Below are 56144 nucleotides of genomic sequence, written 5' to 3' on the forward strand. Positions count from 1 at the left end.
GTACGCCGAGGGCTACCCGGGGCAGCGCTACTACGGCGGGTGCGCGCACGTGGACCGGGCCGAGGCACTGGCCGTGGAGCGGGCGACGGACCTGTTCGCCGCCGAGCACGTCAACGTGCAACCGCACTCCGGGGCGTGCGCCAACCTGGCCGCCTACGCGGCGCTGGCCGAGCCCGGCGATGTGGTGCTGGCGATGGGCCTGCCGCACGGCGGGCACCTCACCCACGGCAGCCGGGCGAACTTCTCCGGCAAGTGGTTCCACCCGATCGCCTACCGCCTCGACCCGGAGACCGAGCAGATCGACTACGACGAGGTACGTGACCTCGCTCTGGCTCACCGTCCGAAACTGATCATCTGCGGCGCGACCTCGTACCCTCGGCTGATCGACTTCGCGCGGTTCCGGGAGATCGCCGACGAGGTGGGCGCGTACCTGATGGTCGACGCGGCGCACTTCATCGGCCTGGTGGCGGGCCGGGCGGTGCCCTCGCCGGTTCCGCACGCCGACGTGATCACCGGCACCACCCACAAGGCGCTGCGCGGCCCCCGCGGCGGCATGATCATCTGCCGGTCCGATCTGGCCCGGCGGATCGACAAGGCGGTCTTCCCGTTCGCCCAGGGCGGGCCGATGATGCACGCCATCGCGGCGAAGGCGGTCGCCTTCCGCGAGGCCGGCACACCGGCCTTCCGCGGCTACGCCAACCAGGCGGTGCGCAACGCGCGGGCGCTCACCGCCGGCCTGACGGCCGAGGGACTGCGGCCGGTCACCGGCGGCACCGACAACCATCTCGCGGTGCTCGACCTGCGCGAGGTGGGCGTGACCGGACGGGAGGCCGAGGCGCGTTGCGCGAAGGCGGGCATCGCCCTCAACAAGAACCCGGTGCCGTACGACCCGGAGCGTCCCGCGGTGGCATCAGGCGTCCGGGTCGGCACGCCCAGCGTCACGTCGCAGGGGATGCGTGAGGGTGAGATGCGCCGGATCGCCGGGCTGATCGGCCGGGTGGTGCGGGACGGGGCGGACACCACGGCGGGGGAGGCGGTGATCCGCGAGGCGGCCGCCGAGGTGGCCGAGATCGTGGGTGGCTTCCCGCCCTATCCGCTCGGCACGGAATTGCCCGCCGATTCCGCGCTCGCGCACTGAAACGGACGCAGGTTGATTCCCGGGTGGATTTCCGGGAACAACGCCTTAACGAGCCTTAACCGGCGGTGGATTGATTCGCGGGGTGATCCGGGCGCGGTGATAGCGTGGCGCGCTGCGGAACGTCTCTAGTGGGGGTTGTGGTGGGTCAGGTGCCGACCGAGGAGCGTCCGGCTCCACCAGCGAATCCGGCCTGGCGGATCGAGCATTTGCCGCTGCTCTCCGCGGTCTCGATGGCGCTGCTGCTCTGTGCCGGATCGGTGGGATTCGTCACCAGTGGGCGCGATGCGGCTCTGGGCGCGGCGGCCGGCGTGCTGATCGTGACCGTCAGTTTCACGATGTCCACCCTGGTCATCGCCTGGGCGGACACGGTTCGGCCGGCTTTGCTGATGCCCCTCGGAATGCTCACCTATGTGGTGAAATATTCCTTGTTGGGAGTCATCCTGGCGATCGGTGTCGGCATCAAATGGCCCGGGTGGGACGCCCTGGGCTGGGGCATCGTCGCCGGCGTCGTGGTGTGGACCGGCGTCCAGGCCTGGTGGGTGCACCGCCGAGTAACCCGGAAAGTGATCTAGAGCACCTCGTTCTCCCTGGTCAGCGATGTGAGAACCGGGCAAGTCGCCACTATCCGGTGACCTCTTCGCTCGTGCCGTGTTCCGATTTGGCGCGACAGGAGTACCGTGTCCAGTCAGTTGCGAGACCCCTGACGCCTGGACAACTACGGTTGTGCGGGGGGTCCCGCTTAGCTTCGTGTTTCCTGCTGATATCGTTCGGGCCGTCATGACCGGCCAGAAACCTCCCCCCGAATCTCGCGGTGACGACGGTTCAAACCCGCCTCCTGACTCAGGTGCGGGCATGACCGCACTGTCGTATCTCATCGCGGGCATTCTGTCCTGGGGTGGGATCGGCTGGCTCGTCGACCACTTCGTCGGAACCAAGGGCATCTTCGCCGGAATCGGCGCGATCCTCGGGGTCGCCGGCGGTGTGTACCTCATCGTGCGCCGTCTCGGCGCCTGACAGGAAAGGGCCAAGGTGATCAGTCAGTCGACGGTCCTCGCGGCGGCATTCCCGCCCAGCGTCGAGGACTTCTACCTGCCCAGCATCCTGCCGTGGAACCAGCATGAGAGCTATTGGTTCACCAAGATCACGGTGCTGGTCTGGGTGGCGGTCGCGGCGATCATCATCTTCTTCCTGACGTCGTACCGGAAGCCGCAGCTGGTGCCGACGAAGAAGCAGTGGCTCGCCGAGAGCATCTACGGCTTCGTGCGGAACAACGTCGCGGTCGACATGATCGGCCCGCAGGGTGTGCGCTTCGCGCCGTACCTGACCACGCTGTTCATGTTCATCCTGGTCAACAACTTCTTCGGCATCCTGCCGCTGGTGCAGATCTCGCCGATGTCGCACATCGCGTTCCCCGCGGTGCTCGCGGTGATCAGCTACGTGATGTTCATCTGGGTCGGCGTCAAGAAGCACGGCCTGGCGTATTTCGTGCACGCGGTGAAGCCGAACGCGCCGGTCGGCATCCTGCCGCTGCTGATCCCGATCGAGATCTTCTCCAACTTCCTGGTCCGGCCGTTCTCGCTGGCGGTTCGTCTCTTCGCCAACATGTTCGCGGGCCACATGCTGCTGCTGGTGTTCACGCTCGGCGGCTTCGCGATGATCAACGCGAACGTCTTCCTGGCGCCGGTCTCCGTGCTGTCGTGGGTGCTGACCATCGCGATCACCTTCCTCGAGTTCATGGTGATCTGCCTCCAGGCCTACGTCTTCACGGTTCTGACCGCGAGCTACGTCCAGGGTTCGCTCGCCGACGAGCACTGAGCAGTACCCCGATCTCCGCTTAACACCCGTTGTCGTCCCGCGTGATCGTCACGCGAGATACCAGGAGGAATTAGCAATGGCTCTTATCGCCGCCGTTGAGGGCAGCACCGCCGCCATCGGTTACGGTCTCGCTGCCATCGGCCCCGGCATCGGTGTCGGTCTGGTCTTCTCGGCCTACATCCAGGCCACCGCCCGCCAGCCGGAGTCGTCCCGCCTGACCCTGCCGTTCGTCTGGATCGGCTTCGCCGTCATCGAGGCGCTCGCGCTTCTCGGCATCGCGTTCGGCTTCATCTGGGCCGGAAACGTCTGATCGTCGACCTCGACTAGGAGGTTCCCATGATCGATCTTTACCTGGCCGCGGCCACGGAAGAAGCCAAGCACAACCCGATCGTTCCCATCTGGGAAGAGATCGTGGTCGGCTCGGTCGCCTTCGGCGTGCTCTGCTTCGTGCTGATCAAGTTCGTCTTCCCGCAGATGGAGAAGACGTTCCAGGCACGGGTGGACGCCATCGAGGGCGGCATCAAGCGCGCCGAGACCGCCCAGGCCGAGGCGAACCAGCTGCTCGAGCAGTACAAGGCGCAGCTCGCCGAAGCCCGGACCGAAGCCGCTCGCATCCGCGACGAGGCCCGGGCCGACGCCGAGGGCATCCGTCAGGACGTGCTGGCGAAGGCTCGCGAGGAGTCGGACCGCATCATCGCGGCCGGCAACGAGCAGCTGTCCGCCCAGCGTGAGGCCATCGTCCGGGAGCTCCGGTCCGAGGTCGGCACGCTCGCGGTCGACCTGGCCAGCAAGATCGTCGGCGAGGCCCTCGCTGACGAGGCCCGCACCCGTGGCACCGTCGAGCGGTTCATCGCCGACCTCGACACGGCGGGACAGCGCTGATGACGTCCCCGAGCGTAAGCCGCGAGGCCTACGGCGAGGCGTCGGACCGGCTGGTCGCCGAGACCGCGTCGATCACGGCTCCGCAGCTGGTGACGGTCGCCGACGAGATCCTGTCGGTGGCCGGCCTGCTGCGGTCCGACCTGCGCCTGCGCCGGGCGTTGACCGACCCGTCCCGGCCCGGTTCCGACCGTGCCGGGCTGATCGAGTCGCTGCTGACCGGCAAGGTCTCCAAGGCCACCGTCGACACGGTGGCCACGCTGGTGGCCGGCCGGTTCGCACGTCCCGGCCAGCTGCTGGACGCGACCGAGCACCTGGGTGTCGACGCGCTTCTCGCTTCGGCGGAACGTGACGGCAAACTCGCCGACGTCGAGGACGAGCTGTTCCGGTTCGGCCAGATCGTCGCCGGCGACACCGCCCTGACCAGCGCCCTCAGCGACGCGAACGCTCCCCTCGGGGGCCGGGTTAAGCTGGTGGAGGACTTGCTCAAGGGCAAGGCCCACGTCGTCACGGTCCGGCTCGTCGAGGTGGCGCTGACCGGCTTCGGTGGCCGTGGCTTCGAGGCCTCGCTCACCCGGCTGGTCGAGGCGACCGCCGCCAAGCGTGACCGCGAGGTGGCGTATGTGACGGTCGCCAAGCCGCTCACCGACGCCGAGGAGCAGGCCCTGGCCGCGAAGCTGACCGGGGTGTACGGCCGTGACGTGTCACTGAAGGTGGACGTCGTGCCCGGTGTTCTCGGTGGTGTCAGCGTCCGGGTCGGTTCCGACCTTTACGACGGCACGGTCCTGCGCAAGCTGAACGCAGCCAAGCAGGCGTTCGCCAAATAGCTTTTTCCCCTCGATTCCCATCGAGAAGCCCCCTCGGCGGCGGTGACGTCCCGAGCTAGACAGAGAAGGCAGAGGATGGCCGAGCTGACCATCTCCTCGGACGAGATCCGGGGGGCGCTAGAGCGCTACGTCTCGTCCGCCACGACCGACCTCACCCGTGAAGAGGTGGGCGTCGTCTCCGACGCAGGCGACGGCATCGCGCACGTCGAGGGCCTGCCCTCGGTGATGGCGAACGAGCTGCTCGAGTTCGCCGACGGCACCCTGGGCGTCGCGTCGAACCTCGACGTCCGTGAGATCGGCGCCGTGATCCTGGGCGACTACGCGAACATCGAGGAGGGCCAGCCGGTCAAGCGCACCGGCCGCGTCCTCTCGGTCCCGGTTGGCGACGCCTTCCTGGGCCGCGTGGTCGACGCGCTGGGCAAGCCGATCGACGGTCTCGGCGAGATCCCGAACGAAGGCTTCCGTGAGCTGGAGCTGCAGGCGCCGAACGTGATGGCCCGGCAGCCGGTGAAGCAGCCGCTGCAGACCGGCATCAAGGCGATCGACGCCATGACGCCGATCGGCCGTGGCCAGCGCCAGCTGATCATCGGCGACCGCAAGACCGGTAAGACCACGGTCGCGATCGACACGATCATCAACCAGAAGGCGAACTGGGACTCCGGCGACCCGGAGAAGCAGGTCCGCTGCATCTACGTGGCGATCGGCCAGAAGGCCTCCACCGTCGCCAGCATCCGGGGCACCCTGGAGGCGCAGGGCGCGCTGCAGTACACGACCATCGTGTCGGCGCCGGCCTCCGACCCGGCCGGCTTCAAGTACATCGCCCCGTACACCGGCTCGTCCATCGGACAGCACTGGATGTACAACGGCAAGCACGTTCTGATCGTCTTCGACGACCTGACCAAGCAGGCCGAGGCGTACCGCGCCGTGTCGCTGCTGCTGCGCCGCCCGCCGGGCCGTGAGGCGTACCCGGGCGACGTCTTCTACCTGCACTCCCGCCTGCTGGAGCGTTGCGCCAAGCTCTCCAACGAGCTGGGTGGCGGCTCGATGACCGGTCTGCCGATCATCGAGACCAAGGCCAACGACATCTCGGCCTTCATCCCGACCAACGTGATCTCGATCACCGACGGTCAGATCTTCCTCGAGACGGACCTGTTCGCCTCGGGTGTGCGCCCCGCCATCAACGTCGGCACCTCGGTGTCCCGCGTGGGTGGTTCGGCGCAGGTCAAGGCGATGCGTACGGTCTCCGGCCGCCTCCGCCTCGACCTGGCCCAGTTCCGTGAGCTGGAGGCCTTCTCGGCCTTCGCCTCCGACCTGGACCGCGCGTCGCGTGCCCAGCTCGAGAAGGGCGTCCGCCTGGTCGAGCTGCTCAAGCAGCCGCAGTACTCCCCGTACTCGACTGTCGACCAGGTCATCGTGATCTGGGCCGGCACCACGGGTCAGCTCGACGACATCGCCGTCAGCGACGTGCGCCGTTTCGAGCAGGAGTTCCTGCAGTGGTTCAAGCAGCACAACAGCGACACGTACACCGCGATCGAGTCGACGAACCTGCTGAGCGACGACAACATCGAGAGCCTGAAGTCGGGCGTCGTCGAGTTCAAGAAGTCGTTCCAGGGCGGTAACTAGGCATGGCCGCCGGTCAGGTATCGGCGCTGCGGCGGCGCATCCGCACCGTCAAGTCGACCAAGAAGATCACCAAGGCGCAGGAACTGGTCGCCACCAGCCGGATCGCGAAGGCCCAGGAACGGGTCAACGCCTCCCGGCCGTACTCGCTGGCGATCACCAAGGTGCTCGGCGCCCTCGCGTCGAACGCCTCGGTCGACAACCCGCTGCTGACCGCGCGTGAGCGCGTTCAGCGGGCGGGGGTCCTACTGATCACCAGTGACCGTGGCCTGGCCGGCGCCTACAACGCCAACGCCATCCGTACCGCCGAGCAGCTGATCGCTCAGCTGAAGTCGGAGGGCAAGGAGGTGGCGCTGTACATCGTGGGCCGCAAGGGCTTCGGGTACTACACGTTCCGTAACCGGCCGGTGGCCGCGAGCTGGACCGGTTTCTCCGAGCGTCCCACGTTCGCCGACGCCAAGCGCATCGGTGACGGGCTGATCGAGGGCTTCCAGGCGGGTTCGGCGACTGAGGGGACCTTCGGGCCCGAGGGCATCGCGGGTGTGGACGAGCTCCACATCGTGAGCACCGAGTTCAAGTCCCTGATGACGCAGAGCGCCAACGCGAAGCCGCTCGCCCCGGTTCAGGTCGAGGAGCAGGTGGAGAAGTCCTCCGAGCTCAAGGCGGCGTACGAGTTCGAGCCGGACGCCGACGAGTTGCTCGACGCCCTGCTGCCGAAGTACCTCAACACGCGGATCTACGCGGCGTTGCTGGACTCGGCGGCGAGTGAGTCGGCCTCGCGCCGGCGGGCGATGAAGAGCGCGTCGGACAACGCCGACGACCTTCTCAAGCGGTACACGCGCGAGATGAACTCCGCGCGGCAGGCTGCGATCACCCAGGAAATCAGTGAGATCGTCGGCGGCGCCAACGCGCTGGCCGAGGCGGGAAGTGATGTGTGATGACTGCTGTAGCTGAGCCCACCAAGGCGGAGACCGCTGTCGGCCGCGTCGTCCGGGTCATCGGCCCGGTCGTCGACGTCGAGTTTCCCCGTGACGCCATGCCCGCGATCTTCAACGCGCTGAAGGTCGACGTCACCCTCTCCGAGGGCACCAAGACGCTGACCATGGAGGTCGCCCAGCACCTGGGCGGCAACCTGCTCCGCGCCATCTCGATGCAGCCGACCGACGGCCTGATCCGTGGCGCCGGCGTCACCGACACCGGCGCGCCGATCTCGGTGCCGGTCGGTGACGTGACCAAGGGCCACGTGTTCAACGCCCTCGGCGAGGTGCTCAACGTCGACCCGTCGACGCTGGACATCCAGGAGCGCTGGGCCATCCACCGCAAGCCCCCGGCGTTCGCGGACCTCGAGCCGAAGACCGAGATGCTGGAGACCGGCATCAAGGTGCTCGACCTGCTCGCGCCGTACGTGCGTGGTGGCAAGATCGGCCTGTTCGGTGGCGCGGGCGTGGGCAAGACCGTGCTCATCCAGGAGATGATCATCCGGGTCGCCCGTAACTTCGGTGGCACCTCGGTGTTCGCCGGCGTCGGCGAGCGCACCCGTGAGGGCAACGACCTCATCCTGGAAATGGACGAGGGTGGCGTTCTGGACAAGACCGCCCTGGTCTTCGGCCAGATGGACGAGCCGCCGGGCACCCGTCTCCGGGTCGCTCTGACCGCTCTGACCATGGCGGAGTACTTCCGGGACGTCCAGAACCAGGAGGTGCTGCTCTTCATCGACAACATCTTCCGGTTCACCCAGGCCGGTTCCGAGGTGTCCACCCTGCTCGGCCGTATGCCGTCCGCCGTGGGTTACCAGCCCACGCTGGCCGACGAGATGGGTGAGCTCCAGGAGCGCATCACCTCGGTCCGGGGCAAGGCGATCACCTCGCTCCAGGCGATCTACGTGCCCGCCGACGACTACACCGACCCGGCGCCGGCCACCACGTTCGCCCACCTGGACGCGACCACCAACCTCGAGCGGTCGATCTCCGACAAGGGCATCTACCCGGCCGTGGACCCGCTGGCCTCCAGCTCGCGGATCCTCGCGCCCGAGTTCGTCGGCGCCGAGCACTACACGGTGGCCCGTGAGGTCCAGCGGATCCTGCAGAAGTACAAGGACCTGCAGGACATCATCGCCATCCTCGGTATGGACGAGCTCTCCGAAGAGGACAAGGTCACGGTGCAGCGGGCCCGCCGCATCGAGCGGTTCCTGTCGCAGAACACCTACGCGGCGGAGCAGTTCACCGGCGTTCCCGGCTCGACGGTCCCGCTGAAGGAGACCATCGAGGCGTTCAAGAAGATCGCCGAGGGTGAGTACGACAACTACCCGGAGCAGGCCTTCTTCATGTGCGGTGGCCTCGAGGACCTCGAGAAGAACGCGCACGAGCTGATGAAGGGCTGACGATCCGTCAGTTCCGCAGGGAGCCGCGCCGGTGAATACCGGCGCGGCTTTCGCGTTCCCAGGTGCCCCTTCCACAGCATTCGCCCAGGTCAACGTGGGTATGCTTGCTCGGTGCCACAGCCGAGGAAACGCCGCCGTGCGCCCATGTGGGCGCGGCTCTGTGCCGCCTTCGGGTGCGTGCTCATGGTCAGCAGCGGCGGTGTCCTCGTCACCGGGCAGGCCCTCATCGCGCGGTACACGGGTGCGGTCGACGCCGCCGGCAGCCTGATCGGCGACCCGGCGTCCGGCGCGGCCCGCGCCGACGCCGACATCGAGGGCCCGCTCAACATCCTGCTCGCCGGGATCGACCCGCGCGACGACTCGCAGGCCCCGCGTTCCGACTCGATCATCGTGGCGCACGTGCCGGCTTCCATGGACCAGGTCTACCTGTTCTCCATCCCGCGCGACCTCTATGTGCAGATTCCAGCGTTCGCCAAGACCGGCTTCGCCGGCACGACCGCGAAGATCAATTCCGCGATGTCGTACGGGAGTGACGTCGGCAACGGCACGCACGACGTCAAGCAGGGTTTCCAGCTGCTCGCCCAGACGGTCAGCGCCTTCACCGGGATCCGCGCGTTCGACGCCGGGGCGATCATCAACTTCGGCGGGTTCAAGAAGATCGTCGAGGCGATGGGCGGCGTCACCATGACGATCGACCAGAACGTGCGGTCCGAGCACCTCCAGCCGGACGGCAAGCCCCGCCCGAAAAGCGCCGCCTGCGCCAACGGCGGGTGCGACCATCCGTACATCGGGCCGCAGAAGGTCTACAAGAAGGGCACCTACCACCTCCAGGCGTGGGAGGCGCTCGACTACGTGCGCCAGCGGTACGGGCTGCCCGACGGCGACTACGACAGGCAGCGGCACCAGCAGCAGTTCATCAAGGCGATGGCCGAGCAGGCGATGAGCCGGGACGTGGTGACCGATCCCACCAAGCTCCTCGCCGTCCTCGACGCGGCGGGCGACTCGCTGACCTTCGACGGCGGCGGCAGCAGCGTCATCGACTGGGGGCTCGCGCTCAAGGACATCAACACCAGCGACATGACGCTGATCAAGCTGCCCGGCGGTGGGCTGTTCCAGAACGGGACGTACCTCGGGGAGCAACTGGAGCCCTCGACCGCCCAGTTCTTCCAGGCCGTCGCCGAGGACCGGATCGGGGCTTTCCTGCTCGACAATCCGACCTACGCAGCTCAGGACGGCTGAGGCGGTACCCCGTACCACGTCGGCGTTCGCCGCCGATTAGACTTCACCCGTTCGGTTCGTAGCATCTGAAGGATTCCCGGCGCCTGAGGGATTCGTAGCACCTGAGGGGAACAGCGTGGCCAACCAGCTGCACGTCGAGGTCGTCGCCGTCGAGGAGAAGGTCTGGGTCGGAGAGGCCGAGATGCTCGTCGCGCGCACCACCGAGGGTGAGATCGGTGTGCTCCCGGGCCACGCGCCGCTGCTCGGTCTGCTGAAGGAGCCGTCCCAGGTGCGGGTCAAACTCGCCGGGGGCGACCAGCTGACCTACGACGTCGCCGGTGGTTTCCTCTCGATCGACGCCAACGGCGTGACAGTCCTCGCCGAGAGCGCGACGCCCGCCTCGCCCGAGTCCCGCTGACACCGGCGATGCGGATTCTGGAAGTCGCCGGAATCTGCGTCGTCGCGCTGCTCGCATTCTTCTTTGCGATCTTCTTCCGCCGCCGGTTGCTCATGACCGGCGGCGGAACCATTCGCCTCCAGGTGCACATCAACACGATCGTGCCCGGCCGTGGCTGGTCACCCGGCCTCGGCCAGTTCGTCGGCGACGAGCTCCGCTTCCATCGCATGTTCAGCCTGGCGATCCGGCCCAAGCGGGTCCTCGACCGGCGGACCCTCACGGTCGAGGAGCGGCGTCTGCCGGCCGGCCCGGAGCGTCTCACCATGCCGGGCCACTGGGTCGTCCTCCGCTGCCGCACCGCCGACGCGGTGATCGAGATCGCGATGGCCGACACCACGGTGACCGGCTTCCTCTCCTGGCTCGAGGCGGGCCCGCCCCGCGACCCGGGAAGCCTCCGCGGCCGCCCGGTCTTCGGCCCCCGCCCCATCGAGGGCTGACCACCCCTCTCCGCCCTCCCGCGATCTTGTCGATTTCCGGCACGCCTGTTCCGCCCTCGAGTTTTGCCATTTTGCGCAGCGGCATCGCCGGTCGGGGTCGACGCTGAAGTGAATCTTGCATTCGTCCTGTCCAGCGCCATCCTCAGCGACCTTCGCAAGATCATCGTGAGGTCTTGTGACCTTGGTTGGCCGTTCCGGAGCCGCTGCCGGGAGCGGGCCGCCGAGGGCGGGTCCGCCAGTCGCGGCGATGGTCAGCGCACACGTTTCCCTGGGCGCAGCGGTGGTCAGCGCACACGTTCGCCGATCGTGTGCGCCTGCTTCGCTCCGACGGGGACGGGCGCACACGTTGTGCCGTCCGTGTGCGCCTGTCCTCGTTGCGGCGAGGGTGAAGTCGTACGTTGCCGCATTGTGTGCGCTGGTCGTCGCACGCCGGAGAACACTCCGGGCCGAGCGCCGGCGACCGCGGCTGGCGGAAGGTTCGGCGACCGGGGCTGGCCGAGCGCCGGCGACCGTGGCTGGCGGAAGGTCTGCGACCGGGGGCTTGGTGAACCCAGGAGCGCGGTAACGCGACGACCGGAAGCATCAACGAACAGCCCCTTTGAAGCGGAGGACAAGGTTCGTCGATGCTCCTTCCCGCGTCCATCCCGACGGGCACCCGGTGCGCTGTCGCCGTGGGCGGCGGCGTCCACAAGGCCGGCGCGACCGCGCAAACGATCCCCAAATGGCGAAACTCGAGTTCCGCCGAACCTCACAAGTCTTCCGGGCGCTTCGCGCCTGCCCGGGGTGGGGGAAAACGGCTGTGGACAGGTGTCATCGCGCTCTTACGCCCCCGCGAGATCGGGCGAGCCTCGCGTCATGGCCACAGTCACCTGCAGCTTCGCACGGGTCGGGCTTTGTTTTCTATCCAGATCGAAGTGTGCGGGCGCCGCGGGTTGTGGATTGGCTGTCGATTCCGGTCGGCCGGTTTCGTAACGTCGGCGTATGCGGATCAGAATCGTGGACGCCTTCACTGACCGGCCGTTCGCCGGGAATCCCGCCGGCGTGGTGGTCCTCGACGGTGAGGCGTTTCCCGCCGGCGAGTGGATGCAGCGGGTCGCGGCCGAGGTCAACCACGCCGAGACGGCGTTCGTGCGACGGTTGCCGGACGGGTCGGAGACCGATTGGGCGCTGCGCTGGTTCACCCCGGCCGTCGAAGTGGCGCTCTGCGGGCACGCCACCCTCGCCACCACACACGTGCTGCACCGGGCCGGGCTGATCGGTGACCGGGCCACCTACGGCACGCTCAGTGGCGTCCTCACCGCCTCCGTCGCCGAGGGCGGGCTGATCACACTCGACTTCCCGACCGCCCCGCTCAGCCCGATCGACGCCGACCCGGAACTCGTGGCCGCCCTCGGCGTGGACTTCCGGACCGTTCTGCACACCGGCCCCAACACCGACGATCTGCTGTTCGAGGTCGCCGGCGAGAAGACGGTCCGCGCCCTCGACCCCGATCTGCGGACGGTCGCCAGGCTGACCCGGCGTGGGGTCATCGTCACGGCCGCCGCCGACGACCCGGGATCGGGCTACGACTTCGTCTCCCGCTTCTTCGCCCCGGCCGTGGGTGTCGACGAGGACCCGGTCACCGGAAGCGCCCACACGGCCCTCACGCCGTTCTGGGCGCGCAAGCTGAACCGCACCGACCTCACCGGGTACCAGGCGTCCCCACGCGGCGGCCTGGTCCGCGTGAGCCTGCACGGCGACCGAACCCACCTGAGCGGCCATGCGGTGACCACCATCGACGGCGACCTCCTCCCCTGAGGCTGTCACCGCTGACCCTGGTGGTTGATCAAGGCCGGTGCAAGATCGGCGCGGAGACGCGTCCTCGTGCGAGATCGGCCCGGCGACGCGTCCTCGTAGAGGACCGGCCCGGGGCGCGGTGGCCACCGGATCAGCCCGGCGGTCGCGCTGGAGGCCGGGACCGGCCGCCCGCGTCGCGGGGGAGCCACGGGAGGTGTGGCTTGCGGGTGGGGGCGGCCGACGGCGTACCGAATAGGGCTTGGAAGTAAGGAGACGGCAACCGTGCGGGATCAGGTCTCGGCGACCAGCTCGACCTCGTAGCCCCACGCGTCCGTCAGGTAGGCGGCGTAGCAGTCCGGGCCGCCGGCGTGCGGATAGCGGTCGGCGAACAGCGGTGACCAGCCGTGGGCGGCGGATTCGGCGGCCAGGCGGTCGACCGCGGCCGGTGGGCCGGCGTGGAAGGCCAGGTGGTTGAGGCCCGGGGCGAGGCGGTCGTGTGTGGTTCCGGAGAGGGCCGGGGACTGCTCCAGGACCAGGTAGAGGTCGCCGTGCTGCCAGGAGCGCCCGGCCGGCCACTCCTGGAACCCGGTCCAGCCGAGGGATTCCAGGAGCCAGCCCCACGGACGGAGGGCGCCGGCCAGATCGGGCACCCACAGTTCGATGTGGTGGATCATCGTTGGCGTTCGCCGCCGGGCACCCATTTCACGTCGCCGGACGGGTTCGCCACGCGGGACAGGATGAACAGCAGGTCGGAGAGACGGTTCAGGTATTTCAGCGGCAGCACGCTCGTCGTCGACGGCTCCAGCTCGTAGAGGGCCCAGGCGGTGCGCTCGGCGCGGCGGGCGACGGTACGGGCCACGTGCAGCAGCGCCGCGCCCGGAGTGCCGCCCGGGAGGATGAAACTGTCCAGCGGGGCGAGCCGCTCGTTGAACTCGTCGCACCAGCCCTCCAGCCTCGTCACATAGGCCTCGGTGATACGCAGCGGCGGGTACGGCGGGTCGTCGCTCAGCGGATTGCCCAGATCGGCGCCCAGGTCGAACAGGTCGTTCTGGATGGTGGCGAGCACCTGGCGGACGTCATCGGGCAGCTCACCGAGCGCGATCGCGGCGCCCAGGGCCGCGTTGCACTCGTCGGCGTCGGCGTACGCGGCGATCCGTGGTGAGGTCTTCGGCGCGAGCTCGTTGTTGACCATCCTGGTCTGCCCGCCGTCGCCGGCCCGGGTGTAAATGCGGGTGAGATGCACAGCCATGCGCCCCACCCTACGAGGCGGGAGTGGGCCGGGGACCATACGATGGCCCGCGTGGATGTGATCAGGGTGAAGGGCGGGGCACGCCTCGCCGGCGACGTCAACGTGGGCGGCGCGAAGAACTCGGCGCTCAAGCTGATGGCGGTCGCGCTGCTGGCCGAGGGGCGCAGCGTCGTGTCGAACGTGCCCCGGATCACCGACATCGCCATCATGGCCGAGGTGCTGCGGCGGCTGGGCTGCGACGTCACGCTGGACGGCACCGAGGCGGTCATCGACGTGCCCGCCGAGCCGGGCAGTGAGGCCGACTACGACCTGGTGCGGCGGCTGCGCGCGTCGATCTGCGTGCTCGGGCCGCTGCTGGCCCGCCGCGGCTACGTGCGGGTGGCGCTGCCCGGCGGCGACATGATCGGTTCCCGTGGCCTCGACATGCACGTGTCCGGCCTGGCCCGGATGGGTGCGGAGATCTCCGGCGAGCACGGGTTCGTGATCGCGTCGGCGCCCGGCGGGCTGCACGGCGCCAAGATCTGGCTGGACTTCCCGAGTGTCGGCGCCACCGAGAACATCCTGATGGCCGCGGTGCTGGCCAAGGGCGTCACGGAGATCGACAACGCGGCGCGGGAGCCGGAGATCGTCGACATCTGCGACATGCTCACCGCGATGGGCGCGAAGATCGAGGGCGCCGGTTCGTCCACGCTGATCGTCGAAGGGGTGGACGCGCTGAAACCGGTGCGCCATCAGACGATCGGTGACCGGATCGTCGGCGGCACCTGGGCGTTCGCGTCGGCGATGACCCGTGGTGACGTGACCGTGCACGGGGTGCGCCCGGAGTTCCTGGACCTCGCGCTGGACAAGCTGGTGACCGCGGGCGCGACCGTCGAGCCGGGGGACAACCGGTTCCGGGTGCGGATGGACGAGCGGCCGCGCGGTGTCGACATCGTGACGCTGCCCTACCCGGGGTTCGCGACCGACCTGCTGCCGATGGCGCTGGGCCTGGCCGCGGTGGCTGAGGGGTCGTCGCTGATCACCGAGAACATCTTCGACGGACGGTTCATGTTCGTGAACGAGATGGTGCGGCTGGGGGCGGACATCCGTACCGACGGGCACCACGCGGTCGTCAACGGGCGGGACCGGCTGTCCGGCGCGCCGGTGCGGGCCACCGACATCCGGGCCGGCGCCGGCCTGGTCATCGCCGGGCTGTGCGCGGACGGGGTGACCGAGGTGGGCGAGGTGCACCACATCGACCGCGGCTACCCGGACTTCGTCTCCGACCTGGAGAACCTCGGGGTGGAGGTCGAGCGGACGGACGTACCGGAGCCGACCTTCGACTTCTGATCAGTTCGATTTCTGATCAGAAGGACGCCACCAGCCGGCGGGCCTCCTCCACCTCTTCGGAGAAGACCAGCACACTGACCCGGCCGTCACGCCGGATCGCCGTGGTGGTTCGGATGCCCGCGTCGGACAGCAGTCGCCGGATCTCGTCGGCGACCTCGGTCTCGTCGGTGACGGCGGCGGGCCACAGGAGGCCGTAGTCGTCCGGCTCACCGAAGATCGTCAGACCGTCGGGAGCCGTCTCCGGGGTGACGGTGGGTTGCAGGCCCATGCGCCAGAACACGGCGCCGAGGAAGCCGACCAGACCGACGGCGATCAGCGGTCCGATGAGGTACCAGCCGTCGCTCGTGGCCATGGGCACAGTCTGGCACCGTGGACGCCTGTTTTCCGGTGATTCGCCCCGAACGGGAGCCGGGCTGAACCTACGTTAAGGAGCGCCGGTAAACTGACGTCCTCTCACGAAGGAGTGGATCATGGCAGGACGTCTCGCGGTCATCGGTTCCGGATTGATGGGCTCCGGCATCGCCCAGGTGTCGGCACAGGCCGGCTGGCAGGTCACCATGCGGGACGTCGACGACGCCTCGCTCGGCCGCGGCATGTCGGCGATCAGGGACTCGCTCAGCCGGTTCGCCGCCAAGGGCAAGATCGCCGAGGCTGACGTCGAGGCCACCCTCGCCCGGATCACCCCCACCACCGACCTCGACTCGGCCGCCGACGCCGACGTGGTGGTCGAGGCGATCTACGAGAAGGTGGAGGCCAAGCACGAGGTCTTCAAGGCCCTCGACAAGATCTGCAAGCCGGGCGCGGTCCTCGGCACCAACACCTCCGCCATCCCGATCACCCAGATCGCCACCGTCACCAGCCGACCGGAATCGGTCGTCGGCATCCACTTCTTCTCGCCGGTCCCGATGATGAAGCTGGTCGAGCTGGTCCGTGGCTACCAGACCTCCGACGCCACCTTGGCGGCCGCCCGCAACTACGCCGAAGAGGTCGGCAAGACGTGCGTCGAGGTCAAGCGGGACGTCGCCGGCTTCGTCTCCAACCGGCTGTTCTCGGCGATCCTCGTCGAGGCCATCCAGCTCGTCGAGTCGGGCGTCGTCTCCGCCGCCGACCTGGACACCGTCATGAAGCTCGGCTTCGGCCACGCGATGGGGCCGCTGGCCACCGTCGACCTCACCGGCCTCGACGTGATGCTCAACGCGACCAGCAACATCTACCGCGACACCGCCGACGAGAAGTTCTTCCCGCCGGAGCTCCTCCAGCGCATGGTCACCGCCGGCGACCTCGGCCGCAAGACCGGCAAGGGGTTCTACAGCTACTGATCGTTTCCGGTCTTTCCGCGACGCGGGTGTCGGGTGCCGCTTTCTGGCGCCCGCCCTCGTCGATTCATTCTCCAGCGGTACGGCCACAACTCCCACAACCACACCACCCGGCCCTCCGCCTTCGGCCGCTGCCGCAGCCGGCCCGTCACTGTGAGTGATTCGACGGCGGTGAAAGCGGGTTCCAGGGCCGGTGTCGGGCGGCGGTTTCAAGGCTGCGCCCGATTTAGCCCGATCATGTTGGTGTTTGGGTTTCGAGTGGTGTCGCGAGGTTCCCGTGTTCCCCTCGCGGGGCCTCGGGATCTTGCACGACTTCGCACCCCGCCCCCCTGCGCGGCGATCTTGCACGCTTCTCCACGCTGGCCGCAATCTTGCACGACTTCGCATCCCCGCGGCGATCTTGCACGCTTCTCCATGCTGGCCGCAATCTTGCACGATTTTTCATGTCTGGGTGTGGTTTGTCGTGCAAGATCCACTGCGCCGGGCGGACCTTGCAGCGTTCTTCTCGTCGGGGCGTGGAAAGGGCTGCAAGATCGGCGCGGGCCTGGAAAGTCGTGCAAGATCCACGGGCGGCGAGCCGTAGGCGACCGAACCGGCGGCAGTCGCTGCCACGTTCTGCGGGTGGGCGGGGGCCTTGATCAGCCGTCCGGGTCGCCGCTGCCTCAAGTGCGCCAGGACAGCGGTGAGAGCCGCCCGGGGGTTGGCGGTTCGGGGCATGCATGAGCGTGCGATGGCAGGCGACGGTGCGGGGACGCCCTGCGGTGGCCGCCGCGAGGCACGGGGGTCTGCGTGGCTCGTACCAGAAAGGCGTGCGTCGCCCGCCGGTGGGACCGGAGACGGTGCGGAACGCCTCGGCCGGGAGGCTTGCTGACCGGAAGTGGTCAGCGCGTGGTGGCGAACGACAGCGACAGCAGGGTGGCCGCGAGCATGCCGCCGAGCAGGGTCAGGCCGATGCCGCCGATCTCCATCCGGGCGCGCATCCGGCTGTGGGTGAGGTAGGCGGCCAGCGGCACGCCCGCCGACGGCGCCACCAGGAACGTCAGCCAGCCGAGCCCGCGGATGAGCGGCCCACCCCAGAGGGCGTTGTCACCGAAGGTGACGAGTCCAGCGGCTACCAGCCCGGTGGCGAAGGCGCTGAGCGCGCCGATCAACGGCAGTAACGGCAGCGCCCAGCGGGGGAGAGTGCCGCCACCGGGCGGGTGGATGGTGACGTCGATGCGGTCGGCGGCGCGGGAGAGCAGCACGCGCGGTGACTGGCGCCCGGCCGGGACGACGTCCTCGCCGGGTTCCGGGCGGCGCTGGAGGGCGACCCGGGGCATGGCTTCGACGGAGGCCGGTTCGGGTACCTCGCCGATCGCGCGGATCCGCAGTCCACGGGCGCGGCGGAGCTGGTCCCAGAGACGGGCGGCCTCCCGGTCGACGTCGAGCACCTGGGCGGCGGCGGCACCGGCCCAGCGGTCGGCGGCGAGGGCCTCACCTTCGGCGCGGGCGAGTTCGCCGGCGGCCCGGGCGGCGTTGTCCTGGTAGGCCTGTTCGGCGTCGTCGAGTTCGGCGTCGCGGCGGCGGGTGACGTCGGCGAGCGCGCTCACCATCAGCTGATAGTCACGGCCGAGCGGCTGACGATCACGTGTGGTCACTGTTCACCTCGACGTCTGCGGGACGGTGTCGGAAACCGGTTATGTGTGGTCACTGTTCACCTCGTACGGGATGATCACTTCGGGGGTGCGGTGCACGGACCGGTCGAAGAACAGGGCGCGCCGCGGCCGTGGCCGCCAGAGCGGCCCGCCCGGTTGCGGGTAGAGCGGCGCCAGGTCGGCGCCGTGCACGTCGAGGGCCACCCAGGCGCCGATCGGATCGAACCGGCCGGCCAGGTCGTCGCGGAGCCGGCTGACGGCCCGCCACCAGCCGAGCACGTGCACCCGCCGGGACGGGCCGGTGTCGAGAAGGGCCCGCAGCGCCGGGCGCCGGGCCGGCCCGGCTGCTTCGAGTCCGTAACCGATCAGATACCGCGGGACGTCGGAGGTCGGCGGGTCGAAGTGCACGTCCGAGAGGTCGTACCAGTCGGCCGCCGGGAGTTCGGCGACCAGCCGGGCCGCCGACCGTTCCGCGGCCGGGTCGAGGCAGACGATGCTGAAGTGGGCGGGCCCCTGCGCGGCGAGCGACAGGGCGGCCGCGGCCAGCACGTCGCAGGCCTCGTCGGCTCGGGTGCCGATGACCGCCAGGTTGCGTCCGGGCATCCGGCCGAGCCGGACCCGGGCGGGCCGCGCCGACACGTCGATCCGCTCACCGAGGACCGCCCCGGGTGAGGAGCCGACCGGCGCGCCGGCGACCGGCACCCGCCCGGACGGCCGGTACGCCGAGGGCAGCCGGGGCACCGCGTCCCCGTCGAAGATCCGCGGCTCCTCGCAGCCGAGCGGCCGGGACCGCCACAGCCGACGCTGGGTGGCCCGCCAGCCGAGCGGGTCACCGGCGTCCGGCAGCCGCACCACCCGGTTGGCGCCGGCCAGCCCGGATTCGGTGTTGACGACCGCGTGCCGGGCCGGGATGACCGAGGCGGCCAGGTTGTCGTCGGCGAGGATCCGGGCCGCCTTGGGCAGCGCGATCCGCAGCGTGAACGGGGCGATCAGGGTGGGCCGGCCCTGCAAGGCGCGCAGCCCGTCGGTGTCCCGGGTGGCGAGGACCAGGTGGATGCCGTGGTCGCCGCCGCGCCGGGCGAGGTCTTCGAGCAGGCCGGCCGCCTCGTCGGCGACGGTGTCCCGGCCGTCGAGCAGCACCTGGAACTCGTCCAGGAGCGCGACGACCCGGGGCCGGTCCTCCGGGTCGGCGCGCCGGGCGGACCTGGCGCGCAGTTCCTCGCCGAGATGCCTGAGCACGGCCAGGCCGAACTCCCGGTCGTTCTTGACGTTGACGCCGGCCAGCCGGACCTGCGGCAGCCAGCTGGGGTCGCGCGGGCCCGGGGCGTACCTGGCGAACGACCCGCCCTCCTTGAAGTCGAGCAGGTAGAGGGCGAGTTCGCCGGGGCCGTACCGGGTGGCCAGGGAACCCAGCCAGGTGTAGATCAGGTTGGTCTTGCCGGAGCCGGACGGGCCGCCGATCAGCACGTGCGGCAGGCCGTCGCCGAGCGGGATCGCGACGAGGGTCCCGTCGGTGCTGTCGCCGATCGGGGCGGGCAGGCCGTGCCGGGCGGACTCCTCCCAGAGCCGGGCCGGTTCCAGGTCGGCGAGCCGGGCCGGTGGCGGGCCCTGGCGCTGCCGTTCGGCGACGTCGCGGCAGAGCGCGGCGGGCGGCGGCGGGTCGAGGTGGATCTCGAGCCGGCCGAGAGACGCGCACGCCGCGACCCGGTCGTGGACCACGATCCGTTCGACCGCGGGATCGTCCGGCAGGTCCAGGCCGCGGACGATCAGGTGCACCCCACGGTCCACGCCGGTACGCGTGATCCGGTCCAGCTGCGCGCGTTGGACCCGGGTCATCTCGTCCCCGGTGGCCCGGTCCGCCAGCAGGACGACGAGCCGCCAGGCGTCGTGATCCTCGGCGTGACAGAGCTCCTCGAGCAGCGCCCCGAACCCGCCGGGCCCGACGAACCGGGGCCCGAGCTGCCCGAACGCGCCCCGGCTCTCCGGGTCGTAGACGATCAGGTCGACGTCGCCGGCCCGGGTGCTGCCGAGCGCCCGCAACAGCAGGCCGGTGATCACCTCGTCGAGGGTGGCGGCCGGCCCGCTCAGGTGCAGGTGCGCCCGGTCGAGCAGCGGGATGAGCGCGGGCAGCGCGGACGTCTCGTCGAAGGTGATGGTGCCGATTCGCAGCAGTCCGGGCGTGGTTCCCGGTTCGGGTTCGCTCGGCGCCCAGAACCGCCACGGCGCCCCGGCCGCCCCGGTGGCGCTCATCGTGGCGAGGCCGCGCAGGTGCCCGGCGAGGCGGGTGGCCTCACCGCGGTAGCGATGCTGGACCTCCTGGCGGGCGGACTCCCGGGCGGCGGCGAGCTGGTTGAGGCAGGTGGCGTACGCCTCCCGGACCAGTTGCCGCCGCTGTTGTGCCTCACCACGGGCCGACTCGGCGGCGGCGAGGACCGCACGGGCGGTGCCGCGGGCCTCGGCGAGCTCCTGCCGCACCGCGGCGACCAGCGCGTTGCGGTGGCTCATGGTCGGGGATATTAGCCCTAAATGACCTTTTATGGGGTTTAGGTGGTGCGTGTCGTGATCTCGGCAGAGGGGAGGGCGCGGTGCCGGCCCACCACATCGATCCACAGTTGCTCGGCCACCAGCATGGCCGCCTCCCGCTGCCACTGCTTCGTAACGTCCTGCGGCACGTACCGCTTGAACCAGTCGACGGCCAGCCGCGCCTCCCGGCTCACCCCGTCGGTCCGCAGCCGCCGTGAGTACGGATTCAGCCCGAGCACACAGCAGAACTGGAGCACGTTGTAGTACCGCCAGTCCTCGGTCGTCCCGAACGGCCCGGCCGGCCGCATCGACGACACGCACTCACGCAGCACCGCCCGCAGCTCCCGGGCCCGTGCCCGCGGCTGGTCCTCCTTGCCGGCCAGCCGCCGCTCCACCGCCGGAAGGTCGGTCAGCGGGCTGCGGGCCAGCCGGTTCAGGTCACCGAAGTCGTTCAGCGCCCGCCTGGTCATCCGCAGGAACTCCGGCTCGCCGATGCTGTTCAGCCGCCGCTGCTCCCGCCGCCGCAGCAGCGCGTCCGCGTTCAGGAACAGCGCCGACCGGTCGGAGCGCAGCGGCTGGTCGTCGGCGAGCGCCACCCGGTCCAGCGCCCGGCGCACCTGGGATCCCAGCCCGGCCAGCGCCGACCCGGCGGCCAGCACGGTGAACTGGAGCAGCGCCACCCCGTCCTGCTCCGGAGCCAGCCACAGCGTCACGCCCGCCGGGATGCCGGCCAGCACCAGCACCGCGATCTGGGCGACCAGCGAGCGCCGCAGGTCGGGCCGCAGCCGCTCACCCGTCTCACCGGCGTGCGCCACCGCCATCAGGTAGCCGACCACCAGCAGGTCGAGGCCGAGCGCGGCGATCGCGGCCAGTTCCCCGGACCTGGTGAACAGCAGCAGCACCAGCGACGCCGTGCCGAGCAGCGCCATCACGGTCAGCGCGAGCGGCAGCATCCGCGGCACGACCTGATCGCGCAGCCGCCACATCAGGCTCAGCGCGCCGACCATCGGGGCGACCACCACCAGCCGGCCCGCCTGCGGCAGAAAGACGATCATCAGGAGGAAGGCGGCGCCGAGCAGCAGGGCGCCCCGGTCGATCGGCCGCCGCTCGACAGGCGTCAGCGGCAGCAGCGACACCACGGCGCCCGCCCAGCACAGCGCCGGGATGCAGAGCAGCACCTCGGCGGTGGCCGAGCCGGGGGCCACGGTCCAGGCGGCGACACCCAGCGCGTACGACACCAAGGCCGTCGCCGTCCATCGCAGGGTGGCCCGGCTCGGATCACGCCCGATCAGGTAGCACGCGAGCCAGCAACTCAGGGCGAAGGCGGGTACGGCGATCGCGATCACCCCGAGAGTCAACCAAACAGGTGACGGGTCTCGACACTCCCGGCCCGCTCCCGCTTACGGCGAGCCCGCCGCCGCACCACCCAGACCGCCGCCCACACGAGCACCCCGAGACCGATCAGGACGAGCACCGGAAGCACGATGGCCAGCACGGACATCACCACACTGCCGAGATCCTCGGCGGTGCTGGCGACCGGCGCGCCGAACCCGGCGGTCGTCACGTTGACCACCGGGCGGGACGCCGCCTTCAGAATGTGGACGATCAGCGCGATCACCACGCCGGCGACGATCGGCGCCCACTGGTTCGAGGTGAAGAACGCGCCCGGATCGGTGACGGTCACCGTCTCCGAGGCCGAGCCCGCGCCGAACGCCAGGCCACCCGCGGTCGGCCGGACGAACGTCTGCACCACGTCGTTGAAGTGGTCGACCACCGGCACCTTGTCGGCCACCACCTCGATGGCGAACAGGATCGCGAGAATCGTCAGCGTCCAGCCGTTGGCCAGCCACGCCGAACCGGACGGCAGATCGATCGCCGACGTGTACCGGGCCAGCAGGCCCATGGTCAGCAGCGGGATGTAGGCATTGAGACCGGCGGAGGCGGCCAGACCGGTACCGGTCAATACTTCGAACACGATCTCAGGATCGCACCGCCGCGCACGTGCCGCCCGCGGGGCCCGCGCGGATCGTCAGGTACCGTCGTGCGGTGCGTCTGGTCATCGCGAAATGCTCCGTGGACTATGTCGGCCGTCTCTCCGCCCACCTGCCCCCGGCGGTGCGGCTGCTGATGGTCAAGGCCGACGGGTCGGTGTCGATCCACGCCGACGACCGTGCCTACAAGCCGCTCAACTGGATGAGCCCGCCCTGCAAGCTGCAGGAGGCCCCCGGGGTGTGGAAGGTGGTGAACAAGGCCGGCGAGGAGCTGCGGATCACCCTGGAGGAGGTCTTCCAGGACTACTCCTACGAGCTGGGTGTGGACCCCGGCCTCGTCAAGGACGGTGTCGAGGCGCATCTCCAGGAGTTGCTCGCCAAGCACCCGGAGACCTTCGGTGAGGGCTTCACCCTGGTCCGTCGCGAGTTCATGACCGCGATCGGCCCGGTCGACCTGCTCCTCAAGGACCCCGAGGGCAAATCGGTCGCGGTCGAGGTCAAACGCCGCGGCGAGATCGACGGCGTCGAGCAGCTCACCCGCTACCTCGAACTGATGAACCGCGATCCGCTCCTCGCCCCGGTGCAGGGCGTCTTCGCCGCGCAGGAGATCAAGCCCCAGGCCCGCGTCCTGGCCACCGACCGCGGCATCCGCTGCGTGGTCGTCGACTACGACGCCCTGCGGGGCATGAAAAAAGACGAACTAACCCTTTTCTGATCGTACGGCTACAAAAGGTACCGTCCCCTACACCGCGACGCAGGCCTGACTCACGCCCACCACCGCGCCTTTCGGGCGGAGGCGCCCAGCCCGACCTGTCTGACGTCCGGCTAGCCGGACCTCAGACAGGTAACGCAGTCCGTCACCGGGCGGCACTTCCGGCTAGCCGGACCTCAGACAGGTAATGCGTGTGCCATAACCTGTCTGACGTCCGGCCGAGCGTGCCCGGCCGGACGTCAGACAGGTTATGCAGGCCCCATAACGTGTCTGGTGTTCGGCTAGCCGAACAGGGAGGTGTCTGGTGTTCGGCTAGCCGAACAAGGGGGTGGGTGGTGGTTACCTTGCCAGGCCTACCCGGGACGGGTCGGTTGTCCAGGAGATGTAGGCGCGGATGCCCAGTGCCGCCGCGCCGGCCTGGACGGCGATCGCGGTCCACGTGGCCGGCCGGTCGCCGAGCAGGGTGATGACCGCGGGCAGCGCCAGGATCAGCAGGTCCAGCCCGGCGAACGCGTAGACGATCGGCCCGGTCGGGACCGAGCCCATCGGAGTGTCGACCGGGATCAGGTCGTTGCGGACGAACCCGGCCCGCGCCGCCCGTATCGCGACCACGCCACCGACCGGCCCGAGTGCCAGGCCCATCGCCCACCACTGGCCCGGTGGCAGCCCGCCGGCCGCCTGGAGCAGGCCCAGCGCGACGGTGGCCCAGACCGTCCCGAGGACGGCCGGCACCCACAGCCGCTGCTGGACGACCTGACGCGAGTCGAGTCCGAGCATCCGCAGCAGCACCGGGTTGCCGGCGTCGGTCTTGATCGTGGCGCTGGTCGCCTTGGCCGCGATCACCATGCCGGCCAGCAGGGCGATCACCAGCACCCAGCGTGGCACGGAGATCAGCAGCAGCGGCAGCGCGGTGGACGCGGCCGTCCACACCAGACGGGCCGGCCGGCGCCGGGCCAGCAGCAGGTCCTGGCCGGTGAGCGGCGGCAGCCGGCGGGGCAGCCGGGCCGACCGCAGCCGCCGGGTCGCCCAGTAGCGGCGTTCCAGCATCTCGGAGAGGAACGACGGCTCGATCCCGTAGACCGAGTCGGCGAGGGTTCCGGCGGTCTTCGCGGACTCCAGGATCGCGTCGTTGGGGGTGCGCGCGAGGTCGCGTACCCCCAAGAGGAACGCCAGCATGGTCGACACCGCGAGGGCGCCGGTGACGGTGACCACGACGGAGGCCGCGGCTTCTCCGCCCAGGCCGGGCGGCGTCCAGCCGGTCGCCTCGGCAACCAGGCCGGCCAGGCCGGCGGCGAGCGCGATCCGGGCGACGGTGTCGGTGATCGACGCGAGTCGCGGCCGCGATTGCGCGGCCGAGGCGAGGAGCGCGAGGAGTACGCCGAACAGCGCGCCCGTGACGATCAGGAGGGAGGATCCGGGCGCGACCGTGTTGCCGAGGACGCCGAACGCGGACGCACCGCCTGCGACGGCCGCGCCGAAGGCGGTCGCGAGCAACGATGGCGCCAGCAGTTTGGGCCGGCTGACCGGTGCGGTGAGCAGGAAGTATGCGGCCGGGCGGGTGACCGAGACCGGCCCGAGCCGGCGTAGGGCCAGGTGGATCAGGCCGGTGGCGCAGGCGGCGGTGGCGAGCGCGCCGACCCCGCTGAGGTGGGGGACGAGTGGGCTGAAGACGGCCCGCAGGGTGTCCTGGGCCATCACCGCCAGCACGGCGATCGAGAACACCACCGTGTAGATGGTGGCGAGCGCGTCCCCCCGGTCCCGATGGGAGGCCTGGGCTTTGCGGATCCAGCGGCGGACCGGCCGGAGCGCGACGACGGCGGTCACGACGGGCCGGCCGGGGAGCCGGGTCCGGTCAGCTGCTCCATCGACACCATCTCCGCGCCGGACGCCACCGCGAACTTGTCGTCGTGGCTGGCCAGCAGCAGCGAACCGCCGGTGGACAGGTATTCGGCGAGCATCCCGGCGACCATCGCCCGGCCCTCCGGGTCGAGGCGCTGTTCCGGCTCGTCCAGGATGAGCAGCGAGCTGGGCCGCAGCAGCACCAGCGCGAGGGTGAGCCGCTGTTTCTGGCCGGACGACATCGACGGCGGGATGGCGTCGGCGTGCCCGGCGAGACCGAACTTCTCCAGCGCCTCGTCGATGCCGGACTCGTCCGGGTCCTGGCCGTGCGCGCGGCACACCAGTTCGGCGTGCTCGCGGACGGTCAGGCCGGGGTACCAGGTGGGTGGCTCGACGGTGGTGGCCACGGCACGCCAGAAGTCGGGGCTGTCGCCCGGCGCCGCGCCGAACACCCGGACGGCGCCCTCGTCGGCCTGCTGGAGGCTGCTCACACAACGCAGCAGTGTGGACTTCCCGATGCCGTTCTCGCCCGTCACGCAGACGCCGGCGCCGGCCGGGACGGTCAGTCCCACATCCACCAGCACCGGCGTCGAGCCGTAACTCACGTACAGACCATTGACCTCGACCGCTGGGTGATCAACCACCCACCCAGATTAGGGCTTGCGGCCGTACAGCAGGCGCAGCGCCTTGACGATCTGCTGGACCTGGGCCGGGGTACGTTCGAACGTCATGGCCGGGAGCAGGGACGGGCCACGGCGTACGGTGATCGCCTTGGCCCGGGCGAACTCGCGCAGACCGTCCTCGCCGTGGATGCGCCCGAACCCGGATTCGCCGACCCCGCCGAACGGCAGGTTGCCCATGCCGACGAAGGTGAGCGTCCCGTTCACGGCCACCATCCCGGACCGCAGCCGGCGGGCGATGCGGATCGCGTTCTTCTTGCCGAAGACCGAGCCGCCCAGGCCGTACGGCGTGTCGTTGGCCTTCTGCACGGCCTCGTCGGCGTCGCGCACCCTGGTGATCGTCAGCGTCGGCCCGAAGGTCTCCTCGCGGATCTCCGACGAGTCGTCCGGCACGTCCACCAGCACGGTCGGCGCGACGAACGGCGCCTGCACCGCGTCGGCCCCGCCGAGCACCGCCTTGCCGCCCTTGGCCAGCGCGTCCTCGATGTGGTCGCGGATGATGTCGAGCTGCTTGGGCATGGTGATCGGGCCGATCTCCGCGCCGGTGCGCAGCTTGCCGGCCTTGGCCACGACCGCTTCGACGAACCTGTCGTAGACCGGCTCGACCGCGTAGACCCGCTCGATGCCGATGCAGGTCTGCCCGGCGTTGGTCATGGCGCCCCAGACCGCAGCCTCGGCTGCGGCGGTCACGTCGGCGTCCGCGTCGACGATCAGCGCGTCCTTGCCGCCGGCCTCCAGCACCACCGGCACCAGGTTCTCGGCGCAGGCGGCCATCACCTTCTTGGCGGTGGCCGTCGAGCCGGTGAACGACACCTTGTTGACCCCGGACCGGCACAGCGCGCCACCGACGTCGCCGAGGCCGTGCACCGCCTGCAGCACCGGGTGCTCCGGAACCACCTCGGCGAACGTGTCAGCCAGCCACTGGCCGACGACAGGCGTGTACTCGCTCGGTTTGAAGACGATGGCGTTGCCGGCCGCCAGGGCGCCGCTGATCGGGCCGACGGGGGTGACGATCGGATAGTTCCACGGGCCGATCACGCCCACCACGCCGTACGGCTGGTACTCCAGGTGCCCGGAGTGCTCGGCGACCAGGATCCGGGTGCGGACCCGGCGCGGGCCGAGCACCTTCTTCGCGTGGCGGGCCGCCCAGTCCAGGTGCTCGACCGCGGCGACCGCCTCGATCGTGCCGTCGGCCAGGGGCTTGCCGGACTCCCGGTGGACGAGCTCGGCCAGTTCCTCGATCCGCTGGACGATCAGGGAGCGCCAGCGCAGCAGCCGGGTCTTCCGGCCGTCGAAGCCGAGCCCCTGCCACCACACGGCGGCTTCCCGGGCCCGTTCGACCGCTGCGACCACGGCTTTCTCGTCGGCGACCGGCACGCGGCCGGCCTCCTCGCCGGTGGCCGGGTTGGTGGAGATCAGCCAGCCGTCATCGATCACGGGGAGGCCGGGAACGTGAGTCGCCGTCATGTCCCGAGTCTAGGATGATTGTTACCGGCGAGTCACTACGTACGCTTGACCTCGTGAGCCCCCGCCGTAACCGCCCCCGCCGCCCAGCCGACGACGAGCCCGGCCCGGACCGTCCCGGAATCACCGAGCAGCGTGTCCAGCAGTGGCAGGACGGCGAGTGGATGGTGCGGTCGATCTTCGGCGCGGCGGCCGCCAAGACGTACCGCTGCCCGGGTTGCATGCAGGAGATCCGCCCCGGGGTGGCGCACGTGGTGGCGTGGCCGGCCGACGGCTGGGGCGACATGGCCGACCGCCGTCACTGGCACACGGGTTGCTGGCGCGGCCGTGACCGGCGCACGCCAGGGGTGGAGCGCTCGCGCAACGCCCCGAGGTATGGGTGAAACTCTCCTCATGAGCAACAACCAGATCCGGGCCAACTCGATCCTGCCGGCTCACCGGGAGGACATCGAGCTGCACACCGCGGACGGCGTCACCCTCGTCGGCGAGCTGGCCCGGCCGCTCGACCGCGAGCCGGTGGCCACCCTCGTCTGCCTGCACCCGCTGCCCACCCACGGCGGGATGATGGACAGCCACGTCTACCGCAAGGCGGCCTGGCGGCTGCCCGCGCTGGCCGGTCTCGCCGTGCTGCGTTTCAACACCCGTGGCACCAGCAGCGTCCGCGGCACGAGTGGCGGATCCTTCTCGAAGGCGGTCGACGAGCGTTTCGACGTGGCCGCCGCCATCGAGTACGCGGAGTTCGCCGACCTGCCGGACATCTGGCTGGTGGGCTGGTCCTTCGGCACCGACCTGACCCTGATGTACGGGCTGGACCCGGCCGTCTCCGGCGCGATCCTGCTCTCCCCGCCGCTGCGCTTCTCCCAGCCGGAGCACCTGGCCGCCTGGGCCTCCGACGGCAAGCCGGTCACCGCGCTGATCCCCGAGTTCGACGACTACCTGCGCCCGGCTGAAGCCGCCGAACGTTTCGCCGCCATCCCGCAGGCGGAGGTCGTGCCGATGCCCGGCGCCAAGCACCTGTGGGTCGGCGACGCCGAGAAGGTCCTCGACGAGATCGTCCGCCGGGTGGCCCCCGGGGTGTCCACTCCGCTGCCGACGACCTGGGACGGCCCGATGGAGACCGGCGACGCCACCGCCTACGCCGACCGCACGGTCGCCGCCTTCGACAAGAACTAGCGCTCCTCCAGGCTCGGCAGCATGACCTCCCGCATGATCAGCTGGATGGCGGCCACCATCGGGATCGCGACGAGCGCGCCGATCACGCCGAACAGGCCGACCCCGAGCAGGGCCGCCACCAGCGCCGCCACGTCGCTCACCCGGACCGAGCGGCGCATCACCCGCGGGTAGATCAGATAGTTCTCGATCTGCTGGTAGATGATGAAGAACACGATGCAGGCGATGCCGTCGGACACCGACGACGCCAGCCCGACCAGGCTCACCACGATCGCGCCGAGGGTGGCCCCGATCTGCGGGATCAGGTCACAGACCGCGACGACCACGGCCAGCGCGAAGGGGTACGCCAGCCCCAGCGCCAGAGCCAGCGCGAAAGTGCTCGCCCCGGCCAGCACGGCGATCGCCAGCGCGCCCACCATGTACGCGCCGACCTTGGTCAGGATCTCGTCGCCGATCAGCGTGACCCGCTCCCGCCGGGAGGCCGGGACCAGCCGGTAACCGGTCGACTTGAGCCGCTCGAACGACGCCATGAAGTAGATCGTCAGGACCAGCACGGTCAGGATGTTGAAGATCGTGCCGAACAGCAGCCGGGCGCCGCCGACCACCCCGCCCAGGGCGTTCGTGATCGTCCCGGCGTTCACCGCGCCCTGCACCCGGTTGGCGATGTCGTAGCGCTGCACCAGCTCGTTGACGGTCTGGCTGCGGCGCAGGCTCTCCACCACGTCCGGCGCGTTGTTGATCAGCTCAGTGGTCTGGGTGACCAGCGGCGGGATCAGCGCCACGATCCCGCCGGCCAGCAGCCCGACCACGCTGAGCGCCACGATCGCCACCGCCGCGCCCCGGCGCAGCCCCCACCTGCGCAGCCGGGTCACCGCCGGGTTGAGGCCGATCGCCAGGAACAGCGCGATGAAGATCAGGATGAGCATCGAGGTGGCGTTGCGGATGCCGAGGAACAGCGAATACGCCACCAGCAGGCCGAGTCCGAAGAGGAATCCGACCAGGAACGGGTTGCGTCGGTTGAGCGGCGGCCCGGGCTCACCGAACGGTTTCTCCTCGACCGGCGCCTTCTCGACCGGTGTTTTCTCCTCGACCGGTGTTTTCTCCTCGACCGGTGGTTTCGCGTCGGCGGGTGGCTCGGCGGACATCAGACCTCCTCGATCACCGAATCCGGCGATCGGAGGCTATCGCCGCCGAGCTCGGCCCACCACCGGGGACGACCCTGATCTCACTCGGCGTCGGCCGGGATCCGGGTCGCCTGCGGAACCGTCACCTTCGCCGACGCGGTCACCTTGCCCGGCTGCTTCTCCGCGGGCTGGGGCTGGACCGCCATCGGCACCGGCTCCACCGGCTTCTCGGCCGGCGCCTCCGGCTCGCCCGGGTCACTCGGGTCGGCGGCCGCCGCCAGCACCGCGGCCGCGGCCAGCTCGGCGACCCGCTTCGCCTCTTTCTGCACCTGGCGGCGAACATCGGCGGCGTGCCGCTCGGCGGCCTCACCGGAACGCTTCGCCTCGGCCACCCGCTTCAGCTCCGACTCCAGCTGCTGCTGGGTCTCGGCGAGACGCTGGCGGACCCGCTCGGCCTCGGTCTCGGCGCTCTGGGCCTGCTCCAGCGCGGCGACCCGGCGCTGCTCGGCCTGCGCCACCTCGCCGTTGGCGGCCTCCAGCTCCCGGCCGGCCTGGGCGATCTTCTCCTGCTGGGCGGCGATCTCCTTGCGCACGGCCGTGGCCTGATCGTCCGACCGCCGGAGGACCTCCTCGGCATACTTGTCGGCCTCGCTGCGCAGGTCGGCGCACTGCTTCTCGACGCCGGCCCGCATCTGGCCCAGCTCCTCGATCACCGAGTGCCGGCGCAGCGCCAGCTCGTGCTCGACCGACGCCTTCAGGTCGGCCAGCTCGCGCTCGGCCTCGGCCCGCTTGGCGGCGATCTCCTGGCTGGTCTTCTCCCGCAGCGCCTTGAGCTCCTGCTCGGCCTGCATCCGGGTGGACTGCACATAGCCGTCCACCTCGGCCCGCTGCCGGGCGGCATCCTGGGCGGCCTGCTCGACCAGGTGCTGGCCCTCGTTGCGGGAACGGGCCAGCACCGCCTCCGCCTCCTTGCGCATCTGCTCGCCGGCCTGACGGGCGGCGGCCAGCGCCTTGTCGGAGGCGGTCCGCTTGGCGGTGTCGGCCTTCTCCTCCTCGGCACGGCGCGCGGCCAGAGCGATCTCGAAGTCACGGATGCCGTTGTGGGCGTGCGCCTCGGCCTCGGCCCGGATCCGCTCGGCCTCGGCCAGCCGGGAGGCGATGTCGTCGGTCGCCGACGCCTTGATCGCCTCGCCCTGCTCCTCGGCCAGCGCCAGGATCTGCTCGACCCGCGGGCCCAGGTGCCGGAACGACACCTCACCGCTGACCCCGGAGTCACGCCGCGCCTGGGCCAGCTCCGCCTGTAGACCCTTTATCTGCGCCGTCATCGCCTGCATCTGCGAGTAGGCCTGCTCGCGGTCGGCGAGGAGGGCGGCGATCTCGTTCTCCGCCCGGGTCACGTATCGCTCGACCTGCTTGCGCTCGTAACCCCGCAGGGCGGTCTCGAAGCTGGGTTCGGTGGCCGAATCTCCGCCGAGACCGAGAATTTCACCGCCGTGCGACATGCTTTCCATCCTCACATACGCATCGTCCCGTGGCGTGTCGATACACACCGGTTTGGCAGAGACGATCCGGGTAGTTGTGATCTGTCTGACCTCGGCTCGATAAACCCAGGCAAGCGCGAAACGAGTCAGGCCGTACCGGAGAAACTCCGGTACGGCCTGATTTCGTCATCGAATGCCCCGGCCGTTGTCAACCGTCGCGCACTCGCGGCGGCTCCGCAACCGGAGAGAGACGATGGTCTCGGGTCAGGAATTCGTCTGAGCGGCGACCGGCTCGTCCTCGTCGTCATCCGCCTCGGCCAGCTCGCCCTGGGCCGTGACCTGCTCGGGAGCACGCTGTGCGGGCGCCTCGGCGGGCTTGGCGGCGGCTGCTGCCACGGCGGCCGCGGCAGCCGGTGCAGCGGCTCCGCCGACCCCCGGCACCAGGCCGGACAGGCCGGACAGCATCTGACCCAGCTGGTTGGTGACCGCGTCCTTCTGACGGGTCAGGTCCTCGACCTCGCGGCGGGCCGCCTGAGTGGTCAGCTCCGCCTCCTGGCGGGCGTCGCCGAGCAGGCGGTTGGCCTCCTGGCGGGCCTCGGTGACGGTCTTCTCGGCCAGCGCCCGCGCCTTCTCGACGGTCTCGGACGAGTGACGCTCGGACTCGATGCGGCGGCTCTCGGCGCGCTGCTCGATCTCCTTCGACCGGTCCTCGGCGGCGCGGGCCCGCTCCTCGGCCTCGGCCACCATCTTCTGGGTGGCGGCGACCTGGGCGGCGTGCCGCTGCGACTCCTCGGCCTCGGCCTTCTCCCGGCGCTCGGCGATCTCCAGCGCCAGGGCCTGCAGGTCCTTCTCGCGCTTGTCGCGGGCGTCGGCGAGCAGCTTGGTGGCCTCGGCGCGCTTCTCCTCGGCCTCCCGGCCGGCCTTCGCGCGGGCCTGGGTGATCTCCCGCTCGGCGGTGGCGCGCAGCGACGCGACCTCACGCTCCACGGTCGACTTGAGCTCGGCGACCTCGTGTGCGGTCACCGTGCGCAACTGCTTGGTCTCGCGGTCGGCGTCCGACCGCAGCGTGTCGGCCTCGCGCCGGGCCTGGACCCGGGCCTCGGCGGCCTCCCGCTCGGCGTGCGTGCGGACCTGGCCGGCCTCACGCTCGGCGGTCGCCTTCATGGCGGCGGCCTCGGCACGCGCCTTGTCGGTGATCTCGCGGGCCTCGAGACGGGCCGCGGAGAGAATGCCCTCGGACTCCCGCTTCGCCTCGTTGCGGTGATCGTTCGCCTGCTCCTCGGCGAGACGCAGGATCTGCTCCACCCGGGTGCCCAGCCCGGAGAGCGTCGGCCTGTTGTTCTCCTCCAGCAACTTGTTGCTGTCGGCGAGCTTCTGCTCGAGCGCGTTCAGACGCTGCTCGGCCTGGCGCAGGCGACGCTGCGCGTCGTTCATCCGCTGCTCGGCCTCGCCGCGGGCCGCCTCGGACTGGTTCAGCGCGGCGAGCAGCCGGCCGATGTGTCCGTCGACCTGTCCGCGGTCATATCCCCGCAGTACGACGGTGAAGTCGTGCTGAGAGTTGGCGGTCTCGAAGAAGGCCAGGTTCTGATCCTGCTGCTGGGGCATTGCGCCATCCTGGCGAAGAGGAATCGGACATGCAAGAGCCGATGGGCATCCGAACCGCATCGTAGATCAGCTTCGACCTGGAGCGCAGACCGCCCCCGGGCCGTTCGGGGAGTACCGCTGACTCACCGGCCGGTCCGGCGTCGTCCCGCTGTCACCAGCCCACTCGGGGCTTCGGGGGATTCCGGGCCCGTCGCCGGGGTCGTCGGCCCTGCTCAATGCCCCCGATCCTGCCAGGCGGGCGGGTCCGCGTCAGGTCGAATCACCCGCGAGAGGTACGCCTCACGCCGGCTCCACCAGCTCCACCAGCACACCCCCGGCGTCCTTGGGGTGCACGAAGTTGATCCGGGAACCCGCCGTGCCCCGCTTCGGCTTGTCGTAGAGCAGCCGCAGCCCCCGGGCCCGCAGCGCGTCCGCGGCGGCCTCCACGTCGGCCACCGTGTAGGCGAGTTGTTGCAGGCCGGGGCCGCTGCGGTCGATGAACTTCGCGATCGCCGAGTCGGGCCGGGCCGGAGCCAGCAGCTGCAGTCGCGGGCCGCTGCCGTCGCCGACCGCGAGCATCGCCTCCCGGACGCCCTGCTCCTCGTTCGTCTCTTGGTGCACACAGTGCAAACCGAAGTTCCGGGCATAGAAGCGGAGCGCTTCGTCCAGATCGGCCACCGCGATCCCGACATGATCGATTTTCAGGAGGCCGACATCGGAGAATGTGACATTCTCAGCCGCGGTGCCGCTCGATGTGTCGTCAGTCATGGGGCTAGTCTCGGACCTGACCCATCGTTAAGGCCACTCCGGGTGTTCCCCGCGCCCGTTCCCGCAGATCGGATCACGACCGTGACCAGCTCCGTCATCGTCAGCGGCGCCCGGACCCCGATGGGGCGCCTCCTCGGAAACCTCAAGCACCTGCCCGCCACCGCCCTCGGCGGGCACGCCATCGCCGCCGCCCTCGGCCGGGCCGGCATCGAGCCCGGCCGTGTGCAGTACGTGATCATGGGCCAGGTGCTCCAGGCCGGCTGCGGTCAGATCCCGGCCCGTCAGGCCGCCGTCGCGGCCGGCATCCCGATGTCCGTTCCGGCGCTCACTGTCAACAAGGTGTGTCTCTCCGGGCTGGACGCGATCGCCCTGGCCGACCAGCTGATCCGGGCCGGCGAGTTCGACGTCGTGGTGGCCGGCGGCATGGAGTCGATGACCAATGCGCCGCATCTGCTGACCGACCAGCGCGCGGGCCGTAAGTTCGGTGACGTGCTGGTGCGTGACCACACCGCCTTCGACGGCCTGATGGACCCGTGGGCGGGCATCTCGATGGGCGAGTCCACCGAGGCCAGTGGGGTGGGCCTGGGCATCACCCGCCAGGAGCAGGACGCGTTCGCCGCGCAGAGCCACCAGCGGGCCGCCGCCGCCCAGCGGGACGGCCGGTTCGCCGCCGAGATCGCGCCGGTCCCGGCCGGTGGCCGCAACGCCGCCGGGCCGGTCGACGGCGACGAGGGTGTCCGCCCCGACACCACCGGCGAGTCGCTGGCCAGGCTGCGGCCGGCCTTCACCCCGGACGGCACGATCACGGCGGCCAGCTCCTCGCCGATCTCCGACGGCGCCGCCGCGGTCGTGGTGATGAGCAAGGCCAAGGCTGAGGAGCTGGGGCTGACCTGGCTCGCCGAGATCGTGTCGCACGGCAACGTCGCCGGTCCGGACAGCTCGTTGCAGTCCCAGCCGGCCAACGCCATCCGGCACGCGCTCGGGAAGGCCGGCCTCGCCGTCGAGGACCTCGACCTGATCGAGATCAACGAGGCGTTCGCCCAGGTGGTCATCCAGTCCACTCGCGAGCTGAAGGTGGACGAGTCGATCGTCAACGTGAACGGCGGCGCCATCGCGCTCGGCCACCCGATCGGCATGTCCGGCGCCCGGCTGGTGCTGACCCTCGCGCTGGAGCTCCAGCGGCGCGGCGGCGGCCTCGGTGCGGCCGGGCTGTGCGGCGGCGGCGGGCAGGGCGACGCTCTGATCATCAAGGTCCCCGCGGCGTGATCCAGCGCCGGTCGCGTGACGTGCCCTCCCTCGTCGCCAAGGCGCGGGAGGGTGACGCCCGGTCGGTGGCGCGCCTGATCAGCCTGGTCGAGAACGACGATCCGGCGCTGCCCGAGGTGGCCGCCGCGATGGCGTCGCACGCCGGGCGGGCCCAGGTCGTCGGGCTCACCGGCGCACCCGGGGTGGGCAAGTCGACCACCACGAACGAGCTGGTCCGCGCCCTGCGTGAGGCCGGAAACCGGGTCGGGGTGCTGGCCGTCGACCCGTCCAGCCCGTTCACCGGCGGGGCGATCCTCGGCGACCGGATCCGGATGCAGGACCACACCGCCGACTCCGGGGTCTACATCCGCTCGATGTCCAGCCGGGGCCAGCTCGGCGGTCTGTCGGCGGCCACCCCGCAGGCGGTCCGGGTGCTGGAGGGCGCCGGCTGCGACGTGATCCTGGTCGAGACGGTCGGTGTCGGGCAGGCCGAGGTGGAGATCGCCTCGCTCGCCGACACCACGCTGGTGCTGCTCGCACCCGGGATGGGCGACGCGATCCAGGCGGTGAAGGCGGGCGTACTGGAGATCGCCGACGTCTTCGTGATCAACAAGGCGGACCGGCCCGGCGCCGACGCCACCTACCGTGACATCCAGGGCATGCTCGCCCTCGGCGAACGCGGGCCGGGCGAGTGGCGGCCCCAGGTGGTCCGTGCGGTCGCCGTCAAGAACGAGGGCATCGACGACGTGGTGGCCGCCGTCGGCAAGCACCGCGAGTGGCTGGAGAGCACCGGCAACCTGCGCAGACGGCGTGAGCAGCGGGCCGCCGCGGAGATCTCGGCGCTGGCGCTGGGCACACTGCGGGCGCGGATGGGCGACCTGCGCGGGGGCGCCGCCCTGCCGGCGCTGGCGGCCCGGGTCGCCGACGGCACGATCGACCCGCACGCCGCCGCCGCGGAGCTGCTGGCAGGTCTCTGACCACCCTCACTTCCGCGATCTCGTGGACCTCGGTCACACCTGTCCAAGATCGACGGCGGAAGCCGGAAGCGGAGAGCGGGAGCGTCAGGCGAAGCGGGCCAGCGTCTGCTCGATCAGGGCGCGGTCCCAGGTCAGGGCGCCGTCCGCCAGTTCGGTGATCAGCGCGCGCAGCCATGCGATCTCGGCGCGCAGCATGCCGGCCCGGTACTCGTCCTCGATCAGGAACAACCGGGGCAGTCCGGGTGGGGCCTGCGCGTCGACGGCGGCGGCCCGCTCGGTCAGTTTCTCCACCCGGCGTTCCAGCAGCTCACGGGTCTCGGCTGGGGAGAGCATCGGCAGGAAGGCCAGCGCCACCGGGAACTCCGGGAACTCGCGGGCCGGCTCCGGCAGCATCTCCAGCAGCCAGCGCCGCAGGCTGGCCGCGCCCTCCTCGGTCACCTCGTAGACGGTGCGCTCCGGACGGCCGGGCTCCCGGGTGGTCTCACCGGGGCGGGCCAGTCCCTCCCGTACCAATCGATCGAGGGTCTGATAGACGCTGTTGCGCTGCGCGACGTTGACCAGCTGGTCCTGACCGCGCTCCTTGATCACCTGCTGCATCCGGTACGGGTGCATCGGCGCCTCCACCAGTAGAGCCAGCAGAACCATCGCCAGGGGAGACCGCTTCATGCGGGTCAGCTTAGGGGTTGACGGTTCCTAGTCATCTCATCAATAGTTATTTTATGACTACGAGAGAGCAGGATGCCATCGTCATCGGGGGCGGCATCGCCGGGACCGCCGCCGCCATCGCCCTCCGCCTCGCCGGCCGCACCCCGGTGATCCACGAGGCCGGCCGGCCGGGCGACGCCGAGCGCGGCGTCTTCGTGACCATCGCGGTGAACGGGGTGAACGCGCTGCGGTCCCTCGGCGCCGACCCGGCGGTGGTGCTGGCCCGCGGGTTCGCCACGCCCCGGCTCGCGCTGCGCCGCGCGTCCGGCCGGCTGCTCGCCGAGTTGCCGCTCGGCGGGCCCACCCCGGACGGGGCGGTCACCACCACGATCCGGCGCGCCGACCTCTACGCGGCGCTGCGGGCCGAGGCCGAACGGCAGGGCATCGAGATCGTGTACGGCCACCGGCTCACCACCGCACACTCCGGCCCGCACGGGGTCACCGCGGAGTTCGCCGGCGGCCGCTCGGTCACCGGGGAACTGCTGGTCGGCGCGGACGGGCTGAACTCGCGTACCCGTACCGCCATCGATCCGGAATCGCCCGCGCCGCACTTCCTCGGCCTCCTCGACACCGGCGGTTTCACCGACGCCCCGGTCGATCCCGCGCTGGTCCCGCCGCCCGGAGCGATGCAGATGTCGTTCGGCCGGAAGGCCTTCTTCGGCTGGACCGCCGGTCCGGACGGCCGGGTCTGGTGGTTCGCCAACCCGCCGCGCCGGCGCCCGGTCGAGCCCGGTGAGTTCACCGCCGAGACCTGGCGCGCCTACCTGCTGGGCCTGTTCGAGGGCGAGCCGGCCGGCGACCTGATCCGGGCCACCGGCGGGATCCTCGGCCCGTGGAGCACCCGTGACCTGCCCCGCGTGCCGGTCTGGCACACCGACCGGATGGTGCTGATCGGGGACGCGGCGCACGCCGTCGCGCCGTCGTCCGGGCAGGGCGCCTCGCAGGCGCTGGAGGATGCCGTGGTCCTCGGGCACAGCCTGCGCGAGCACCCGGATCAGGCCGTGGCGCTGGCCGCGTACGAGGCGGCGCGCCGGCCACGGGTGGAGAAGGTGGTCGCGCACGGGCGGCGGACCAGCAGCACCAAGGTCGCCGGGCCGGTCGGCGCGGCGATCCGGGACGCGATGACGCCGCTGGTGATGCGGATGCTGCACCGGCGCGGCGACCCGCAGGCGTGGATCTTCGAGCACCGGGTGCCGGTGCTGGCGCGGGCGCCGCGGTGAGTCGTGGGGGCCCCGGCGGCGTTGGCGGGCGCCACCGGGGCCTCTGGGGAACTGCTTGTCCTCCACTCTCGTTTCCCGGCCGATCGGTCGGCAACGGGGAAAACCCTTGCTGTGAGGCGGGCCGGAGGCCTTAGCGATCGTTCAGTTCTGATCTAACATGGCAGGTATGGATGCAGCCGAGATCCACGCCGGCCGTGAGCGCTGGCAACGACGCTACGATGCGGCCCGCAAGCGGGACGCCGACTTCACCACGCTCTCCGGGGCGACGGTGGAACCGGTCTACGGGCCACCCGAGGGCATCGCCTACCCCGGCTTCGAGCGCATCGGATGGCCCGGTGAGTTCCCGTTCACCAGAGGGCTGCACCCGACCGGCTACCGCGGGCGGACCTGGACGATCCGCCAGTTCGCGGGCTTCGGCAACGCCCGGCAGACCAACGAGCGTTACAAGATGATCCTGGCCGCCGGCGGTGGCGGGCTCAGCGTCGCGTTCGACATGCCCACCCTGATGGGCCGCGACTCCGACGAGCCCGAGGCGCTCGGCGAGGTCGGCCACTGCGGTGTCGCCATCGACTCGGCCGCCGACATGGACGTGCTCTTCGAGGGCATCCCGTTGCAGGACGTCACCACCAGCATGACCATCTCCGGGCCGGCCGTCCCGGTCTTCTGCATGTATCTGGTGGCCGCCGAGCGGCAGGGCGCCGACCTCTCGAAACTCGACGGCACCCTGCAGACCGACATCTTCAAGGAGTACATCGCCCAGAAGGAGTGGCTCTTCGCGCCCGAGCCGCACCTGCGCCTGATCGGCGACCTGATGGAGTACTGCGCCCGGGAGATCCCGCGGTACAAGCCGCTGTCGGTCAGCGGCTACCACATCCGGGAGGCCGGCTCGACCGCCGCGCAGGAGCTGGCGTACACGCTCGCCGACGGTTTCGGCTACGTCGAGCTGGGCCTGTCCCGCGGGCTCGACGTCAACACCTTCGCCCCCGGCCTCAGCTTCTTCTTCGACGCGCACGTCGACTTCTTCGAGGAGATCGCCAAGTTCCGCGCCGCCCGCCGCATCTGGGCCCGGCACCTGCGCGACGAGTACGGCGCCACCAGCGAGAAGGCGTTGTGGCTGCGGTTCCACACACAGACCGCCGGGGTCTCGCTGACCGCGCAGCAGCCGGTCAACAACGTGGTCCGGACCGCGGTCGAGGCCCTGGCCGCGGTCCTCGGCGGCACCAACTCGCTGCACACCAACGCCCTCGACGAGACCCTCGCGCTGCCCACCGACGAGTCCGCCGAGATCGCCCTGCGCACCCAGCAGGTGCTGATGGAGGAGACCGGGGTGGCGAACGTGGCCGACCCGCTCGGCGGATCGTGGTATGTGGAGGCGCTCACCGACCGCATCGAGGCCGAGGCCGAGGAGATCTTCACCCGCATCCGCGAGCTCGGCCACGACGGCAGCATCACCGCGGGCATCCTGCGCGGCATCGAGGACGGGTGGTTCACCTCGCACATCGCCGAGGCGGCGTTCGCGTACCAGCAGGCCCTGGAGAAGAACGCCAAGAAGGTGGTCGGGGTCAACGCGCACACCGGCACGGTCGCCAAGGACCTGGAGATCCTCCGGGTGTCCCACGAGGTCGAGCAGGTCCAGGTCCGCGACCTGACCGGCCGCAAGGACAACCGCGATGGGGTACGGGTGAAAGCCGCCCTGGAACACCTGATCACGGTGGCCCGCACCGGAGAGAACATGATCCCCGCCATGCTCGAGGCGGCACGCGCCGAAGCCACCCTCGGTGAGATCTGCGGCATCCTCAAATCGGAGTGGGGCATCTACCGCGAGCCGCCGCGCTTCTGACCCGTACCCCCGCGGTCCTGTGGGTTGACGGACCTCGCAGGACCGCGGCGGGTGAGCTGGCCGGAGACCGGGAGAAGTGGGTTGTGACGTCCGATATCGGCGGCCTGGTGGCGACGCGAACAGGCGTGACAGCGTGCGAGACTAGGTAACCATGAGCGACCCACGGACCACTCCGTCGATCTTCACCCGCGGCGCGGTCGATCTCAGCGCGCTGCGCCCCTCGACGCCGGCCAGACCGGCCGCGCCGAGCCGTCCCGCCGCCGCCCCGGCCGCCCCGGCCGGCAATGTTCCCGGTGCTGTTCCAGGCCCGGTTCCCGGTAACGTCCCCGGCGTCACCCCGGACGTGATCATCGACGTCAACGAGGCCGATTTCCAGTCCGTTCTGGAACAGTCCCTGACCACGCCGATCCTGCTCGACTTCTGGGCCGACTGGTGCGAGCCCTGCAAGAAGCTCTCGCCGGTGCTGGAGAAACTGGCCGTCGAGTACGGCGGCTCGTGGATCCTCGGCAAGGTCAATGTGGATCTGAACCCGCGTCTCGCGCAGGTCTTCCGGGTGCAGGGCATCCCGCAGGTGACGGCCCTGATCGGCGGGCAGCCGGTCGAGGGGTTCAGTGGTGTCCTCTCCGAGGCCCAGGTCCGGCAGTATGTCGATGCCGTCCTCAAGGCCGCCGGGGTCAGCGTGGCCGCCCCCGAGGACCCGCGTCTCGACGCCGCCGACGACGCCCTGATGGGTGGCGACCTGGACGCGGCCGAGGCGGCGTACCGGAAGATCCTCGCCGAGTCACCCGCCGACGCGGCCGCCGAGTCCGGCCTGGCCCAGGTGGAGCTGTACCGGCGGATCGCCGGCGTCGACCCGTCGACGGCGCTGGCCAAGGCCGACGCCGACCCGGAGGACTTCGAGGCCCAGCGGCTCGCCGCTGACATCGAGGTGCTGAGCGGGCAGGCCGCCGAGGCGTACGCCCGGTTGATCGCCCTGGTCAAGAAGACGGCCGGTGACGACCGCGACGCGGTGCGCAAGCACCTTTTGTCGTTGTTCGCCGTTGCCGGGCCGGACGACCCAGCGGTCGCCGGCGCAAGGCGTGCGTTGGCCAGCGCACTCTTCTAAGCTGCGGCTTCACAACGAAGGGGGGCGTCGTGCGCCGCATCGCCGTTCTGGACGCACCGTCCAATCTCGGCCTGCGCCCGCCGACCGCGACGTCGGTGCCGGGCTGCGCCAAGGCGCCCGGCGCCCTCCGCGACCAGGGTCTGCTCACCAAACTCGGCGCCCGCGACGCGGGTTGTCTCACCCCGCCGCGGTACGACCCGGGCGACTGGCGTCCCGGTGACGGCGTCGCCCACGCGGCCGAGATCGCGGCCTACTCCCGGGCGCTCGCCGACCGGATCGGGGCGATCATCGACGGCGGCGAGTTCCCGGTGGTCCTCGGCGGCGACTGCTCGATACTGATCGGCGCCGGCATCGCCATGCACCGTCTCGGCGACGCCGTCGGCGGCCGGATCGGGCTGGTCTTCGTGGACGGCCACTCCGACTTCCGGCACCCCGGCAACGCCTCCTACGTGGGCGCCGCCGCCGGTGAGGACCTGGCTCTCGTCACCGGCCGGGGCCAGGCCGACCTGGCCGCCATCGAGTCCCGCCGGCCGTACTTCCGCGACATCGACGTGGTGGTTCTCGGCATCCGCGCCCAGGACGAGTACCGCCTCGACCTCCAGGCCGCCGGCATCGTGACCCGCCCGGTTCCCGCGCTCCGTGCCGAGGGCGCCGCCCGCAGCGCCCAGTGGGCCCGCGACCAGCTCGTCGACTGCGCCGGCTACTGGGTGCACATCGACGTGGACGTCCTCGACCCGGCCGTGATGCCGGCCGTCGACGCCCCCGACCCGGGCGGCATCGCCTTCCCCGAACTGGAACTCCTCCTCACCGGCCTCGTCGAGTCCCCACACTGCCTGGGCGTGGAGATCACCGTCTTCGACCCCGACTACGACCCGGACGGCCGCTATGCGTCCGAGATAACGTCGGCGGTGGTCAGCGGCCTTTCTCCGGTACGCACGACGACCCCCCGCCCGGACCTGATCGCCGCCCGCCGCGACCTGGACAAGCCGGCCACCCGCCGCTCCCCGTCCCGTCCCGGCCCGCTGATCCCGCCGGCGCCGCCCGAAGCCGGGCCCACGACTTCGGACGCCGCCGACGACCTCGCCCCCGCGGCGGCCACCGGTGACGAATCCGCCTCCGCTGCGCCCACCCGTGACGAATCCGCCTCCGCTGCGCCCACCCGTGACGAATCCGCCTCCGCTGCGGCCATCGGTGACGGCCTCGCCCCCACCGCGCCCACCGGTGACGAACTCGCCTCCGCCGCGCCCACCGGTGACGAATCCGCCTCCGTGTCGGCCATCGGTGACGACTTCGCCTCCGCGGCGGTCAGCGGTGACGAATTCGCCTCCGCGGCAGCCGCCTCCGCGGCAGCCGCCTCGGCCACCGGCGATGAATCCGCCACAGATCCCGATGGTCCCGCAGCCGCTGAGCTGCCTGTCACGAGGATCTCGATCGAGATCACGGGGCTCGATTCCGCTGCAGACCCGGAGCCGGAAACCTTCCTCGACCACACCGCCGACCCGGCCGATCCGGATGCGGATACGGCCGAGCCGGACGTTGTCTCCGAACCCGGCGCAGTTGCCGGCGGTCCAGCCACCAGCCCCGTCGATGCCGAGCCGGTTGTTCCTTCCGGTCGCGTGGGCGGTGCGGATGCGATCGATGCCGAGCCGGTTGCTTCTTCCGGTCGCGTGGGCGGTACGGACGCGGTCGATCCCGAGCCTGTTGTTCCGTCCGGTGGCGTGGTCGTCTCGGACGATTCAGGTGCGGATGCCGCCGATGCCGAGCCGGTTCCCTCCGGTGATGCTGGTGCCGGTGATCCGGACAGTTCCGTCGATCCCGAACTCGTGGCCGCCTCCGGTGGTGGTGACGGTTCAGGAGCCGACGACGGCCTTCATGACCGGGAATCCGACCCGGCCGGGACGGATCCGGCTGTCTCCGGCTCCGAGGCGGCGACCACTCCCGGTGCCCTCGACGGTCGCGCCGAGCCGGCCGCCGCGGGCCTGACCACCGCCGTGGCGGGAACAACCGAACCGGCCCGGGGAGGTCTTTCCGGCCTCGCCCGGTCCGATGCCGACTTCATGCTGGCTGTAGCGCTCGCCACCGGCCACGCACCGATCCCGTCACCCGTGGCCCGCGCCGCTGACCAGGCACGGACACCGGCCGACCAGAACAGCACCACCACCGACACAGTCGTGCCCAGGCAGGCCACCGGCGATCCGGACGAGGCGGCAGGCGAGTCAGCCAACGGAAACCGGGCGACAGCGGAGACCAGCCGTGGCTCGGGCAGCGAGATCACGGACGATCTCGATCACGATGCCGCTTCGAATGGCGCACCGATGCCCACGTCGGCCGCAGCATCGATCGGCACGTCGGCCGAGGTATCGGATGGCACGTCAGCCGCAGCATCGAACGGCACGTCGGCCGAGGTATCGGATGGCACGTCGGCCGGAGGATCGAACGGCACGTCAGCCGGAGTGTCGAATGGCAGGTCGTCTGGGGTATCGGATGGCACGTCAGCTGGAGTGTCGAATGGCAGGTCGTCTGGGGTGTCGGCCGCAGTCGAGTCCGGTGACGAGGCTGAGCCGGTGCCGGATTCCGAAGCGGAGGTAGCCGAGCCCGACTCAGCCGACGGGGAGCTCGAGCCGGTGGCCGAGACCGACGACGAGCCGGGCCCGGAGAAGACCCCCGCCGGGCAGCGACCGGAGAAGACCCCGGCCGAGCCGGAGCGTGCCGAGGTGCGCCTGCTGTCCCGGCCACTCGGTTCGGCTCCGCTGCTCGACTCCGAGCCGTTGCCCGCCACCCGCCCGGGAATGCTGCGCCCACGCCCGCCCGCGGACGGCAGCTTCGGCCCACCGGCGTCCGGCCCGAGTTCGTTCCCCGGTTTCCCACCCGGTGTCGCCTGACCGGCTCGGCGGTTCCGGCCCATCACCTCGGTGGAGTGGCCGATCCAGGTCCAGCCGGACAGACTCATCAGGGTCGCTGCCAGCGGCGATCAGCGCACACAATCGCCGAACGTGTGCTCCTGCTTCGTTCTGACGGGGACAGGCGCACACGTTGCGCGGACCGTGTGCGTCCGTCTCCGTCCCGGCAACGATGGAATCCCACGTTGCCGCATTGTGTGCGCTGATCGTCCCTCCGCCCTCGCGAGAGTCCGGCCCGTCCGTCACGGGCTCGCGACGGGCTCGCGCCGGGCTCGCGACGGGCTCGCGACGGGCTCGCGACGGGCTCGCGACGGGCTCGCGACGGGCTCGCGACGGGCTCGCGACGGGCTCGCGGGCGGGGTCGTGACAGGGTCCCGGCCAGCCGTCGATCCGCCGGCTGGCCGGGAACTCCGAGACCGGTCCGGAACCGTCAGTTCAGGGCGGTCAGGAAGCGCTGCACCACCGGGACCGCGGCCTCGGAGCCGGCTCCGCCCTTCTGGACCATCACGGCGAACGCGACGTCGCCCTGGTAGCCGATGAACCACGAGTGGGTGTCCTCGGAGCCGGTCTGGAACTCGGCGGTTCCGGTCTTGCCGTGGACGGCGCCGCCGGGGACGTTGCGCAACGCGGTCGCGGTGCCGCCGGTGACGACCTCGCGCATCATGGCGCGGAGTTCGCCGAGTGCGTCCTGGTCGAGTTGCGGCCCGGCCGGGAGTGCCGCCGCGGGCGCCGGGTCGAGGAGCAGTTTGGGCTGCTGGAACTGTCCTTTGGCGACGGCCGCGGTGGCGCCGGCCATGGCGAGCGGGCTGACCACGGTGCTGCCCTGGCCGAAGACGGCGGCGGCGAGTTCGGTGGCGGTGCCGCCGTCGGAGACCTGGCCGGGGTACGCGTCGACGCCGAGATCCCATTTGCCGCCGAGCCCGAGCGCGGCCGACGCCTCCTGGAGCCCGGCCGAGCCGAGCTTGGGGGCGAGTCCGGCGAACGCGGTGTTGCAGGACTTGGCGAAGTCCACATGGAACGGCACCTTGCCGAGCGCCTGATCGTGCGAGTTCTTGAACTCCCGCCCGTCGACCGTGACCGTTTTCGGACAGTCCACAGCGGTGTCGGCGGTAATGACGTCGCGGGCGAGTAGTCCGTACGCCGAGATCATCTTGAACGTCGACCCCGGGGGGACCTGGCCGGTGAAGGCGGTGTTGACCCCGCCCGGCTCGGGGCCGTTGGCGGAGGCCAGCACGGCGCCGTCGCTGACCCGGATGGCGACCAGGGAGCTGGGCTGCTTCTCGGCGGCGAGGGCGGTGTCGGCCGCGTTCTGCACCTTGGTGTCGAGCGTCACTTTGATCGGTTTGCCGGCGACCGGCTCGCTGGTGAAGAGCTTGGTGTCCTCAGTGGCGCCGTCGGCCGCCTCCCGGGCGATCACGACGGAGAGTCCGGCCGTACCGCGCAGGGTGTCGTCGTATTTCTGCTGGAGGCCGCCGTGCCCGGTCTGGTCGCCGGCCAGCAGGACGCCCGGTTTGGCGGCGATGTCCTCCTCGGTGGCCGCGTCGACGGTGCCGAGCAGGGCGCGCGCGAAGGCCCGGGTGGGTGCGAGCTGCCTGATCTCGTCCCGGAAGACGGTGCCGGGCAGTGGCCGTACCTCCGCCCGGATCTTCTGATAATCGGACTGCCGCAGGCTGATCAGGTCGAGGAAGGCGCCGGGGTCGGCCTTGTCGACGCGGTCTTTGAGGTCGCTCAGGTCGACGTCCACATTGATCCGGCGGAACAGCGTCGCCAGGTCCTGCTGGAGTTTCGGCAGGTCGGTGATCCGTTCCGGACTCACTCCGACGATCGTCACCTTCTGCGGGCCGACCAGGACCTGGCCTTTGGCGTCGAGGATGCCGGCCCGGGTGGCGGCGACGCGGCGCAGCCGCAGTTTCTCGCCGGCGGCCAGGTCCTGCTGGACGATCGCCGGTTCCCAGACGACGCTCCAGCCGTCCGTGCCGGCCTTGGTGGACCGGACGGTGCTCCGGTAACTCCACTCGACGTCGCCGGGCAGCGTCCATTTGACGGTGATCGGCGTGCTGGCGTTGTCGCCGGTCTCTTCGGTGGCGCCGGCCGTGGTGACGGCGATCGGCTGCCCGGCGAGGTCGCCGTAGAGGGCGGTGAGCTGGCTCTGCACCTCGTTCGCGGCGATCTTGCCGCCGGCCGCGGTGACGAAGCCCACGTCGTCGAGCTTGCCGCCGGTCCAGCCGCTGAGGAACGCCGTGACGGAGTCCTCGGCGGGGTCCGAGGAGCAGGCGGTGAGCCCGCAGGAAGCGGCGAGCAGCAGCGCGGCCAGGCCGGCGGAGGAGCGGCGCATGAGGGTCCTCTCGGTGGGTAGCTGAACGAACCGTAATAAACAGATGCCCGTTCGGCTGTCCCGCGGATCGGGCACACCGGGGGTGTGAGAGGCACGGGGGGCTGGCTCTAGGCTGTCCTCGACACGTTCGAGCCCACAGTGCCGTGGGTGAGGGGAGCGCCGGACCATGGCTGTCGCCGACGAGGCAGCGACCGATTCTGATCAGACCGCGTTGTTGAGTGACGAGGTCCCCAACGCCGAGCGGCTGGTCGCCCACGCCGTCGAGCGGGCGGGCGACGACCACAACACCGCCTCGCTGGTGAGCCGCTTCTGGCGGTTCGCCCCCGACGAGGAACTGATCGGATACACGCCCGACGAGATGTTTGCGGCCGCGGTCGAGCACCGCGAGCTGGCCCGCAATCGTCTGCCCGGTGAGCTGAAGCTCGCCATCACCGAGCCGAGCGGCCCCCAGGCGCACAGCGTCCTGCGGGTCGTCACCGATGACATGCCGTTCCTGGTGGACTCGGTCATCGCCCTGCTCACCGCCCACAATCTGCAGGTCTACCTGATGGTGCACCCGCTGATCGTGGTGCGCCGCGAGCCGCTCGGAGCGCTCGCCCAGCTGGAGGCGGACGTCGAGGCCGACGACGCCATCGAGGGCGACCTGGTGGAGAGCTGGATCCGGATCGAGATCGACCCGGTGCGCCGGCCGGAGGCCCGCGAGCAGCTGCTCAACGAGGTGCGGCGGGTGCTCACCGACGTGCGTGACGCCGTCGAGGACTGGCCGCGGATGCGCCAGCGGGCCGTCGTCATCTCCGACGAGCTGGCCGCCGCTCGCGGTTCGGAGCGCGGCCTGCCGGTGCCCGACAAGGACGTCACCGACTCGATCGAGCTGCTCAAATGGCTCGCCGACGACCATTTCACCTTCCTGGGCTACCGGGAGTACCGGCTGGACGACGGCGTCCTGACCGCGGTTCCGGGGACCGGTCTGGGCATCCTGCGCGGGGCCAGCAAACCACGCCGGCTGGCCGCCGAGATGGCCGCCGAGATCTACGAGCGTGCCATGGAGCGGCGTCTCCTGGTGATCACCAAGGCCAACTCGCGGGCCACCGTGCACCGTTCGGCGTACCTCGACTACATCGGCGTGAAACTGTTCAACGACGCCGGCGAGGTGGTCGGCGAGCGCCGGTTCCTGGGCCTGTTCTCCAGTTCGGCGTACCGGACGAGCGTGCGCCAGCTGCCCGTGGTCAAGCGCAAGGTGCAGGAGGTGATGGACCGGTCCGGCCTGTCCCCCCGTGGCCACTCCGGCAAGGACCTGCTGCAGATCCTGGAGACGTACCCGCGCGACGAGCTCTTCCAGATCAAGACCGATGATCTGTACGAGGCGGTCATCGGCGTGCTGCGGATGGCCGGGCGCCGGCAGCTCCGGCTGTTCCTGCGGCGCGACGGCTACGGCCGGTTCATCTCCTGCCTGATCTACCTGCCACGGGACCGGTTCACCACCGGCAACCGGCTGCGCATGCAGGAGATCCTGCTCCGCGAGCTGAACGGGGTGGGCGTCGACTACACCACCCGGGTCACCGAGCGGATGCTGGCGCGGGTGCACTTCATCGTGCGGACCGATCCGGCCGCCCCGCCCGGTCCGCTGGAGCCGAACGAGCTGGCCGAGCTGCTGGCCGACGCGACCCGGATGTGGGATGACGACTTCTCCCTGGTGCTGGAGCGCAAACTCGGCGACGAGCAGGCCCGGCGGCTGTTCCTGGGGTACTCCTCGGCCTACCCGGAGAGCTACAAGAACACCCACACGCCGTACGAGGGCATGCAGGACCTGGCGAAACTGGAGCTCCTGGAGGAGCCCGGCCAGCTGTCCATGCACCTGTTCCGGCGGCGCCGGCTGGGCGCGGACGGCACTCCCGAGCCGGACGAACGTGACGTGCGTTTCAAGGTGTACCGGTACGGCGAGCCGATGATGCTGTCGGCGGTGCTGCCGGTGCTGCACTCGCTGGGTGTCCGGGTCACCGACGAGCGGCCGTATGAGATCCGCCGCCCCGACGGCGTCATCTACCTGTACGACTTCGGCCTGCTCCCGCCGACCGGCCACCGTGAGCTGGCCGAGGTCCGCCCGCAGGTGGAAAATGCGTTCGCGGCCGCCTGGCGGGGCGAGGCCGAGGTGGACGGCTTCAACGAGCTGGTGCTGCTGGCCGGCCTCACCTGGCGGCAGGTGGTGGTGCTCCGCGCCTACGCGAAATACCTGCGCCAGACCGGCAACGTCTTCTCCGAGCGTTACCTGGAGTCGACCTTCACCCAGTACCCGGAGATCGCCGGCCTGCTGGTGAAACTCTTCGAGATCAGGTTCTCGCCGAGCCTGACCGTCGGTGAGACCGAGCGGGCCCGGCAGGCGGGCGAGGTCCGTGACCGGATCACCGAGCTGCTCGACCAGGTGGAGAGCCTGGACCAGGACCGGATCCTGCGCTCCTACCTCACCCTGATCGAGGCGACCCTGCGGACCAGCTTCTTCCAGCGCGGTCCGGAGGGCCGGCCGAAGTCCTACGTGGCCTTCAAGCTCGACCCGCAGGCCATCCCGGACCTGCCCCAGCCGCGGCCGAAGTTCGAGATCTTCGTGTACTCGCCCCGCTTCGAGGGTGTGCACCTGCGGTTCGGCGCGGTCGCGCGTGGCGGGTTGCGCTGGTCGGATCGGCGCGAGGATTTCCGTACCGAAGTCCTGGGCCTGGTCAAGGCGCAGATGGTGAAGAACTCGGTGATCGTCCCGGTCGGCGCCAAGGGCGGTTTCGTCCTCAAGCAGAAACCGGGCGACCGGGACGAGGCTGTGGAGTGCTACAAGCGCTTCATCACCGCGCTGCTCGACGTCACCGACAACATCCTGGCCGGCAAGATCGTGCCGCCGAAGGACGTGGTCCGGCACGACGGCGACGACCCGTACCTGGTGGTGGCGGCGGACAAGGGCACCGCGACCTTCTCCGACATCGCCAACGAGATCTCGGTCGGCAAGGACTTCTGGATGGGCGACGCGTTCGCCTCCGGCGGCTCGGCCGGTTACGACCACAAGAAGATGGGCATCACCGCCCGCGGCGCGTGGGAGTCGGTCAAGAAACACTTCCGCGACCTGGGCACCGACACCCAGAGCGAGGATTTCACGGTGGTCGGCGTCGGCGACATGTCCGGCGACGTCTTCGGCAACGGCATGCTGCTGTCGCAGCACATCCGGCTGGTCGCGGCCTTCGATCACCGCCACGTCTTCCTCGATCCAAACCCAACAGCCTCGATTTCGTACGGGGAACGCAAGCGCCTCTTCGACCTGCCCCGGTCCTCCTGGGCCGACTACGACAGGTCCCTGATCAGCGAGGGCGGCGGCGTCTACCCGCGGTCGGCGAAGTCGATCCCGGTCAGCCCGCAGGTCCGGGAGGCGCTGCAACTGGGCGAGGCCACCGTGATCAGCCCCGGCGATCTGATGCGGGCGATCCTGCTGGCGCCGGTCGACCTGTTCTTCAACGGCGGCATCGGCACCTACGTGAAAGCGGGGTCCGAGTCGCACCTCGAGGTCGGTGACAAGGGCAACGACGCGATCCGGGTGAACGGCGCCGACCTGCGGGTGAAGGTGGTCGGCGAGGGCGGCAACCTCGGTCTGACCCAGCGCGGGCGGATCGAGTTCGCCCGTGCCGGTGGCCGGGTCTTCACCGACTTCATCGACAACTCGGCCGGAGTCGACTGCTCCGACCACGAGGTCAACATCAAGATCCTGCTCGGTGGCGCGGTCGTCGACGGCGAGATGACCATCCCGGAACGCGACGAGATGCTCGCCCTGATGACCGACGAGGTCGGCGAGATGGTGCTGCGCGACAACTACGAGCAGGCGATGGCGCTCGGCAACGCCCGCTCGCAGGCGCATTCGCTGCTCCCGGTGCACAGGCGCATGCTGAACTCGCTGGAACAGCGCGGTGAGCTGAACCGGGAACTGGAGGCCCTGCCGACCGACAAGGAGCTCGCCGTCCGCTACGAGAACGGCGAAGGGCTCAGCGCTCCCGAGTTCGCGGTGCTCCTGGCGTACGTCAAGATCAGTTTGGAGCGTGAGGTCCTCGCCGACGAGCTGGTCGATGAGGCCTGGACCAGCGGCGTGCTCACCGAGTACTTTCCGACGCCGCTGCGCGAGCGGTTCGCCGGCCGGATGGCCGGACACCGGCTGCGGCGCGAGATCATCTCGACCTCCCTGGTCAACGAGGTGGTCAACCGCGGCGGTACGTCGTTCGTCTACCGGGCCATGGAGGAGAGCGGCGCGTCCGCGGCCGACGTGATCCGGGCGTACGTGGTGATCCGCGACGTCTACCGGCTGCCGGAGATCTGGGCGGCCGGCGAGGCGCTCGACAACGAGGTGCCGACCGCCGCGCAGACGCTGGTCTTCCTGGAGACCCGGCGGCTGCTCGACCGGGCGGTGCGCTGGCTGGTCAGCACCCGCCGTTCGCCGATCGACGTGGCCGGCGAGATCACCAAGCTGGGCCCGGGCATCGCCGACCTGCTGCCGCGCCTGCCCGAGGTGCTCATCGGCCGGGAGCGCCGCTCCCTGGAGAACCGGGCCGAGGAGTTGGCCGGCAAGGGCGTGCCGGAGCACCTGGCCGCCGCGGTGAGCCGGGTGTTCTACGGCTTCGGCCTGCTGGACATCCTGGAGTCGGCGTCCTCGATCGACCGGGACCCGGCCGAGGTGGCGCAGGTCTACTTCGTGCTCTCCGAGCGTTTCGGGGTGGACGCGCTGCTGTCGCACATCTCCCGGCTGCCGCGCGGCGACCGCTGGCAGACCCTGGCCCGGATGGCACTGCGCTACGACCTGTACGCGGCGCTGGCCGCCCTGACCGCCGAGGTGCTCCAGTCGACCCCGTCGACGGCCGCCCCGGAGGACCGGGTGTCCGAGTGGGAACAGGTGAACGCGGCCTCGATCGCCCGCGCGTCGAACGCGATGGGCAACGTGGAGGACACTCCGGCCGAGCTGGCGGCGCTGTCGGTGCTGCTGCGCCAGATCCGGACCCTGGTCAAGACGTCGGCGGCCTGATTTTTGGTGTGCCGGACTTCGGCGGGCAGCTCCCGAAGCCCTGCCGAAGTCCGGCACACCGTCTGCGTCGCGAATCCAACTGGTCCCGAGCCGAGCTCCGCGACGTTCCCCAGACCCACCTTCTGCCCATCACGCTAGGTGACGGGTGAGCCTGGGGGGAAGCGCAGCGTAGGCGGATTGCCCGTTCGGTTGGTCCGGTTCGCCCAGAAGTTTCGCCCATAGCCGGACACTGGTGACGCCCGGAACCGGCCTAGTGACGCACCGTGATGTCGCCTGCCAATCCTCAGCTGGTTCTCATCGCTGTTTCGGCAGGGCTGAGACGGCGGTGGCGACCAGCCCGAGGGCCTCGGCTGCGGCGCGGCTGTTGGCGAGACTCGCACCGTGCGTGATCACGAAGGCGTCCACGCCGGCCGGGCGCCACTGCGACGGCCAGCCCATCTCGACCACACCGACCGGGCGGTCCGCGGCCAGCTTCTCGATCAGGGTCCGGGCCGCGGGCGAGTTGTGCAGGCGGCGGCCGACCAGCACGATCGGCCGGTCACCGGCACGCTCCGTGATCGACTCGACCGTCGCGTCGGCGGCCAGCACCTCGATCTCCTCGGCGGTCGCCAGGTGCGGCGCGAGCCCCCACGGCACTTTGCCCTCGGCGATCGAATACCCGGCCACGAACCGCACCACGAGCGGATTCCGCAGCCTGTCGTCCGACCCCTCGAACCGCATCCCCTGCCGGGCGGCCTCGACTCCCAGCTCGAAATCGGGGCGGCGGCCCCTTTCCGGTGCCGCACTGTCTCCCCGTGCCGGGCTTTCTTCCCGCGCCGGGTGGCCTTCTCGTGTCGCGCTTCTTTCCCGCGCCGGGCTTTCTTCCCGCGCCGGGCCGTCTCCCCGTGCCGCGCTCTTTTCCCGCGCCGGGCTGCCTTCTCGTGTCGTGTGGGTCTGGTGGCCGGCTCGTGGTGTGCTCCAGGCGGCCAGGGCGGCGGTGCGCTCGGCGGCGTCTTCCAGCCGATCCAGGGCGAGCCGCCCGTCCCGGGTGGCGGCCGCGATCTCGGCGGCAACCGCTTCGACGAGTTCGAGGTCGACGACCGCGCCGATGCACAGCAGGTCGGCCCCGGCGGCGAGGGCGGCGACCGCGGCCCGCGGGATGCTGCCGGCCGCGCCCGCCGCGCCACGCATCTCCAGCGCGTCGGTCACGATCACGCCGCGGAACCCGAGCTCGTCGCGGAGCAGCCCGTTCAGTGCGGACCGGCTGAAGGTGGCCGGCCCGTCCCCGGTCAGCTGCGGCACCCGGATGTGGGCGCTCATCACCGCCTGGACCCCGGCCTCGACGGCGGCGGCGAACGGCGGCAGGTCCCGGGAGCGCAGCAACGACAGCGGTACGTCGACGGTCGGTAGCTCGAGGTGCGAGTCGGTGACGGTGGCCCCGTGCCCGGGGAAGTGCTTGGCACAGGCCGCGACCCCGCTGGACTGGAGACCGGTGACGGCGGCCGCGGTGTGCCTGGCGACGAGCGCCGGGTCGGCCCCGAACGACCGGGTTCCGATGATCGGGTTGTCGTCGGCGGTGTTGACGTCGACCGTCGGCGCCAGATCCAGGTTGATTCCGGCGGCGGCCAGGTCGGCGCCGATCGCGGCGTACACCAGGCGGGTCAGGTCGAGATTGCCGGCCGCGCCGAGGGCGGCGTTCCCGGGATACGCGCTACCGGTCCGGTGCCCGAGGCGGGTGACGTCGCCGCCCTCCTCGTCGATCGCGATCAGAACGTCCGCGCGGCCCGACCGCAGCTGGGCGGTGAGATCGGCGACCTGACCGGGATCGACCACGTTGCCGCCGAACAGGGTGTGCCCGGCCAGCCCGTCGTGCAGCAGGTCCACCGCCCAGGGCGGCGCGGTGGCGCCGGGAAACGCGGCCAGAAGTGTGCGCAGGGCCAGCCGGCGGAGGCCCGGGTCGATCGTCATTGGTGTCCTTCCGATGACGCAACTATGGCCGCGGGAGGCCGGGAGCTGCCATGATCGCTCGGAGTCGATAGCCACCTTCCGGTCCGGCATCATTGCCTACCGTTACGCTGCGGCTGCGTGTCGTGCGTCGACACAGTAACAGGAAAGAATCCTTAGTATTAGGGGACTACGTTATGGCCGCCACTCGCCTTCCGGGCACGCCCCGGTTGCTGCGCGCTCTCAACGACCGCGCCGCGCTGGACCTGCTGCTCACCCGCGGCCCGCTCACCCGGGCCCAGCTCGGCGAGATGACCGGCCTCAGCAAGGTCACCGCCTCCCAGCTGGTGGAACGCCTGGAGGAGCGCGGACTGGTCCGCCGGGTCGGCGAGCAGGCCGGTGGCCGCGGCCCGAACGCGCAGCTCTACGCGGTCACCCCGGGCAGCGCCCATGTGATCGGCGCCGAGGTCGGACCGGACGGTGTCGTCGCCGCCTGCGCGGACATCACCGGCACCGTGATCAGCCGGGTCGAGCAGAGCACCAAGGACACCGACGATCCGGTCGGGGTCGTACACAATGCCGTGGTCCAGGCCGCCGGTGAAGCCGGCGCCGACATGTCCTCGGTGCGCCGCGTCGTGCTCGGCACCCCCGGCCTGGTCGACCCGCAGTCGGGTGAGATCTCGTTCGCCCACGACCTGCCCCGCTGGCACCGTGGCCTGCTCGCCGACCTGCGCCGCGACCTGAACATCCCGGTCTTCTTCGGCAACGACGTCAACCTGGCCGCGGTGGCCGAGTCGAGCACCGGCGCCGCCACGGGTGTGACCGATTTCGCTCTGGTCTGGATCGGCCGGGGCGTCGGTCTCGCCACGGTCATCAACGGCCGTCTCCACCAGGGCGCCACGGGCGCCGCCGGTGAGATCGGCTACCTGCCGGTCGGTGGCGCCGAGGTGCCGCACAACGCGTCCCGCCGCGGCGTGAAGGGCGCCTTCCAGGCGATCGCCGGCGCCGACGCGGTCAAGGCCATCGGCAAGCAGTTCGGTTTCCGGGGCGCCGAGGCCGCCGACGTGGTCCGCGCCGCAGTCGCCGCTGGTCCGGCCGGTGAGCCGGTCCTCGACGAACTGGCCCGCCGGCTGGCCCTCGGTGTGGCCGCCACCTGCGCGGTCCTCGACCCGCCGCTGGTCGTGCTGGCCGGCGAGGTCAGCCGGGCCGGTGGCCCCGCCCTCGCCGACCGGGTGGAACGTGAGGTCGCCGCGATCACCCTGGTCTCGCCCAAGGTGGTGGTGACCGGCGTCGCCTCCGAGCCGGTCCTGCACGGCGCCCTGCGTACCGCCCTCGACGCCGTCCGCGACGAGGTCTTCGGCTCCACCACCGACTGAGCGCACGACGCCGGCCGGGACAGCCCTCGCGAGCAGCGGTCTTCCCTCGTGGGGGCGGGTCACCGGCACGCCGTCCGGTCGCCGTGGGCGGACGTGGTTGGATGGACGCGTGCGCGACGCTGCCGTATCGATTCCGCCCGACGAGGACACCGTCATCGCCTTCGACCGCGTCAACGTGGTGCGTGGTGGCAACTACCTGATCCGCGACCTGTCCTGGCAGGTCGAGCTGGACGAGCGGTGGGTGGTGCTCGGCCCGAACGGCGCGGGCAAGACCACCCTGCTCAACCTGGCGTCCGCCCGGATGCATCCGACGCGCGGTAACGCGTACGTCCTGGGTGAGAAGCTGGGCCGGACCGACGTGACCGAGTTGCGGACCCGGGTCGGCATCACCACTGGCCGGTTCGCCGACCAGGTGCCGCCGTCCGAGCGGGTGCTCGACGTGGTGGTGACGGCCGCGTGGTCGGTGGTCGGCCGCTGGCGGGAGAGCTACGACCCACAGGACGAGGCGCGGGCCCGCGAGCTGCTCGATCAGCTCGGCATCGGGGCGTTCGCCGACCGTGAGTTCGGCACCCTGTCCGAGGGGGAGCGCAAGCGCACCCAGATCGCCCGGGCTCTGATGACCGACCCCGAGCTGATGCTGCTCGACGAGCCGACCGCGGGTCTCGACCTGGGCGGCCGGGAGACGCTGATCGGCCACCTCACCGAGCTGGCCCTCGACCCGGACGCGCCGGCCATGGTGCTGGTCACCCACCACGTCGAGGAGATCCCGCCGGGCTTCACCCACGGCCTGCTGCTGCGCGAGGGCACGGTGGTCGCGGCCGGTCTGCTCGGCGAGGTGATGACCGCGGAGAACCTGACGAAGACCTTCGGGTTGCCGTTGATCGTCGACCGGTTCGGCGACCGGTTCACGGCACGGGCCGGCTGATGACCACCCGGGTCGTCGTCGCGGGCAGCGCGAACATGGATCTGGTCGGGCTGGCGCCGAGCCTCCCCCGGCCGGGGGAGACCGTGCTCGGCGACGACTTCGTGATGACGCCCGGCGGCAAGGGTTCCAACCAGGCGATCGCCGCCGCGCTGGCCGGCGGCGAGACGGTCTTCCTGGGAGCCATCGGCTCCGACGCCTTCGGCGTCACCCTCAACGCACGGTTGGCGGCGGCCGGCGTGGGCGTTGATCTGGTACGGACCAGCTACGGCTCGTCCGGGGTGGCGGTCATCATGGTGGACCGGGCCGGCGAGAACTCCATCCTGGTCAGCCCCGGCGCGAACCGTACCTTCGTCGGCCTCACCGACGAGGAGTCGGCCGCCGTCGCCGCCGCCGACGTGCTGCTCTGCCAGCAGGAGATCCCGATGGCCACCGTGCTCGCCGCGCTGAAGGCCGGCCGGGCCGCCGGGACCAGGACCATCCTGAACGCCGCGCCCGCCCGTGTGCTGCCATCCGGCCTGCTCGACGAGGTGGACCTGCTGGTCGTCAACGAGACCGAGGCCATCGCCATCACCGGCGGCGACGAGCCGGACGTCAAGGCGCTGCTCGCCCTGGTGCCCCGGGTCGTGCTGACGCTCAGTGGCAACGGCTCCCGCTACGCCGACCGGGACGGCGCCGACGTGCACGTGCCCGCGTTCCGGGTCGAGGTCGCCGACACGACGGCGGCAGGCGACGCGTTCACCGGCGCCCTGGCCGTCGCCTGGGGCGAGGGCCGCGACCTGATCGACGCCGTCCGCTGGGCCAACGCCGCCGGCGCGGCCTGCGTGCGCCGGGTCGGCGCGAGCAACGCCCTCCCGGCCCGAGCCGACATCGAAGCCCTCTACACCCAGCCCTGACCCACACCCTCGCCGGCTGCCGGCCATCCCGCCCCGAGCCAAGCCCGCCAGCCGTAGCCCACGACGGTCTAGCGCTCCGCTTTCCCACGCTGAGCGACGGCCGGGATCACCAGCCGTCGCTGGCGGCGGTTTTGCGGTCGGTTTAACCGTGGTGGGCGACGGCCGGGATCACCAGCCGTCGCTGGCGGCGGTTTTGCGGTCGGTTTAACCGTGGTGGGCGACGGCCGGGATCACCAGCCGTCGCTGGCGGC

General features: G+C 70.8%; 45 protein-coding genes and 1 pseudogene (1 of these 46 only partly in view). 29 read left to right on the forward strand and 17 right to left on the reverse strand.

Annotation, left to right across the window (positions count from 1 at the left end):
* The 14 genes from glyA to AB0E94_RS14300 form a co-directional block, all read left to right on the forward strand.
* A protein-coding gene (glyA, locus tag AB0E94_RS14235; protein WP_360326190.1) for a serine hydroxymethyltransferase crosses the window boundary here: on the forward strand, positions 1–1138 show its 3' portion. The gene continues 173 nt to the left of window position 1, outside the view; only the last 1138 of its 1311 coding nucleotides appear in the window; its start codon lies beyond the left edge, outside the window; it ends in the stop codon at positions 1136–1138.
* A gap of 149 nt (positions 1139–1287) precedes the next feature.
* The gene (locus tag AB0E94_RS14240) at positions 1288–1710 is read left to right on the forward strand and encodes a hypothetical protein (RefSeq protein WP_360326191.1); all 423 of its coding nucleotides are present in this window, start codon (positions 1288–1290) and stop codon (positions 1708–1710) included.
* A 280-nt stretch (positions 1711–1990) separates the two neighbouring features.
* The gene (locus tag AB0E94_RS14245) at positions 1991–2152 is read left to right on the forward strand and encodes an AtpZ/AtpI family protein (protein WP_170167211.1); all 162 of its coding nucleotides are present in this window, start codon (positions 1991–1993) and stop codon (positions 2150–2152) included.
* 15 nt (positions 2153–2167) lie between these two features.
* Positions 2168–2953 carry a F0F1 ATP synthase subunit A gene (gene atpB / locus AB0E94_RS14250; RefSeq protein WP_360326193.1) on the forward strand — a complete coding sequence of 262 codons (786 nt, stop codon included), beginning with the start codon at positions 2168–2170 and terminating at the stop codon, positions 2951–2953.
* A gap of 76 nt (positions 2954–3029) precedes the next feature.
* Complete coding sequence (locus AB0E94_RS14255; RefSeq protein WP_360326195.1) at positions 3030–3263, forward strand: F0F1 ATP synthase subunit C; 234 nt, start codon at positions 3030–3032, stop codon at positions 3261–3263.
* A 26-nt stretch (positions 3264–3289) separates the two neighbouring features.
* Positions 3290–3835, forward strand: coding sequence for a F0F1 ATP synthase subunit B (locus AB0E94_RS14260; RefSeq protein WP_360326196.1), 546 nt, complete (start codon positions 3290–3292; stop codon positions 3833–3835).
* Entirely contained in the window at positions 3835–4659 is an 825-nt protein-coding gene (locus AB0E94_RS14265; RefSeq protein ID WP_360326198.1) for a F0F1 ATP synthase subunit delta, read from the forward strand. The genes AB0E94_RS14260 and AB0E94_RS14265 overlap by 1 nt, the downstream gene beginning before the upstream one ends.
* Positions 4660–4734: 75 nt before the next feature.
* Positions 4735–6282: a F0F1 ATP synthase subunit alpha gene (atpA, locus tag AB0E94_RS14270; protein ID WP_360326200.1), complete on the forward strand. Its 1548-nt coding sequence runs from the start codon at positions 4735–4737 to the stop codon at positions 6280–6282.
* 2 nt (positions 6283–6284) lie between these two features.
* Positions 6285–7217: a F0F1 ATP synthase subunit gamma gene (locus tag AB0E94_RS14275; protein WP_360326202.1), complete on the forward strand. Its 933-nt coding sequence runs from the start codon at positions 6285–6287 to the stop codon at positions 7215–7217.
* Positions 7214–8659, forward strand: coding sequence for a F0F1 ATP synthase subunit beta (atpD, locus tag AB0E94_RS14280; protein WP_317790370.1), 1446 nt, complete (start codon positions 7214–7216; stop codon positions 8657–8659). The genes AB0E94_RS14275 and atpD overlap by 4 nt, the downstream gene beginning before the upstream one ends.
* A gap of 144 nt (positions 8660–8803) precedes the next feature.
* A complete protein-coding gene (locus AB0E94_RS14285; RefSeq protein ID WP_360326362.1) occupies positions 8804–9898 on the forward strand; it encodes an LCP family protein in 1095 nt (364 codons plus the stop codon).
* 115 nt (positions 9899–10013) lie between these two features.
* The gene (locus AB0E94_RS14290; RefSeq protein WP_360326203.1) at positions 10014–10295 is read left to right on the forward strand and encodes a F0F1 ATP synthase subunit epsilon; all 282 of its coding nucleotides are present in this window, start codon (positions 10014–10016) and stop codon (positions 10293–10295) included.
* Positions 10296–10303: 8 nt separating this feature from the next.
* Positions 10304–10771, forward strand: coding sequence for a DUF2550 domain-containing protein (locus AB0E94_RS14295; RefSeq protein WP_360326205.1), 468 nt, complete (start codon positions 10304–10306; stop codon positions 10769–10771).
* A 981-nt stretch (positions 10772–11752) separates the two neighbouring features.
* A complete protein-coding gene (locus AB0E94_RS14300) occupies positions 11753–12568 on the forward strand; it encodes a PhzF family phenazine biosynthesis protein (protein ID WP_360326207.1) in 816 nt (271 codons plus the stop codon).
* Between the two features lie 269 nt (positions 12569–12837).
* Here the strand turns inward: AB0E94_RS14300 and AB0E94_RS14305 are convergent, their stop codons facing one another.
* Positions 12838–13221, reverse strand: coding sequence for a VOC family protein (locus tag AB0E94_RS14305; protein ID WP_360326208.1), 384 nt, complete (start codon positions 13219–13221; stop codon positions 12838–12840).
* Positions 13218–13796, reverse strand: a complete 579-nt coding sequence (locus AB0E94_RS14310) for a cob(I)yrinic acid a,c-diamide adenosyltransferase (RefSeq protein WP_360326209.1) — start codon at positions 13794–13796, stop codon at positions 13218–13220. The genes AB0E94_RS14305 and AB0E94_RS14310 overlap by 4 nt, the downstream gene beginning before the upstream one ends.
* 42 nt (positions 13797–13838) lie before the next feature.
* On the opposite strand from AB0E94_RS14310, the gene murA reads away from it, so the two are divergent.
* Positions 13839–15125: a UDP-N-acetylglucosamine 1-carboxyvinyltransferase gene (gene murA, locus AB0E94_RS14315; RefSeq protein WP_360326210.1), complete on the forward strand. Its 1287-nt coding sequence runs from the start codon at positions 13839–13841 to the stop codon at positions 15123–15125.
* A gap of 16 nt (positions 15126–15141) precedes the next feature.
* On the opposite strand, the gene AB0E94_RS14320 is transcribed toward murA, so the two are convergent.
* The gene (locus tag AB0E94_RS14320) at positions 15142–15477 is read right to left on the reverse strand and encodes a hypothetical protein (protein WP_360326212.1); all 336 of its coding nucleotides are present in this window, start codon (positions 15475–15477) and stop codon (positions 15142–15144) included.
* Positions 15478–15595: 118 nt separating this feature from the next.
* On the opposite strand from AB0E94_RS14320, the gene AB0E94_RS14325 reads away from it, so the two are divergent.
* Positions 15596–16444: a 3-hydroxyacyl-CoA dehydrogenase family protein gene (locus tag AB0E94_RS14325; RefSeq protein ID WP_360326214.1), complete on the forward strand. Its 849-nt coding sequence runs from the start codon at positions 15596–15598 to the stop codon at positions 16442–16444.
* An 878-nt stretch (positions 16445–17322) separates the two neighbouring features.
* Here AB0E94_RS14325 and AB0E94_RS14330 read toward each other — a convergent pair.
* Genes AB0E94_RS14330 through AB0E94_RS14345 form a run of 4 tightly spaced genes read right to left on the reverse strand, consistent with a single transcriptional unit; the run spans position 17323 to position 22573 of the window.
* Complete coding sequence (locus tag AB0E94_RS14330; protein WP_360326215.1) at positions 17323–18078, reverse strand: hypothetical protein; 756 nt, start codon at positions 18076–18078, stop codon at positions 17323–17325.
* Positions 18079–18117: 39 nt separating this feature from the next.
* Positions 18118–20580, reverse strand: a complete 2463-nt coding sequence (locus AB0E94_RS14335) for an FtsK/SpoIIIE domain-containing protein (RefSeq protein WP_360326217.1) — start codon at positions 20578–20580, stop codon at positions 18118–18120.
* A gap of 38 nt (positions 20581–20618) precedes the next feature.
* Positions 20619–21956: a hypothetical protein gene (locus AB0E94_RS14340; RefSeq protein WP_360326218.1), complete on the reverse strand. Its 1338-nt coding sequence runs from the start codon at positions 21954–21956 to the stop codon at positions 20619–20621.
* On the reverse strand, positions 21953–22573 hold the full coding sequence (locus AB0E94_RS14345) for a DUF4126 domain-containing protein (protein ID WP_360326219.1): 621 nt from the start codon (positions 22571–22573) through the stop codon (positions 21953–21955). The genes AB0E94_RS14340 and AB0E94_RS14345 overlap by 4 nt, the downstream gene beginning before the upstream one ends.
* 71 nt (positions 22574–22644) lie before the next feature.
* Between AB0E94_RS14345 and nucS the strand changes: the two genes are divergently transcribed.
* Complete coding sequence (nucS, locus tag AB0E94_RS14350; protein ID WP_360326220.1) at positions 22645–23304, forward strand: endonuclease NucS; 660 nt, start codon at positions 22645–22647, stop codon at positions 23302–23304.
* 336 nt (positions 23305–23640) lie between these two features.
* Here the strand turns inward: nucS and AB0E94_RS14355 are convergent, their stop codons facing one another.
* From AB0E94_RS14355 to AB0E94_RS14365, 3 genes are read right to left on the reverse strand one after another with little or no spacing between them, the layout of a single operon-like run.
* A complete protein-coding gene (locus AB0E94_RS14355) occupies positions 23641–25125 on the reverse strand; it encodes a DUF6297 family protein (protein ID WP_360326222.1) in 1485 nt (494 codons plus the stop codon).
* Positions 25122–25784 (reverse strand): ATP-binding cassette domain-containing protein, encoded by a 663-nt coding sequence (locus AB0E94_RS14360; RefSeq protein ID WP_360326224.1) that lies wholly within the window; start codon positions 25782–25784, stop codon positions 25122–25124. Before AB0E94_RS14360 ends, AB0E94_RS14355 begins: the two co-directional genes overlap by 4 nt.
* Positions 25785–25793: 9 nt before the next feature.
* Positions 25794–27287: an aldehyde dehydrogenase family protein gene (locus AB0E94_RS14365; protein ID WP_360326226.1), complete on the reverse strand. Its 1494-nt coding sequence runs from the start codon at positions 27285–27287 to the stop codon at positions 25794–25796.
* 161 nt (positions 27288–27448) lie between these two features.
* On the opposite strand from AB0E94_RS14365, the gene AB0E94_RS14370 reads away from it, so the two are divergent.
* Both AB0E94_RS14370 and AB0E94_RS14375 read left to right on the forward strand, forming a co-directional pair.
* Positions 27449–27667 (forward strand): hypothetical protein, encoded by a 219-nt coding sequence (locus tag AB0E94_RS14370; RefSeq protein WP_317797331.1) that lies wholly within the window; start codon positions 27449–27451, stop codon positions 27665–27667.
* A 10-nt stretch (positions 27668–27677) separates the two neighbouring features.
* Entirely contained in the window at positions 27678–28457 is a 780-nt protein-coding gene (locus AB0E94_RS14375) for an alpha/beta hydrolase (RefSeq protein WP_360326228.1), read from the forward strand.
* Here the strand turns inward: AB0E94_RS14375 and AB0E94_RS14380 are convergent.
* The 4 genes from AB0E94_RS14380 to mce form a co-directional block, all read right to left on the reverse strand.
* The gene (locus AB0E94_RS14380) at positions 28454–29599 is read right to left on the reverse strand and encodes an AI-2E family transporter (RefSeq protein WP_360326230.1); all 1146 of its coding nucleotides are present in this window, start codon (positions 29597–29599) and stop codon (positions 28454–28456) included. The genes AB0E94_RS14375 and AB0E94_RS14380 overlap by 4 nt on opposite strands.
* A gap of 80 nt (positions 29600–29679) precedes the next feature.
* A complete protein-coding gene (locus AB0E94_RS14385; protein ID WP_360326231.1) occupies positions 29680–31080 on the reverse strand; it encodes a Laminin subunit beta-1 in 1401 nt (466 codons plus the stop codon).
* Between the two features lie 243 nt (positions 31081–31323).
* On the reverse strand, positions 31324–32664 hold the full coding sequence (locus tag AB0E94_RS14390) for a cell division protein DivIVA (protein WP_360326232.1): 1341 nt from the start codon (positions 32662–32664) through the stop codon (positions 31324–31326).
* A gap of 279 nt (positions 32665–32943) precedes the next feature.
* Positions 32944–33411, reverse strand: a complete 468-nt coding sequence (mce, locus tag AB0E94_RS14395; RefSeq protein WP_360326234.1) for a methylmalonyl-CoA epimerase — start codon at positions 33409–33411, stop codon at positions 32944–32946.
* Positions 33412–33492: 81 nt separating this feature from the next.
* Here mce and AB0E94_RS14400 point away from each other — a divergent pair, with 81 nt between their 5' ends.
* Both AB0E94_RS14400 and meaB read left to right on the forward strand, forming a co-directional pair.
* Positions 33493–34677 (forward strand): acetyl-CoA C-acetyltransferase, encoded by a 1185-nt coding sequence (locus tag AB0E94_RS14400; RefSeq protein ID WP_360326236.1) that lies wholly within the window; start codon positions 33493–33495, stop codon positions 34675–34677.
* Positions 34674–35633: a methylmalonyl Co-A mutase-associated GTPase MeaB gene (meaB, locus tag AB0E94_RS14405; protein WP_360326237.1), complete on the forward strand. Its 960-nt coding sequence runs from the start codon at positions 34674–34676 to the stop codon at positions 35631–35633. The genes AB0E94_RS14400 and meaB overlap by 4 nt, the downstream gene beginning before the upstream one ends.
* An 84-nt stretch (positions 35634–35717) precedes the next feature.
* On the opposite strand, the gene AB0E94_RS14410 is transcribed toward meaB, so the two are convergent.
* The gene (locus tag AB0E94_RS14410) at positions 35718–36299 is read right to left on the reverse strand and encodes a PadR family transcriptional regulator (RefSeq protein ID WP_360326239.1); all 582 of its coding nucleotides are present in this window, start codon (positions 36297–36299) and stop codon (positions 35718–35720) included.
* Positions 36300–36352: 53 nt separating this feature from the next.
* Here AB0E94_RS14410 and AB0E94_RS14415 point away from each other — a divergent pair, with 53 nt between their 5' ends.
* From AB0E94_RS14415 to AB0E94_RS14430, 4 genes and pseudogenes are all read left to right on the forward strand, one after another.
* A complete protein-coding gene (locus AB0E94_RS14415) occupies positions 36353–37558 on the forward strand; it encodes an NAD(P)/FAD-dependent oxidoreductase (RefSeq protein WP_360326240.1) in 1206 nt (401 codons plus the stop codon).
* Between the two features lie 166 nt (positions 37559–37724).
* Positions 37725–39398 carry a methylmalonyl-CoA mutase family protein gene (locus AB0E94_RS14420; RefSeq protein ID WP_360326242.1) on the forward strand — a complete coding sequence of 558 codons (1674 nt, stop codon included), beginning with the start codon at positions 37725–37727 and terminating at the stop codon, positions 39396–39398.
* Between the two features lie 151 nt (positions 39399–39549).
* A complete protein-coding gene (locus AB0E94_RS14425) occupies positions 39550–40503 on the forward strand; it encodes a tetratricopeptide repeat protein (protein ID WP_360326243.1) in 954 nt (317 codons plus the stop codon).
* Between the two features lie 29 nt (positions 40504–40532).
* Positions 40533–41435, forward strand: a pseudogene (locus tag AB0E94_RS14430) (arginase family protein); the annotation flags it as partial.
* Between the two features lie 2398 nt (positions 41436–43833).
* Here the strand turns inward: AB0E94_RS14430 and AB0E94_RS14435 are convergent.
* On the reverse strand, positions 43834–45738 hold the full coding sequence (locus AB0E94_RS14435) for a penicillin-binding transpeptidase domain-containing protein (RefSeq protein WP_360326245.1): 1905 nt from the start codon (positions 45736–45738) through the stop codon (positions 43834–43836).
* Between the two features lie 166 nt (positions 45739–45904).
* Between AB0E94_RS14435 and AB0E94_RS14440 the strand changes: the two genes are divergently transcribed.
* The gene (locus AB0E94_RS14440) at positions 45905–50776 is read left to right on the forward strand and encodes an NAD-glutamate dehydrogenase (RefSeq protein WP_360326246.1); all 4872 of its coding nucleotides are present in this window, start codon (positions 45905–45907) and stop codon (positions 50774–50776) included.
* A 294-nt stretch (positions 50777–51070) separates the two neighbouring features.
* Here the strand turns inward: AB0E94_RS14440 and AB0E94_RS14445 are convergent, their stop codons facing one another.
* Positions 51071–52723: a glycoside hydrolase family 3 N-terminal domain-containing protein gene (locus AB0E94_RS14445; RefSeq protein WP_360326248.1), complete on the reverse strand. Its 1653-nt coding sequence runs from the start codon at positions 52721–52723 to the stop codon at positions 51071–51073.
* Positions 52724–52896: 173 nt separating this feature from the next.
* Here AB0E94_RS14445 and AB0E94_RS14450 point away from each other — a divergent pair, with 173 nt between their 5' ends.
* The 3 genes from AB0E94_RS14450 (at position 52897) to AB0E94_RS14460 (ending at position 55893) form a co-directional block, all read left to right on the forward strand.
* Entirely contained in the window at positions 52897–54075 is a 1179-nt protein-coding gene (locus AB0E94_RS14450) for an ROK family transcriptional regulator (RefSeq protein ID WP_317790401.1), read from the forward strand.
* A gap of 109 nt (positions 54076–54184) precedes the next feature.
* Complete coding sequence (locus tag AB0E94_RS14455) at positions 54185–55000, forward strand: ABC transporter ATP-binding protein (RefSeq protein WP_360326249.1); 816 nt, start codon at positions 54185–54187, stop codon at positions 54998–55000.
* Entirely contained in the window at positions 54997–55893 is an 897-nt protein-coding gene (locus AB0E94_RS14460) for a ribokinase (RefSeq protein WP_360326364.1), read from the forward strand. The genes AB0E94_RS14455 and AB0E94_RS14460 overlap by 4 nt, the downstream gene beginning before the upstream one ends.
* Positions 55894–56144 lie beyond the last annotated feature (251 nt).

Source organism: Actinoplanes sp. NPDC026670 (assembly GCF_040638175.1).
Classification (GTDB): Bacteria; Actinomycetota; Actinomycetes; order Mycobacteriales; family Micromonosporaceae; genus Actinoplanes.

What these genes read in the sequence shown, in the direction of transcription:
- AB0E94_RS14245 (WP_170167211.1), top strand. Translation starts at nt 1,991, where the DNA reads ATGACCGCACTGTCGTATCTCATCGCGGGCATTCTGTCCTGGGGTGGG.
- AB0E94_RS14255 (WP_360326195.1), top strand. Translation starts at nt 3,030, where the DNA reads ATGGCTCTTATCGCCGCCGTTGAGGGCAGCACCGCCGCCATCGGTTAC.
- AB0E94_RS14260 (WP_360326196.1), top strand. Translation starts at nt 3,290, where the DNA reads ATGATCGATCTTTACCTGGCCGCGGCCACGGAAGAAGCCAAGCACAAC.
- AB0E94_RS14265 (WP_360326198.1), top strand. Translation starts at nt 3,835, where the DNA reads ATGACGTCCCCGAGCGTAAGCCGCGAGGCCTACGGCGAGGCGTCGGAC.
- atpA (WP_360326200.1), top strand. Translation starts at nt 4,735, where the DNA reads ATGGCCGAGCTGACCATCTCCTCGGACGAGATCCGGGGGGCGCTAGAG.
- AB0E94_RS14275 (WP_360326202.1), top strand. Translation starts at nt 6,285, where the DNA reads ATGGCCGCCGGTCAGGTATCGGCGCTGCGGCGGCGCATCCGCACCGTC.
- AB0E94_RS14285 (WP_360326362.1), top strand. Translation starts at nt 8,804, where the DNA reads ATGTGGGCGCGGCTCTGTGCCGCCTTCGGGTGCGTGCTCATGGTCAGC.
- AB0E94_RS14295 (WP_360326205.1), top strand. Translation starts at nt 10,304, where the DNA reads ATGCGGATTCTGGAAGTCGCCGGAATCTGCGTCGTCGCGCTGCTCGCA.
- AB0E94_RS14300 (WP_360326207.1), top strand. Translation starts at nt 11,753, where the DNA reads ATGCGGATCAGAATCGTGGACGCCTTCACTGACCGGCCGTTCGCCGGG.
- AB0E94_RS14305 (WP_360326208.1), bottom strand. Translation starts at nt 13,221, where the DNA reads ATGATCCACCACATCGAACTGTGGGTGCCCGATCTGGCCGGCGCCCTC.
- AB0E94_RS14310 (WP_360326209.1), bottom strand. Translation starts at nt 13,796, where the DNA reads ATGGCTGTGCATCTCACCCGCATTTACACCCGGGCCGGCGACGGCGGG.
- murA (WP_360326210.1), top strand. Translation starts at nt 13,839, where the DNA reads ATGGCCCGCGTGGATGTGATCAGGGTGAAGGGCGGGGCACGCCTCGCC.
- AB0E94_RS14320 (WP_360326212.1), bottom strand. Translation starts at nt 15,477, where the DNA reads ATGGCCACGAGCGACGGCTGGTACCTCATCGGACCGCTGATCGCCGTC.
- AB0E94_RS14325 (WP_360326214.1), top strand. Translation starts at nt 15,596, where the DNA reads ATGGCAGGACGTCTCGCGGTCATCGGTTCCGGATTGATGGGCTCCGGC.
- AB0E94_RS14335 (WP_360326217.1), bottom strand. Translation starts at nt 20,580, where the DNA reads ATGAGCCACCGCAACGCGCTGGTCGCCGCGGTGCGGCAGGAGCTCGCC.
- AB0E94_RS14365 (WP_360326226.1), bottom strand. Translation starts at nt 27,287, where the DNA reads ATGACGGCGACTCACGTTCCCGGCCTCCCCGTGATCGATGACGGCTGG.
- AB0E94_RS14370 (WP_317797331.1), top strand. Translation starts at nt 27,449, where the DNA reads ATGGTGCGGTCGATCTTCGGCGCGGCGGCCGCCAAGACGTACCGCTGC.
- AB0E94_RS14375 (WP_360326228.1), top strand. Translation starts at nt 27,678, where the DNA reads ATGAGCAACAACCAGATCCGGGCCAACTCGATCCTGCCGGCTCACCGG.
- AB0E94_RS14380 (WP_360326230.1), bottom strand. Translation starts at nt 29,599, where the DNA reads ATGTCCGCCGAGCCACCCGCCGACGCGAAACCACCGGTCGAGGAGAAA.
- AB0E94_RS14385 (WP_360326231.1), bottom strand. Translation starts at nt 31,080, where the DNA reads ATGTCGCACGGCGGTGAAATTCTCGGTCTCGGCGGAGATTCGGCCACC.
- AB0E94_RS14390 (WP_360326232.1), bottom strand. Translation starts at nt 32,664, where the DNA reads ATGCCCCAGCAGCAGGATCAGAACCTGGCCTTCTTCGAGACCGCCAAC.
- mce (WP_360326234.1), bottom strand. Translation starts at nt 33,411, where the DNA reads ATGACTGACGACACATCGAGCGGCACCGCGGCTGAGAATGTCACATTC.
- AB0E94_RS14410 (WP_360326239.1), bottom strand. Translation starts at nt 36,299, where the DNA reads ATGAAGCGGTCTCCCCTGGCGATGGTTCTGCTGGCTCTACTGGTGGAG.
- AB0E94_RS14415 (WP_360326240.1), top strand. Translation starts at nt 36,353, where the DNA reads ATGACTACGAGAGAGCAGGATGCCATCGTCATCGGGGGCGGCATCGCC.
- AB0E94_RS14420 (WP_360326242.1), top strand. Translation starts at nt 37,725, where the DNA reads ATGGATGCAGCCGAGATCCACGCCGGCCGTGAGCGCTGGCAACGACGC.
- AB0E94_RS14425 (WP_360326243.1), top strand. Translation starts at nt 39,550, where the DNA reads ATGAGCGACCCACGGACCACTCCGTCGATCTTCACCCGCGGCGCGGTC.
- AB0E94_RS14435 (WP_360326245.1), bottom strand. Translation starts at nt 45,738, where the DNA reads ATGCGCCGCTCCTCCGCCGGCCTGGCCGCGCTGCTGCTCGCCGCTTCC.
- AB0E94_RS14440 (WP_360326246.1), top strand. Translation starts at nt 45,905, where the DNA reads ATGGCTGTCGCCGACGAGGCAGCGACCGATTCTGATCAGACCGCGTTG.
- AB0E94_RS14445 (WP_360326248.1), bottom strand. Translation starts at nt 52,723, where the DNA reads ATGACGATCGACCCGGGCCTCCGCCGGCTGGCCCTGCGCACACTTCTG.
- AB0E94_RS14450 (WP_317790401.1), top strand. Translation starts at nt 52,897, where the DNA reads ATGGCCGCCACTCGCCTTCCGGGCACGCCCCGGTTGCTGCGCGCTCTC.